This is a genomic window from Flavobacterium sp. (assembly GCF_035299245.1).
In the GTDB taxonomy this organism is placed as follows: Bacteria; Bacteroidota; Bacteroidia; order Flavobacteriales; family Flavobacteriaceae; genus Flavobacterium.
In genome coordinates this window covers 1-57671 of the sequence record NZ_DATGWY010000006.1, presented here as the reverse complement: position 1 = coordinate 57671, position 57671 = coordinate 1, and the positions used below count along the sequence as shown (strand labels likewise).

Genomic DNA, 57671 nt, shown 5'->3' with positions numbered 1-57671 from the left:
GGCCAATAAAGTCGGACTCGGAATCTCATCAGCACAACGCAGTTTGTACATGCTTCTCGGTGGCGCAGTTGTCGTTTTGATATTTGCATTACTAACACAAAATACGCCTTTCAATTTCGAAATTTTTACTAAATGGGGAATTGTTGTAGCGCTATTCGGAACTATAATTCCGCCCATGCTACTCAACGCAGGATTCCCAAATACCGGAATTGGTTTGGGAAGTATTGTTTCTTCGTTAGAACTTCCTGTGTCGGTTACTATGGCATTTTTAATTTTAGACGAAGAAGTAACACTAATTCAGTGGTCGGGAATCGCTTTAATCATCTTGGCAATTGTCATCATGAACATCAACCTTAAACAGTCGAAAAACCAGTAAAATCAATACGTAGAATTATTTCTACAATTGCATTTTCGTTGTAATTTTTACTTATTTTAGTAAAAAACAAATTGCTTATGGAATACACTTGGCATCTCATTTTGATGGCGGCGTTGTATGTTGCTACAGGTATTTTTCATCTTTCTAAACCTGAACTGTATTATAAAATCATCCCATCTTTCTTCGTTTACAAAGATTTTATTAACTTTATGACTGGCTTTCTCCAAATTTTATTTGGCGTTAGTTTGTTAATACCGCAATACAAATCAGTCGCAGCCTCGTCTATCATCATTTTATTGATCCTTATTTTTCCTTCAAACATCTATATGGTTTTGAATAAAAAAGCGCGTTTAGGATTGCCATTGTGGCTTTTAATTGTACGATTACCATTACAATTCGCCCTAATTTATTGGGCTTATCAATATGTGACCTAATTAACTTAAAACCCTTTATTATGAAAAAACTTTTTGCAGAATTCTTCGGTACTTTTTGGCTGGTATTTGGAGGTTGTGGCAGCGCTATTTTTGCTGCTGGAATTCCCGATTTAGGAATTGGTTTTGCTGGTGTTTCACTGGCATTCGGATTAACGGTTGTCACGATGGCGTATGCTGTTGGACACATTTCTGGTGGACATTTTAATCCTGCTGTCTCATTTGGACTTTGGGCTGGAGGACGATTTTCAATCAAAGATTTAGCGCCGTATATTCTTGCTCAATGCATTGGAGCAATCGCTGCTGCAGGTGTTTTGTATTTTATTTGGACTGGAAAAGCCGAAAATATAATCGATGCGACCAAAGCTGGAGCGTTTGCAACCAATGGATATGGCGATTTTTCGCCGGAAAAGTATTCGATTGAATCGGCTTTTTTCGCCGAATTCATACTCACCATGTTCTTCATCATCATCATTATGGGAGCAACCGATAAATTGGCTAATGGGAAATTTGCTGGTTTGGCCATTGGTTTGGGATTGACACTAATTCATTTGATTAGTATTCCAATTACCAATACTTCGGTAAACCCGGCGCGTTCGTTATCACAAGCAGTAATCACTCAAGGTGAACCCTTGGCTCAGGTGTGGCTGTTTTGGTTAGCACCTATTGCAGGTGCTGTTTTTGGCGGATTCATCTACCGAACACTGTTGGAAAAGAAAGACTAATTCTAATTGTAATAATTAACAAATGTAAAAGCGGTGAAGTTCATCGCTTTTTTTATTTTTGTGGAATGAGTAGTTTATTTCCTTCTGAAAAAATAATTTTCGATTTACCCAATGCCGAAGTAGAATACCATCCTCACTTTTTTGATGAAGAGAAAGCCAATTTATTTTTTCAAAAATTGCATTCGGAAACACCTTGGCAACACGATAACATAACCGTTTTTGGGAAAAGTCACCCGCAACCCCGATTGACTGCTTTGTTCGGAAACGAGGGGAAACCTTACTCCTATTCAAATATTGTCATGCATCCACACAAGTGGAACCCGACATTGATGTTCATCAAAAACGAAGTAGAAACCCTTTGCAATGAAAATTTCACTACCGTTTTACTCAATTTATATCGGAATGGACAAGACAGTAACGGTTGGCATGCCGATAACGAAAAAGAGTTGGGTAGAAATCCGTTTATTGCATCAGTTAGTTTAGGCGCCGAACGAATGTTTCATTTACAACACAATTCAATCAAAGAAGCCAATGTAAAACTGGCTTTAGAGCATGGAAGTTTGCTTATAATGAAAGGAGAAACGCAACATTTCTGGAAACATCAGATACCAAAAACAGCAAAGCCAGTTAGCCCACGAATAAATCTAACCTTTCGTATTATCAAATAATTTTGTTTATTTTTGATAAAAAAGTCTCCAAATGGAATCCATTATTCACTATTTCGAAACCATACCATCGCTTCACAGAGGTTTAATTTTAGCAGGCGGTATTGCCTTGTTCTGGTTGATTGAAAGTGCCGTGCCTTTTTTTAAATTTCAATACAACAAATGGCATCATGCCGGAATCAATATCTTTTTTACGCTGACAACGATTGTAATCAATTTTGCCTTAGCATTTATTTTGATAAAAACTGCAGATTATGTCACACAAAATCAATTGGGTATTCTGAATTGGTTGCCATCGATGAACATCGTCATTTTTACCGTTATCGGATTATTATTGATGGACTTTTTTGGCGCTTATCTGGCGCATCTAGTGGAGCACAAAGTAAAATTTCTCTGGCGATTTCATTTGATTCACCATACTGATACTTATATAGATACCACTTCTGGAAACCGTCATCATCCTGGTGAAAGTGTCATTCGTTTTGCTTTTACAACATTAGGAGTTTTGGTGGTTGGCGCTCCGATGTGGATGGTTTTCATGTACCAAACATTGTCAGTGGTAGCAACCCAATTAACGCATGCTAACATCTGTATGCCTAAGAAATTAGATAAAGTAATCAGTTATTTTTTGGTTTCACCCGATATGCATAAAATTCACCATCATTACCAATTGCCATATACGGATAGTAATTACGGAAATATTTTTTCGGTTTGGGATCGAATTTTTGGTACTTATTTGTATTTGAATCGTGAGGATATTGTGTATGGAGTTGACACGCACATGGATCCAAAAGAGCACAATGTTTTACTGAATTTATTAAAAATTCCGTTTCAAAAATCAAGGTCTCCAAAAACAGAATAAAAAAATTTAAATCAATTTAAAAAGTAATTATTTTTTTTATTAATATTGGTATATCATTTGAGTAGACATAGGTATATAACGTTAATTGTACTTTTAACTAATGAAAAAAAGTAAAAGAGTAGAACTTGACAGCGAACAATTAGAAAGAGTTGTCAGTATGGCGCAAGAGGAGAGAAAACCTTTTGAAGTTTTAAAAGCAGAGTTTGGTATCACCGAAAATGAGGTTACCGAACTGATGAGAAAGAGATTATCTAAAGATAATTTTGAATTGTGGAAAAAGAAGGTTACCGCTAGTAAACCAAAGCCAAAACCAATGGTTGACGACTTTGACGACGACGACTTAGATAGTAAATACTATATAAAAAATAAATTCGACTAATCATAAAAACTCCTATTATTTAGGAGTTTTTTTATTTTATTAATGTAAATTTACATTTAACATATAAATCGCTTAACCATAATGAAAAAACTATTTTTTCTACTATTATTAAACCCTTTGTTTTTTTCTTTTTCACAGGATAAAAAAATTGAAACCAATGAAATTGAAGTCAATCCTCTCATAAAAGGAACATTATTTTCTGCAGAAAAAACAAAGAAAAAACCAAGTTTAGTGATTTTAATTGCAGGATCAGGTCCGACTGATAGGAATGGAAATACTAAAGGAACTGGCGAAAACAATTCACTAAAATATTTAGCCGAAGGTTTAACTAACGATAAAACATCTGTATTCAGTTATGATAAGCGAATTTTTCAACAAATGAAAGACAAGAATTTGGATGAAAAAACGCTTCGTTTTGAAGATATGATTGTTGATGCTGCAGCAGTTTTTAACTATTTCAAAGCTCAAAAGAAATACGGTAAAATTTATTTTGCTGGACACAGTGAAGGCTCATTAGTAGGAATGATTGCTGCTCGCGATCAAAAAGCCGATGGTTTTATATCATTAGCTGGAGCAGGAAGACCGATAGACGAGGTTTTATTGGAGCAAATTGAAAAACAAGCTACAATACTATTAGAAGATTCAAAAAAGGTAATGGACAGTTTAAGAAAGGGAAAAACAGTCGAAATTAAAAACCCCATGTTGAATGTGCTTTTCAGAGAAAGTGTTCAACCGTATATGATTTCCTGGATCAAACTAAAACCTCAAGAAGAAATCAAAAAACTAAACATCCCAATATTAATTATCAATGGAACAAAAGACATTCAGGTTGGTGAAAATGAAGCGAGAATTTTACATAAAGCCAATCCGAAGTCGGAATTAGTAATTATTGAGAACATGAATCATGTGTTCAAAGAGGTCAAAACTGAGGAAGAAAACATTAAATCGTATAGTGATCCGAGTTTTCCTGTCATACCCATCTTAATTGAAACCATAACCAAGTTCATTTCTAAAAAATAAAGAAAAAAATAGTTCAAAATGAATCCTCATTGAATAGCAATTCATTGAGGATTTTTTCATTATTTTGCGCCAAAATAAAAATTATGCTTAAACGTATTTTACTAGTTGCCACAATTATGACTTTGGCATCTTGTTCGGAAAAAAAATCGGATAAAAACCTTGAAATAACAGGATTTGTAAAAGGATTAAAAAAAGGAACTCTTTATATTCAAAAAATCAATGATACGATTTTGGTGCCTTTAGATACCATTAAAATCAATGGTGATTCACATTTCAAAAGTGAAATGAATATAGATGAACCCGAAATGTTCTATTTATTCTTGGATCGCGGGGTGAGTAATTCGTTGGACAACAACATCGTTTTTTTTGCAGAAAAAGGTAAAATTAACATTGAAACTTCGTTAGATTTTTTTACAGGAGATGCTAAAATAACTGGATCAAAAAATCATGATTTGTATGAAGAATATAAAAAAGTGGTTTCACGCTACGTTGATCAAAATTTAAATTTGATTAAAGAGAAGATTTTAGCAAAAAACGATGCTAAAAAGATCGAACTAATTCAGAAAAAACAAGACGACGTTCTAAAAAGCAAGTATTTATATACAACCAATTTTGCTGTAAATCACAGAGATTATGAAGTTGCTCCCTATGTAACATTAGCTGAAATTTATGATATCAATTTGAAATACCTCGATACTATTCAAAAATCATTATCACCTAAAGTGGCTAAATCAATGTATGGAAAAAAACTTGATTTATTAATCGCAGAAAGAAAGAAAATGGAGAGCAAATAAACTCATAGAAGTTATTCAAATTAAAACCAACTCAATTGAGTTGGTTTTTTTATAAAAACAAAAAAGGAAAGCTGATTGCTTTCCTTTTTTTAGAGCCGATAGAGGGACTTTCCGATCGTTTTTTCAATACAGTTTAACTACATTAAACTGTTTTCAAAATACATCGGAATAAACTTCTCGTCCACAACTTTTTGGAAAACAAAAAAGGAAAGCTGATTGCTTTCCTTTTTTTTAGAGCCGATAGAGGGACTCGAACCCACGACCTGCTGATTACAAATCAGCTGCTCTAGCCAGCTGAGCTACATCGGCGTCTCAATTCGATTGCAAATATATATTTCAAATTTTATTCTCCAAAATATTTTTGCACTTTTTTATCGAAATTTTGAATTATAATGCGTTAATCTTAGCAACCAACTGATTAGCAGTTTGTTCTAATTCGGCATTGATTTGCTTAAAATGTGCTTTTTTATTTTCAACTTTCTTATCGTTTACCTTAGCGATTAAAGCGTCAAATGACTCAATAGCTTCGTCAATAATTGCATTAGTTGCATCAGTAGGTTTTCCTGCTGTTGTCATCTCACAGATGTAAACTGCTTCAATAATATCACCTAAAACGAAATTGATGTCTTTTTTTAAATTTCTTACACTTGGCATTTTCTTTTATTTTTAAAATTTGATGCAAAATTACGGATAATCTTTTGAAAACAAGTCTTTAAATATAAATTTCTAAAATATTCGCTTTTCCTAAAAGTGTATAACCGTCAGTCTGAGCCGGAATTAAAACGGTATCTCCAGTTTTGTATTCGTAGTTAGTCTCGTTAAATTTCAATTCGAATTCACCATCCACGCACATAAAAACTCGAAAGGACTCATTGTTTGAACTCATTTTCATGGCACCATCCAACGGAATGAAATTGGTGGTAAAATACTGACATGTCGCTATTTGATTAGATGTATTTTCTTTCTTTTCATATTCTCTCTCAGCTTCAACAACATCATAATTAATAGCATCCAAAGCTAAATCGATGTGTAATTCACGCGTATTTCCATTGGCATCTACCCTATCAAAATCATACAACCGATACGTAATATCTGAGGTTTGCTGAATTTCGGCAATGACCGTTCCGGCTCCAATTGCATGAACGGTTCCTGTATCCAAAAAGTAAACATCGCCTTTTTGCACTTTTTTGGAATCCAAAATAGTCAACAAAGACTTATTTTCAAGATGATGAACGTACTTTTCTTTTGACGATTTTTCTTTAAAACCTACAATCAATCGAGCTTCTTGATCGGCTTGCATCACATACCACATTTCGGTTTTACCAAAAGAATTGTGACGTTTTTTAGCCAATTCATCGTTTGGATGAACTTGGATTGACAAATCTTCTCGAGCATCCAAATACTTAAATAATAAGGGAAATTGATTCCCAAACTGTTCATAAACTCTTGTTCCGAGAATTTCTTTGGGATACAATTCAATTATTTCGTTGAGTGATTTTCCTTTAAAAGTTCCATTTGAAACAACACTAACATCATTTTCAACTGTTGATATTTCCCAACTTTCGCCAGTAATTTCAGAAGAAATTGGTTTATTCAAATACGTTCTTAATTTGGTTCCGCCCCAAATTCGGTCTTTTAAAATAGGTTGAAATTGTAAAGGATAAAATTTCATTGATTTGATTTAGAGTGCAAAGATGCGAAAAAATAGAAATACTATTTTATCAATTCACAACAGTTAAGAATAATTAGATAACGAAAAGACAACAAAAATCGTATTATTTCAACCTTTTTAAAGTTTCTAACGCTTTACTAATGTGTGATTTGGCCGCAACACTATTGAACTTCATCCGAATGATTCCATTGGCATCCACAACATAGGTTTCACGCCCGGGAAAAATCAAAAAGTTATTTTCAACTCCAAAAAGTTTGCGGAGTTTTTTATCGTTATCCGAAAGCAAAATAAAAGGCAAACTGAACTTGCTTTTGAATTGAATGTGCGACTCAACTGAATCCGAACTAATTCCGATTACTTCAGCGCCTAATTCTTTAAAATCTTGATAGGAATCTCTGAAACTACATGCTTCAGCAGTACAACCTGGTGTGTCGTCTTTGGGGTAAAAATAAATTACCAAAGGTTGTTTTCCGATGTAATTAGAACTATCAAAAGTAGTTCCATTGCTCTCTTTAGCAGTAAAATTCGGAACTGCGTCACCTACTTTTAACATGATTAGTTGCCTTTGTAGGTTACAAAATTACGCGGTGTTTCGTACAATACCACTTCTAACTCTTTAGAAATATCAATGTGCTTTCTGAGCTTATTCCAAATCACCACGGCAATATTTTCGGCAGTCGGATTTAAATCCGCAAATTCGGGAACATCCAAATTCAGATTTTTGTGATCAAACGCTTCTTCAATATGCGATTTAATCAAATCGGAAAGGATTTTAACGTCGATTACAAATCCGGTTTCTGGGTCAATTTCGCCAGTAACCGAAACGATTAATTCGTAGTTGTGACCGTGAAAGTTCGGATTGTTGCATTTCCCGAAAATCAAATCGTTTTGTTCCATCGACCAATCTTTACGGTACAATCGATGAGCTGCGTTAAAATGTGCTTTTCTGGAAACGGTAACTTTCATGGTTTATAATTTATGATCTTCTAAATAATGATAAAATTCATCGAAAATAATCTTGAACCAAACTGTGTAAACATCAGGATTCTCGATCATATCTTCTTTAATGTCTTCAATTTTCATCCATTTCCAACTTTCTACTTCATCCTTGTTGATGTTGGGTTCATCATTGTAATAGCCAATCATTACATGATCGAGTTCGTGTTCGGTCAAACCATTGTCAAATGGCGCTTTATAAATAAAATGAAATAATTCTTTAAGTTCTGCTGTGAAACCCATTTCTTCATATAAACGGCGTTTTCCTGCTTGTATATTGGTCTCACCTGCTCTTTGGTGACTGCAACACGTGTTGGTCCACAACAAGGGCGAATGGTATTTGTGATGCGCGCGTTGTTGCAGCATTACTTCGTTCTTGCCGTTGAGTATAAAAACCGAAAATGCGCGATGCAAAACAGCTTTCTCGTGTGCTTCAAGTTTATTCATCAAACCAATTGGTTCGTCTTTTTCGTTGACTAATATTACTTGTTCTTCTTTCATTGAAATGTAAATGCTGGTCAAAAGTACGAAAAATATGAAACCCATAATTGTGCCATCTTGCAAACAATAGTTAAACTTCTCACAAATCAGTGCTTTTTATGACCTATATAATCAAAATTTAGATGGGAAGGAACAACCAAACTCAATTTTACCTATTACTAAATAAAGACTTAATTTAGCTAGTTTTACATCTTTATACGAGTGAAAAAAAACAACTCGTTAACAAGCGTTAAACTTTCCTTAAATCACTGTTATTTGTAAACCAAACGACATTTTGTAGCGTATATCTATTGTAAATTTGTACTAAATAAAACAAACGACTATGAAAAAAGGTCTGAAAATATTGGCATTGCTTTCGCTTTTCACCTTGAGTGCTTGCGGACAATCCGATTCAAAAAAACTCACTACAAAAACTACAACTGCCATGGAAAATGTAATCAACAAGCCTGAAAACCCTTATTATTCAAATACCGATACGACCAAATTAAATGTACCCAATTCGGAGTGGAAAAAAATTCTTTCACCCGATTTGTACGCGGTTGCTAGAGAAGCTGATACGGAGCGTGCTTTTACTGGAACCATGTGGAATTCGGAAGTCAAAGGAACCTATTATTGTGCCGCTTGTGGGTATCGATTATTCAAATCCGATCAAAAATTTACTAGTAGTTGTGGTTGGCCGAGTTTCTTTGAACAAGACAACAAAAAAAGCATTACGTTCAAGGATGACAATTCGTATGGAATGCACCGTATAGAAGCCAATTGCGGTCGTTGTGATAGTCATTTAGGGCATTTATTTGATGATGGTCCAGAACCTACTGGCAAACGCTATTGTATGAATGCCATTTCTTTGGATTTTGTACCTGATCAAGTTGCTGTAACTTCAAGTAAAGGAAATCTTGAAACTATAGTTTTAGGCGGTGGCTGTTATTGGTGTGTAGAAGCCGTTTATGAAAATTTAAAAGGTGTTGAAAAAGTAGTTTCAGGTTTTTCGGGTGGGAAAGTAGAAAATCCGAGTTATGAAGAAGTATGCACAGGTAGAACCGGAGCAGCTGAAGTAGTCGAAATCACTTATGATACAACTGTAACTAATTTAGACGAAATTTTTAAAGTGTTTTTCACAGTTCACGATCCAACAACTTTGAACCGACAAGGCGCAGATGTTGGAACACAGTACCGTTCAGTAGTTTTTTACAAGAACGAAGAACAGAAAAAAGCAGCCGAAAGTATTATTAAGGAATTGAATGATTCGAATGTGTTTTCGAGCAAAATTGTAACTAGTTTAGAACCGTTTACACAATTTTATGCAGCCGAAGACTATCACCAGAATTATTACAATAATAACAAAGAAAAGCCGTATTGTCAAATGGTGATTCAGCCAAAAATAGCCAAATTTGAAAAGGTTTTTAAAGACCGATTGAAAAAATAACGAGTGGTTGCTAACTCTTTCAAGGCTCACAAATTAACTTTTGTGGGCTTTGTTTTTAAAAAGTATACCTCAAGAACAAATTAGGAGTAATTCCTAAAGAATAGTAATCTTGAATAGAGTATTTTGGTACAGAATAATCCGCTAAATCTTCGTAGCGTCGCTCCAATTCTTTACTGATAATGCTTTTACGATTGTACAGATTGTATAATGACAATCCGATTTTTAAATTAGTTGATTTTGTTTCGCGCAACTGGTAGATAGCTGAAATATCCAATCGGTGATAGATGGGTAAACGCTCTGAATTGAATGTTGCAATTTGGTTATCACTATTCAATGAACTAAAAGGTTTTCCTGAATGAATGAACCAACCTAAAGTGACCGAAAACAAATTCCACTTTTTATTAAACGAAGCATTGAAAGCATGCTTTACATTCGAATTGATTTGAAAGTAATTGTATTCATTAACATCTTCAAATCGGTTTTGCGAATCTTGGTACGTATACGTTACCCATGCACGCCACGTTGGAGAGCTTTTTTGAACCAAAACATCAATTCCTTTGGTAAATCCATTTCCTGAACGAACTGCAGTATCAAATTGGTTTGAAAATCCAAAGGAAAAGGAAGTAATTCCTTTAATTGTTTTATAATACAAGTCGATATCAACTACCCAATTATTCTTCTTGAAAATAAGACCCGTTGTAAATTGATTCCCCTTTTGAATCGGATTATCTCCATTTTTAGATATCACCCAAACGTAGTTTTCCAAACTCAAATCGTTGGCCTCATTTTCTCGAACTTGACTTAAAATCTGGCTTTTACGCTCATAAGTAGTTTGCCAAATAAAATGATCTGTAAGTTGTTTTTGAATAAAAATTCGGGGTTCAAAACTTCCTATTCGCAGCTTTCCATACCAATTATATCGAGCGCCACCGTGCAAATCCCAATCCTTAATTTTATATTTTAAAAACGAATATCCAATATGATTTATCGTATTCAATTGCATCAAACTCAAATCAAATCCGATGTCTTGATTGAAACTACTAAATAAGTGCGAAGCATCGTTTCCGAAGAGTTGATATCCAAAATCCAAACTCAAATTGTCTGAAAAAACATTGGAAAAATTAAGTTCAGCACCCGAATCTACAATGCGATTCAATTTTCTATATGCTTCAAATTGTGTTGTTGAAAATTGCTGTCTTTTCTCATAATCAAAATCATACGAAGAATAGAATAATAGCATTTTTTGGGTGAATGAATCACTGTATTTCTGCGTCCAATTGAAGCTATAACCATAATTAATGATGTTCATTTTTTGGTTATTAACACTGTAATTGGGAACTTCATTAATGAAATTCAAATTATTATCAATGACAATACCAGTTACAGAAATCGACGTTTTATTGGAAGGAATAAAATTGATTTTAGCCGAATAATCTTCAAAGTCGAATTGGTTTTGATTGTCAAAATCATTAAAATTGGTGTTTTGAAACACTTTGTCTGCCAATTGATTGAACGTGGGTGATTGCCACCATTCGGTAAACGATTTTCTGCCCGATAATTGCAAACCGAGTTTCTTTTTGATGATTGGAATTTGAAAATACAAATCGGCATTGAGCGCGTTAATTCCGGCTTTTCCTTTGACTTTATCTGTAATTACATCTGAAGTTTTAATATCAATTACACTTGAGATACGTTCGCCAAATTTAGGATTAGTAGATTTGTTGTAATAATTAACGGTCTGATTTACATTGGGATTGATTCCGGATATCATTCCGAATAAATGTCCAGGATGATACAGTCGAATTCCGTCCCACAAAATCAAATTTTGATCGGAAGTTCCGCCGCGAACGTGTAATCCTGTGGCGGTTTCGTTCGGACTTTTAACTCCGGGCAACTGTTGTAATGAAAGCAAAATATCCGCATCAGTTACACCAGGAAGTGTTTCAACTTTTTGCGGATAAATAATAAACTTTTCGTTGGTTTTGTTAATTCCTTGAGCGACAAAACCTTCTATAATAATTTCTTTGAGTTGGTAGTTTCTGATGGAATCCTGTACTTTAGAAATCGTGTAAAACCGATTGTCGATTTGGGTAATTTTTAAAGAAGTTTGGAGTTCAATTGATTCGTTAATTTCCTTTAGACTGTACTTTCTTTTAGGCAAAGTAATCTTCTTTTGGGCTACAATACTGTCTAGATAGGAGTACTTAATCTTGAATTTATTTTCAACATCAACTAGTACTTTTTCCATTCTCTCTGAAGAATACTCGAATGGAAATTTATCTATTTTTTGTGCCCATGAAAAAGAAAACAATCCTAATAACAAGAAAGAAAGTAGTTGTTTCATTCAGAGATTTGAATTGTTTTTGAATTACTATCGGAATAGTTAAGATTTAAAGGTATACAAATTGTTTTCAAAGCGGTTTCGATATTTGAATGTGTAAAACTTCCTGTAAATTTACTATTTTCTATGCTCTTAGGAAATTTTATTTCAACATCGTATTGATTTTTAAATTTGGCAATAACGTACTTTATTGGAACATTCTTGAAAGTAGATTCACCCGAAATCCATTCTGGTTTTTTATCAGTAGTTTCAGCCCAATTTTCGAATGTATCATCATATAAACGAACGCTTTCACCTGGAGTAAGAATTACAGTTTGCTTATGAGTTTCAACACTTACTTTTCCCTCATAACAAGTTACTTCAAAATAATTGGAGAACGAAGTTACATTGAATTCAGTTCCTAAAACACTCACCTTGCCTAAAGCAGTTTCAACGGTGAATTTTTCTCCTTTTTGAACATCAAAATAAGCTTCACCTTCTAATTGTATGGTTCTGTTGAACCGAAATAAATTAGGGTAAGTAACTTTCGATTTGGAGTTAAGAGTTACAACTGAATTGTCGCTAAGATGAATTTCTTTTGAATCGCCAACATCAGTACTCACCTCATTGGTAACAAAATACACTTGATACAACCCAAAAAACAGAACTAAACTGGCTGCAACTGAGTACGCCCACAAAGGAATAATTCTAGTTTTAGTTTTTGTTTCTTTTTTAGCTCGAAGTAATTGTTGAATAGCTTCAAAATCTTTTTCCATATCGGGATCAGAAATACCATAACCTTGAAGAGCTATCCTGATTTTTTTATAGGCGATAAAATCCTCATCACCCACCAATTGCTTCAATTGATCATCAGAGATTTTGTCGGCCAACCAATCGGCTAAATAAATGTCTTTTTCATTTTCCATAACCTATATTTTATACATTTTTTGCCACTTTCCGTAATGAAAGTAAAGCTTGATGCATTCTTTTTTCTACTGCTTTTACAGATAAATCCAATAATTTTGCTATTTCAGCATACGAGTGATTTTCAAATCGATTCATTAAAAAAACTACTCGTTGCTTTTCTGGTAATTCATTAATTGCTTTTTCTAAACGAACTTTAAGTTCTACTTCTTCAAATAAATACTCTGGCGATTCAACATTTATGGATTTTGGCTTTGATATTAATTCAAAATTAGAAACCACTTTATCGTGTTTAATTTGATTCAATGAAAGTCGAATGGCAGTAGTAAACAAAAAACTTTTGGCTTGTTCTGGTTTGAGTATTTTACAGTTCTCCCACAAAATAACAAAAGCATTTTGAGCAGTATCTTCAGCACGATCGACATTTCTGAATTGATATACTAAATAGTTTCTGAGTGCTTTATAATTCAAATCAAAAACAGATTTAAAAACCGTTTCCGAGCATAAAAGAGAATCTGATTTTTGGTCTGTTTTACTCATATATAAAAACTATTACCACACATTCAGAGGAGATTGTGTGGTAACAAAATTCAATTAATTTTCCAACTTTATTAAAACAAAATAACTTAACTTTCTTAATTACAATTCACAAAATCTGCAGTGTAAAAACCAGCACAATTTGCTATACATTCGTTCTGAAATTGTAAAATTCCCGTGGTGGTTTGCACACAAACTGGAGCATCAATTGGGTCACAATTACAAGCAACAACACAATCATCATTAATTTCAAAGAATTGGTAGGCGTCTTCTACTGGAATATTTTGGCCGTTTTTAGCAACCGAAAAAGGATATACCATATCCAATATAAAATTGCCATTATTGGTCACAATCATGTCGTTCAACATTGTATTACTAGTGATGGTAACCGTTTGATTATTATGATTTTTCACTGAAAACGGATAGATGAAGTTATAACATGTTCCATCGGTTATATAATCATTAAACGTTGGAAAATCACATGCTTCAACAATATTTTGAAAATCAGCCTCATTACTAACGGTCATTGTTGTTCCATCTCCTGTCGATATTATTTGAAATGGGAAAGAAATTCCGTCTATGTAAAGCGAATTATGTTCATTTTCTAACAATGACAATAATCCTGCTTCAGAATTCACCAATACTACAGTGGAATTATTGTATGATAAATTCAATGGATAAACAAAATCAAAACAAGAAGTCGCTACTCTTCCATCAATACCATGATCTCCTTTGATTTTATTAAGGGTTGTTCTTAAACCAATACTCTTGGTTGTAACTACTTCTTGTTCAATAGTATCACCATCAGTACAAGAAACTAACACACTCATCAATAAAAAGAAAAAGAGAAAAACTAAATTAATTCTTTTTATAGCAATTTTTTTTAATAGAATTTTCTTCTTCATAGCAAATTCCTTTTTCACATCAATTTTTTTAACCAATTTTTAAATTTAGTAATTCTCTTTTTCATGTATTCAGACAACTTAAAATGTCTTCACCCTACTTTTAAAATTACTTTTTTTTTATTTTTTTACAGAAGCGGCAATTTTTAATGCACACTTTTCACCATCAATCGCTGCCGAAATGATTCCACCAGCATATCCTGCACCTTCTCCACAAGGATATAAACCTTTTATTTGAACGTGTTCTAATGTTTCATTATCACGCGGAATTCTGACTGGCGATGATGTTCTGCTTTCTGGAGCATGCAAGATAGCATCATTTGTCAAATAACCGCGCATAGTTTTCCCAAATTCTATGAATCCTTCGCGCATGATTTGTGTTAAAAAGCCAGGAAATACTTGTCCCATTTCAACCGAAGTGGTTCCGGGAACATAGGATGTTTTGGGTATGGATTGGGAAATCTTATTTTGCGTAAAATCAATCATTCGTTGTGCAGGTACTTTTTGAGTAGAACCAGCCAAATACCATGCTTTTTGTTCAATTGCTTTTTGAAATTCCATTCCGGCTAAAGCACCAAATTTTGCGAAAGGTTTGAAATCTTCTAGTTTTAATTCGACTACAATTCCAGAATTGGCGGTGGCCTGATCTCGTTTGGATGGCGACCAACCATTAGTTACAACTTCACCCGGACTTGTAGCACACGGCGCAATAACTCCGCCCGGACACATACAAAACGAATACATTCCGCGACCATTTACCTGCTTTACTATCGAATACGGTGATGGCGGCAAAAATTCACCTCTGTAATCACAACTGTATTGTATTTTATCAATTAATTCCTGCGGATGTTCTGCTCGAACGCCAAGAGCAAAAAGCTTGGCTTCGATATGAATTTTCTTTCGGTCTAATAATTCGAAAATATCACGAGCGGAATGTCCGGTTGCTAAAATCACATTATTGGCTTCAATTGCATCTCCATTTTGTACCATCACACCTTTTATCGAATTCTCTTTGATGATGAAATCAGTTACTCGAGTTTCGAAAAGTACTTTTCCTCCACATTCAATAATTTTTTCTCGAATATCCTGAATGATCTGAGGCAATTTATTGGTTCCGATGTGTGGATGTGCTTCGACTAAAATTTCATCTGAAGCACCAAAAGCAACTAACAATCGTAAAATCCGATCAACATCACCTCTTTTTTTGGAACGAGTATACAATTTTCCATCTGAATAAGTTCCGGCTCCACCTTCTCCAAAACAATAATTGGAATCTTCATTGACGATATGATCGCGATTGATGGCTTTTAAATCGCGTCGACGACCACGAACGTCTTTTCCACGTTCTAAGACAATTGGTTTTAATCCTAATTCAATTAATTGCAAAGCGGCAAACAATCCTGCTGGGCCTGCGCCAACGATAATAACTTCTTCGGCATTGGAAACATTCTTATAATCGGGAAGTTCTATTTTTTGTGGGATAAAATCTTCGCCTTTAAAAAACACATTGACTTTATAATTTATTTTTATGGCTTTTTGACGCGCATCAATTGAACGTTTTACTGGAATAATATGCTCAATTTCAGTTGTCGAAATTGTAAACAATTTAGCAATATGTTCTTTGAGCAGACTTTCGTTTGCAACAACTTCTGGAGCAACTTGTAATTGAATTTCGCGTGGCACTCTATTTTTTTTTTGCAAAAGTAAGGAATTGGAATTAGTATTTTATCGTGTTCTTTTACATTGTTAAACAATAAAAAACAACTTATAATCAATCATTTACAGCACCCTTTTTTTTCACTCGATAAAGTGCTATAAATAGATTTTTTTGTATTACTTTACTTACTTTAAAATATTAAAAACGTATTTAATCGATTTTTTTATTACTTTTATCGATATTTCTGTATCTTTGATTTGTTAAAAAAATGGTTTATTGGTTTTAATTGGTTAAATTAAACTTGAAAAGGTCGTCCTGGTTAGACGACCTTTTTTTATTTCCTTTCTTCATAAGCGTGTAAGGCAAAAGAAGCCAACCAATGTTCGCCTTCATAATTTCCATCAACTACAGAAGGCAGTGAAAAATTCAAATGAACATCAGCCAACGCTTTTAAATGGCCAAACTGTTTGGGATAGGAATTAATCAAATGATATAAATTCCATGCGCGACTGAAATTCAATCCATCCAAATGCACTAAGTGACCATCAGTCCGATCAGACACCTTGGCAACTTCCCATTTGAATTTTTTATTAAATAATTGTGGAGCGAATTTCTTTAACCATCTAATAAAATCATCTTGTTGCAGAACTCGCTGCATTAAACCCATTTCTTCCAAACATGGCGAGAGAAAATCGGTGCCACTTGGTTCCCAATTGAACGGGCAATTAACATCATTTAGAAACAATCGAATGGAATTTTCTCTGATGTACTTTTGAAAATTAACGTTATTAGAATGAACAGCGTAATCCCAAGCAAATGTGAGTCCGAATGCCGTATTAGAATGCGTTCCAACGCGAATGGGATACAACAGTTTGGGCAAAAATTCTATGTATCGCTCAATAATTAAATTGGATAATGGCTTTAAATTCTGAGCCAGTTCTTGAGCAAAAGGTTCGTTGTACGTTTCTAATTCAAGCTGGAGTTTTAACAACCAATTCCACCCATAGGTTCGTTCAAACGATTTTTCGTGTTTTTTTGATAGATACTCAATTTCGGCTTGAACATTATCTTTTGACAAATTGACTTGCAACTTTTTAATTATCGATTCTCTTTGAGCCAAATTTGGAAATTTCTTCAACAAAAAAACCAATGACCAATGACCGTGAACCGATGAATGCCAATCAAAACAACCATAAAAAGACGGATGCAGTTTTTTAGGACTTTGAATTTCGGTGCTATCAATTAACATTTGACCCAGCTTATTGGGATATTCCTGTTGAAGGCACTTAATTGGTAAACTCGCTAGATGATTGGCTTGCTCTAAAGAAAGTTCTTGAGAAAAAGACGAAATACAAATAAAAAATATGAGGTATTTGAAATAATTCATAGCAAAGTTTTTTTTCAAATTTAGTAAAAACTTACCTTTGGCTCGAGCGCTTTTGTTCCAAATAAAAACAAAACCTTCTATCTAATGTCAAGACAAATAAAATTAATATGGGATTTTCGTGGGCCAGCTTCAGCAAAAACAGCTGAGCACCATGAAATTCATTTGAAAGAGTATATTGCAATAGAACAACTATCCATTTCTATAACAGGATTTGAAGTTCTAACTGAAATGCATGCTATCGCCTTTATGGTTGTAACCGATGAGCATATGATTCAGGTAAGAGATGCATTGAAACCGCATCGTGGTGAACTTTACACTTAATCTAAGTCTACTTTATAGTCAGAAAAAATATAACTATCGTCTTTTTTACCTAAAAGAGTAACACTTTTAAAACTTACAACCATAGGATTATCAACGGTGTATTTGTATACGTCAATAGTTTTCGAACTTTTGGATTGTTCAAAAAACTCTCCGTCTTTGGTCCACCATTTTCCTTTTTCAGTAAATGTTTGAATTTCGCAATCTTGCTTTGAAGTAAACATAATCACATAGGTTCCATTTTCAAATCGTTGTTGAATCCAATGTTTTTCAACGCCTTCATACTGTTTATCAACCTCAAATCCCTTCCAGATTCCAACTAAACGTTTGTCATGTTCTTTATCTCCAAGAGTCACAAAACTGAACAATGAGAATAAGGTAAGTACTACAAGGACTGTAAAAGGAAGGATTTTTTTCATCTTAATTTTTTTTAGGTACATCTATGGTTTTTATATAATTGTTCAAAAACTGAAACATAAAGGAGTCCAACATCTTATTTTGATGATATTCTGCCTCTTTCTGCTTTAGATAACTATTTTCTTTTGAGGAAGATTTTTTCTTTTTGGACTTTTTTTCAACTTCTTCAGCAAACATTTTATCGGTTTCATTCATCATCTGTTGGAACTTTTCACGCTCAACCTTATAATCTTCAGTTGTTTTAAAGTACTTGTAATGCTCTAATTTAAATGAACTGTATTCATTACCTGTCATTTCTTTAGACTTAATGAATACTCCAGAATTGACTTCAAATAGTTTATAAAACTCATAGGTTGAACTGTATCCCATATGAACGTATTCTAGAATTTCTCCGTACGGGCAAACCAATAAACCGGTGTAAAAATCACATGGAAAATCTATTTTTTCTCCAAAAACATCTTTGTAAATAGAAGTTAGAAAATCTTCATGTCTGCCATCAGATTTGGTTCTATACTCCTCTTTATAAATATTTTCAACGACTAAATTATTGTTTACAAATTTAAAATAAGCAATATAACCGCGCCAATTTGCCGTAGACCGCATGGTTATCAGATTATTTGGAATTGGATTTTTATCAAAATAAGGCTCTAAAGGATTAGAGTGGATTTTTAAAGTATCATTATCGATTATTAAATAATCAGGCACTTGCCCAGTTGAAAATACTTTTGTCGAAATTAATAAAATCAACAAATAATAAAACCTGATTATCTTCATAAAGTTTAATTCGCTACTTCGCTTATGAATTTGATTCTCATTAATCGCAACTCTTCAATATCGTAATCGCCGTCAAATTCTTTTAAAGCATCTTCTATTTTATCCGATTCTGATTCCATGAAATAATCATGAATTTCTTCTTGTTGATCTTCATCGAGCATTTCATCAATCCAATATTTGATGTTTAACTTGGTTCCAGAATACACAATCTGCTCCATTTCTTTTAATAAAGCATCCATGTTCATCCCTTTTGCAGAAGCAATATCTTCTAATGATAATTTGCGATCAATATTTTGGATAATGTATAATTTGTTAGCTGAATTGGCACCCGTTGATTTAACTACCAAATCATCTGGACGAATGATATCGTTGTCTTCAACATAACGGCTGATTAATTCTACAAACTCTTTTCCGTATTTCTTGGCTTTTCCTTCGCCAACTCCATGAGTATTAGTCAACTCATCTATGGTAATTGGGTATTTCAGAGCCATGTCTTCTAACGATGGATCTTGAAACACTACAAAAGGCGGAACACCTAATTTTTTTGCTACTTTTTTACGTAAATCGCGCAACATTCCCATCAAAACTTCGTCGGCAGTTCCCGATGATTTTGCAGCAGTAACAATGGCTTCATCTTCGGCTTCATTGTATTCATGGTCTTCTGACATCATGAACGAAGTTGGATTTTTGATGAAAGCTTCTCCTTTTTCAGAAACCTTTAAAATTCCATACGTTTCAATGTCTTTATTCAATAAACCATCCACTAAAACCTGACGGATTAATGCCATCCAATAGCGTTCTTCAAAATCTTTTCCGCAACCAAAAAAAGCTTTGGTATCCGTGCGATAGGCTTTGATTGTAGCGTTAACTCTTCCAATTAAAGCATACACTACTTCTTTTGATTTGTAAAGATGTTTGGTATCGCGAACTACTTCCAACAACATTTTCACCTGATCTTTGGCTTCCACTTTTGTTTTTGGATTGCGAACGTTGTCGTCCATATCAGCGCCTTCTCCTGTTTCGCTGTCGAATTCTTCACCAAAATAATGAAGTAAAAATTTACGTCGCGACATGGAAGTTTCAGCATAAGCGACCACTTCTTGTAGCAAGGCATATCCAATTTCTTGCTCAGCCACAGGTTTTCCGGACATGAATTTTTCTAATTTTTCAACGTCTTTATAGGAATAATACGCCAAACAATGACCTTCTCCACCATCACGCCCTGCGCGCCCGGTTTCTTGATAATAACTTTCGAGTGATTTCGGAATATCGTGGTGGATTACAAAACGCACATCGGGTTTGTCAATCCCCATTCCGAAGGCAATAGTCGCCACAACGACTTCTACATCTTCCATCAAAAACATGTCTTGATGTTTGGCTCGCGTTTTGGCGTCTAAACCAGCATGATAAGGAACGGCACTGATTCCGTTTACTTGCAAAACCTCGGCTATTTCTTCTACTTTTTTACGACTTAAGCAGTAGATAATTCCGGATTTGCCTTTATTTTGTTTGATGAAGCGAATGATATCGGCTTCGATATTTTTGGTTTTGGTACGTACTTCGTAAAACAAATTAGGTCGATTGAATGATGCTTTAAACGCTGTGGCATCTGACATATCCAAGTTTTTAAGAATGTCTTCTTGTACTTTTGGAGTTGCAGTTGCAGTTAATCCGATAACAGGAACATCTCCTAATTGTTTGATTATGGTTCTAAGATTACGGTATTCTGGACGGAAATCGTGTCCCCATTCTGAAATACAATGCGCTTCATCAATAGCGACAAAAGAAATCGGAACACTTTGTAAAAATTCAACGTATTCTTCTTTCGTCAAGGATTCAGGAGCAACATAAAGCAACTTAGTCACACCCGAAGTAATATCTTTTTTTACTTGATTAATTTCAGTTTTGGTTAACGACGAATTTAGAACGTGAGCAATTCCATTTTCAGATGAAACACCTCTGATGGCATCCACCTGATTTTTCATCAAAGCAATCAAAGGAGACACCACTATTGCAGTTCCTTCCTGAATTAAAGCAGGCAATTGATAACAAAGTGATTTTCCACCACCTGTAGGCATAATTACAAAAGTATTTTTCTTACTGATTATACTTTTAATAACCTTTTCCTGCAATCCTTTAAATTGGTCAAAACCAAAATATTTTTTTAATTCTTTGTGTATGTCAATTTCGTTGGTACTCATTCTAAAATAATACTATTTTTTTATCTAAATTTGTAACCATAAATATACAACTTTCTTTTATTAATGCAAATTTTATACTAAATCTATTTTGATAACAAAAGAAAACATCATTGCCTCTGCTAAGAAAACTATTGAATCTGAAAGTCAATCCATTGCCAAACTCACCCAATTCATCAATGACGATTTTGTCTCTGCAGTAGAAATCATTTATAATTTAAAAGGACGATTGGTCGTAACCGGAATTGGTAAAAGTGCTATCATTGCGCAGAAAATTGTTGCCACTCTAAATTCTACTGGAACACCTTCTTTATTTCTACATGCTTCTGAAGCCATTCATGGCGATTTAGGTATGGTTCAAAAAGACGATGCCGTAATTTGCATTTCGAAAAGCGGTAATAGTCCGGAAATTAAAATATTAGTACCGCTTTTGAAGAATTTCGGAAATCAACTGATTGCTATTACAGGAAATCCGACTTCCTTTTTAGGCAAAGAAGCTCACTTTGTTTTAAATACTTATGTTGAAAGCGAATCCTGCCCGAATAATTTAGCACCAACCGACAGCACGACAGCTCAATTGGTTATGGGCGACGCCATTGCCGTTTGTTTGATGAAAATGCGCGATTTCAAACCCGAAGATTTTGCCAAATACCATCCTGGTGGTTCATTGGGCAAAAAATTGTTACTTAGTGTAAAGGATATGTTGGATACTTCGAGAAAACCATTTGTGAATCCTGATTCAAGTATTAAAAATGTAATCGTCGAAATTTCAGAAAAACGATTGGGAGTTGCAGCTGTGATTGAAAATGATAAAGTAGTCGGAATCATCACGGATGGCGACATCCGAAGAATGCTCAACAAAACAGAAACTATTACAGGTTTAACTGCAAAAGATATTATGACGGTGAATCCGAAAACAATCAAATCTACTGATATGGTTGTGGATGCATTAAATATTTTGGAAGATTTTTCGATTACTCAATTGGTGGTAGTTGACAACAATGAATATAAAGGTGTAATTCACTTGCACGACATTTTAAAAGAAGGAATTGTATAATGGCGAAAGAAGTTAAGAAAGAAATGTCGTTTATGGACCATCTTGAGGAATTCAGATGGGTTTTAGTCAGAAGTGCATTTGCCATAGTCATTATGGCCGTTGCCGCTTTTTTCTTTGATGATTTTATTTTTGACACCATACTTTTTGGTCCAAAAGACCCAAACTTTGTGACCTATCGTTTTTTCTGTGAACTGTCTCAAAAAATTGGTGTTGAAAGTTTTTGTGTAGAAGAATTGCCATTCAAACTTCAAAACACCGAAATGGAAGGTCAAATGTCATTGTACATCTGGACCTTAATCTTGGTAGGTTTCATATTGGCTTTTCCTTATATATTATATCAATTTTGGAATTTCATCAAGCCTGCTCTTTATGAAAAAGAACGTAAAAATGCAAAGTCGTTCATTTTTATATCGTCATTATTGTTTTTTACAGGTGTATTGTTTGGGTATTTTGTAATCGCACCTATGTCGGTCAACTTTTTTGCCACATTCTCAGTCAGTGAAGTGATAGTCAACGAGATTAACATCAACTCATATATCGGATTAATCAAAACATCGTCCATTGCTTCAGGTTTGTTTTTTGAATTACCGATTATCATCTATTTCTTGACCAAACTCGGACTCGTAACTCCGAAATTCCTCAGAGAATACCGTCGTTATGCCATTGTAATCGTATTGATTTTGGCCGCAATTGTCACACCACCCGATGTGGTAAGTCAGACCATTGTTGCCATTCCATTATTAATTTTATACGAAATAAGCATCATAATTTCCTCAGTCGTCTATAAAAAACAACAACAATTAAATGAGTAATTTAGTAGAAGAATTCAACGATTATCGTTCTAAAATGAACGAAAAATTATTGGCTGATAACAATTTAGTCATCAAACGAATTTTCAATTTAGACACCAATGCGTATGCTGCTGGTGCTTTGGATGTAAAAACAAAAGAGCTATTGGGTTTAGTTGCTTCGGCAGTTTTGCGCTGCGATGATTGCATCAAATACCATTTGGAAACCAGTTACAAAGAAGGTATTACCAAAGAAGAAATGATGGAAGCCATGGGAATTGCAACCTTAGTTGGCGGAACCATTGTCATTCCGCATTTGCGCAGAGCTTACGAATTTTGGGAAGCACTTGAAGAAAGTAGTCAATAAGCAGTGTCAGTATTCTTTAGTTAGTCTGAAGTTTCTGAATTTGAAGTTAAAAGCGCAAATCAAACTAAAACATTTTCGTTACTTTGTCTAAAAATCTAACGATCTAAAAATCTAGGAATCTAAAAATGAAATTAAGAGCCGAAAATTTAGTAAAAACCTACAAAGGAAGAAGTGTAGTAAAAGGAATTTCTGTTGAAGTAAATCAAGGAGAAATTGTAGGATTATTAGGTCCGAATGGCGCTGGTAAAACCACTTCGTTCTATATGATTGTAGGATTGGTAAAACCCAATGCGGGAAATATCTATTTAGATGATATGAACATCACTGAATTTCCAATGTACAAACGTGCTCAAAACGGAATTGGGTATTTGGCTCAAGAAGCTTCTGTCTTTAGAAAACTAAGTATTGAAGATAATATTTTGAGTGTGTTGCAACTCACCAACCTAACCAAAGAGCAACAAGAAGCCAAAATGGAAAGTTTGATTGATGAGTTCAGTTTGCAACACATCAGAACCAACCGTGGCGACTTACTTTCGGGTGGAGAACGAAGAAGAACTGAGATTGCGCGTGCTTTGGCAACCGATCCTAAATTCATTTTGTTGGACGAACCGTTTGCTGGTGTTGACCCAGTTGCAGTTGAAGACATTCAACGAATTGTAGCCCAATTAAAAAACAAAAACATCGGAATTTTAATTACCGATCATAACGTTCAAGAGACTTTAGCTATTACTGATAAAACCTACTTGATGTTTGAAGGTGGAATCCTAAAAGCGGGAATTCCAGAAGAATTGGCTAATGACGAAATGGTGCGTAAAGTATATCTAGGTCAGAATTTCGAATTACGTAAAAAGAAATTGGAATTTTAATGAACCCTTCTAACGAACAAATTAAAAAATGGCACAACGATTCTAAGAATTGGAAGTGGCGTATGTTTTATTACAATAAAGAAGACTCTAGATTATTGGTTGACAAACCCAATCCCAACCTTGGCTCAACAATTAATTTTGCTCATCCAAAAGCCTATTTATTTTTTGTAGGCATGATGCTTTTCTTCGGATTAGTAGTTTTTACAATCGTTTTCGCAAAAAAATAAACTAAATTAAAAGTATCCTTCAAAATTTTGCCACAGATTCACAGATTTTAAACAACATAAAATCTGTGAATTTGCGGCAAAAAAATCAATTTATCGTCAAATACTTTAGCATTTTGGGAGTTCCGTTGTAAACATTCACATCTACTTTAGTTTCAATTCCGTCAATAACTGCTTTTTCAGTAAATTGCCAAAACAACCATTCGTCGTCGATGGTCTCTTTCCACGGATTGTAATTGGCAATCCAAAACGTGTAGTCGTCTTCAAATTCTTCCTTTAAAAAATCTTCATAGTATTTTTCTCCAGAATAAATAATGGGTTTGACCTTGTAATGCTTTTCGACGTATTCCAACCAACGCTTCAACCCTATTTTTAAGCTGTCAATCGACTGACTTTCAGATAGTTTTTCAATATCTAAAACCGGAGGCAAATTGCCTTTTTTCAACTTTACGGTTTTGATGAAATTTTTGGCTTGTTCAATCGAATTTTCATTCGGACGATAATAATGATACGCTCCGCAAATTAAATTGCTTTTGTTCGCTTTCTTCCAATTCTCTTTAAATTTCGAATCGACTCTATCGCTTCCTGCTGTGGCTCGAATGAAAACATAATGTAGTTTATGCATTTCCAATGAATCGATTTCAGTCCAATTGATTGTTCCTTGGTATTCTGACACATCAAAACCAATCACATTATCTTCGTGGCGTTTTAATACTTGAAAAATTCGCGCTGCGTCGAGCTTTTCTTGCTTCAGCACTTTATCGCTTTTGAAACTAAAATAATAGAGAATGGCATTTCGATAATGGTAAACCGCAAAAAGCAAGGCGAATAAAATCAGCGAAATAACAGTGAATTTTGTCCAAAAGTTGGATTTTAATTGGGATGATTTTCGAGTAGGTCTTCTTCTTATTGTAGTTTTTGCCATTTTAAAAGTGAATACAAATCAATAACTATTTTTTTGCCAAAATAGTATTATTCACTACAGACAACAAAACATACATCAAAATAATCAACGGAACTGCGGTAACTTGAAAGAGAACAAGCAGCACAACAGAAGCCACTAAAAACCCTATTTGTAATTTGTATTTCTGAAAACTAAAATCTTTTATTTTAAGAGAAAAAAGCGGAATTTCAGCATTCATTACGTAAGCACTCAAAAAGGTTATCGCTATCAAAACCCAAGGATTGTGAACAAAATTGAACATTTCTCCAGTTAAAAATGGCAAACTACCAATAAATAAAGCATTGGCTGGAGTTGGTAAACCAATAAACGAATCGGATTGTCGCGTGTCAATATTAAAATTGGCCAGACGATAACACGCACCTAAAGTGATGACGAAACCTAAGTAAGGCAACAGCAACATTGGATTGTTATCATACATCGGAAAACAACTCGTTATTTCGGTATTTTCAATTACCATTTCCGTTGATGGCAACATTTGGTACATCACAAAACCCGGAACGACTCCACTAGTAACCATATCAGCTAATGAATCCAACTGAACGCCTAACGGACCAGCAACGCCAAATTTTCGCGCTAAAAAACCATCAAAAAAGTCGAAAAAGATACCCAAACACACAAAGAAAAAGGCATAATCGAACAATCGCTGTGCTACAAAAACAACTGCAATGCATCCACAGAAAAGGTTCAACAACGTTAAAATATTAGGAATGTGTTTTTTAAAGTTCATGTGTTCGATTTTTCAGAAAACAAATTTAGTACAATAACTGAAAGAGAAGTGCGTTTTCTAAGAGATTTTTATAAAGCCGTTCTACAACTGTTTTAAATATGTTAATTGAACCTCTAACCGAATAAAAATTTATATTTTTGAAAAAAAATAGCAGACCTAAGTTTGTAAACTAATTGCTTTGAAAAAAATACTTTTTTTGTTTATCGCTTTCACCTCAATTTCCTTTGGTCAAGCCATTAGAAAATACTCTAATGAGTTCATGAACATTGGTGTTGACGCTGCGGCTTTAGGAATGTCAAATGCTGTGGTTTCGAGTACTAGTGATGTGAATTCGGGCTATTGGAATCCAGCAGGTTTGATTCATCTGGAAGATGGTGAAGCCGCTCTAATGCACGCCAGTTATTTTGCGAATATTGCTCAATACGATTACGCTGCTTACGCCAAACCTATCGACGATCGAAGTGCTTGGGGAATTTCATTGATCCGTTTTGGAGTAGATGACATTCTAAATACCACTCAATTGATTGATGGCGACGGAAATATCGATTACAACCGCATCAGTTTATTTTCTACCGCTGATTACGGTTTGACTTTATCGTATGCGAGAAAACTACAAGTTCCCGGATTTCAATACGGTGTGAATGCTAAAGTAATCCGACGCGTAATTGGAGATTTTGCAAGTTCTTGGGGATTTGGTTTGGATTTTGGATTGCAATTTGAGCGAAACGAATGGCGTTACGGATTGATGTTACGCGATATTACTACAACCTATAATGTTTGGGCCATCAACGAAGAAGAATACGAAAAAATCAAAAATGCCATTCCGGGACAAAATAATGAATTGCCTGAAAGCACCGAAATAACAGCTCCAAAAGCGCAACTCGGAATGTCAAAAAAATACGAGTTTCATTACGATTACACTTTGTTGGCTGCAGCTAATTTAAACATGCAATTTGCACGAACCAACGATGTGATTTCAACTGATTTTGTAAGTATTAGTCCGTCACTCGGATTTGAATTTGGCTATACCGACTTAGTTTTTTTACGTGCTGGAGTGGGAAATTTTCAAAACATTACACAAATTGATAACTCTACCAAATTAGGATTTCAACCCAACATTGGTTTAGGTTTTAAATACAAAGGAATTCAAGTCGATTATGCTTTGACTGATTTAGGCGATCAAAGTGCAGCATTGTATTCGAACATCTTCTCAGTAAAAGTTGATTTAGGCATTTTTAGATAATCATCATGCTCAAAAAAGTACACTTTCTCTTTCTTTTATTCTTCATTTCGAATTTATTTTCGCAAAACCCATCTCTTTCTAATACTGCTACAGTAAGTGTTTTTACTTGTGGAAGAGGCGAACAATTGTACTCCACTTTTGGTCATACAGCCATTCGAATTAAAGATGTAAAAAATCAATTGGATGTGGTGTACAATTATGGAGCATTTGATTTTAATACCGAAAATTTTTACTTAAAATTTGTCAAAGGTGATTTGCAGTATTTCATCAACGCTACGACTTACGATCAATTTATTTACGAATACCAATACGAAGGTCGCGAAGTAATCGAACAAACTTTAGCGCTTTCTCAGACCAAAAAACAAGAGCTTTTTGAACGATTGAATGCTTCATTACAATCGGATGAACGCTATTATACTTATAAGTTTATTGATCGAAATTGTACAACAATGGTTGCTGACAAAGTAAATCAAAGTATTGGTCAACCAATCATTACAAAAGTAGATGACACATCGATTACCTACAGAGAAGTATTGTATCCTTATTTTGGAAACTACTTTTGGTACAATTTAGGAATCAATATTATTTTTGGAGCTAAAACCGATCACAAAGCAGAACAACTGTTTTTACCAATTGAATTATTACACAGTTTAGATAAAGCAACTATTGATGGAGAACCATTGGTTTCAAAAAAGGAAACTTTAGTGCAATCAGTAGAAAAAACACATGATTTTTCATTTGTAAACAGCATTTACTTTGTGGCGCTGATTTTACTCATAATTCTGGCAACTAGAAAAGCATTCGTCTACAAGACGTATTTATTCATCACCGGACTTTTAGGTTTATTTTTATGCCTTGTCGGATTGTATTCGTTGCACCAAGAAGTCCTTTGGAACTACAATGCTTTGTTATTCAATCCTTTGTTTTTAGTCGTTCCGTTTTTGAAAATCAACGCACAAAAGAAACTACTTTGGTTGATCATTGGAATGTTAGCGATTTACATTGTGATTATAGTAACGAAGCCCTATTTGATATTGATGGTTCCGTTCATCATTGGGCATTTATTGATGATGTATAAATTGATGAAAACGAAAATCTAATTTTTGGATTACTGTCCGCGGTAAAATAGAACCGTACTAAAGGTTTTGACAAAGATATTGATGTCTAAGAAGATACTTCGATGCTTGATGTAGTACAAATCATATTGCAATTTCACCAAACTATCTGCAATTGAATCACCGTACGAATAATTCACTTGAGCCCAACCTGTTAATCCTGGTTTAATGATGTGTCGGGTTTCGTAAAATGGCATTACTTCGGCTATTTCCTGAACAAAAACAGGTCGTTCGGGTCGTGGACCAATAATGGACATATCGCCTTTTAAGATGTTAATGAACTGAGGAAATTCGTCCAAACGTGTTTTTCGCATGAACTTACCAAACGGTGTGATTCTCGAATCATTTATAGTAGTAAAAACGGCACCATTAGCTTCGGCATTTTTTACCATGGTTCGGTATTTCAAGATGTTGAATACTTTTCCGTTTTTACCAATTCGTTCTTGAGTGTAGAATAGTTTCCCTTTGTTTCCAACTAAATTTCCTATAATAATTAATGGCAGAAATACCAATCCAAAAGACAATCCAATCAATGAAAATACAATGTCTATTGCTCTTGAAACAAGTAAATACAATTGATTTTGATTGTTTCTACTGAAAGGGAAATAGCGGTAGAAATCTCTTGAAACGTATTGAACTGGAATCCGTTGTGTAATGGTTTCGTATAATTGCGTATACTCTTTAATAATCACACCATTTTCTAACAGATGGATTAACTGATTGTACAAATTAGCGGTAATTCCTTCTGTTTTTTGAGAAGCAACCACAATTTCAGAAATGGAATTGGATTTGAAAAATTTCTCTAAATCATCGGGTTTAATGCTTTTTATTCCGTTGTAATTCACTTTAAAATTCTGTTCGCCATCCGAATTAACAAAACCGATGAATTTATAATGAGGATCAACATTTTCCAGACCACTTACTAACTCTTGAAGTTGCTCCTTATCACATACTATTATTGCTTTCTTTATAAATCGGTGAGAGGCTAAAAACTTTACATAAAAAATCCGCCATACCATTAGTGAAAATAATATGGTAATATAAAATATGATTATTTGTAAACGATTAGAAGGTAAAAGTGGCGTGTAAATTGGCGTTAACAAATAAACCAAAACCGTAATACTGGTAGTAAGTATAATACTTTTAATAATTTGAAACTGATTGCTGGCTACTTGCAAATTGTACATTTCAAAAACCGACCCGAACAGATTGAGGTAAATGGCCAAAACTATGACCCAATAGAAATTGGTTGTTGAAAAAGAAAAGTATTTGAAATCAAAAAAAGAACCGATAAAATACAACGAAAACAGAACGATGAGCACGTCAAATAGCTTCAACAGTATTTTTCGTTCCGAAATTTCAAAATGTATTTTTTTTTGACTGTTCATTAAAGTGCTAAAATTTGTCTTGCAAGTTAGTAATTTTAGCTTAAATCGATATATTAAATTAAAATATCAATCCATTTTTGTTTTACAATGCTCCAATCAAACTCTTCAACTAAAGTTCTTCCATTAGTTGTTAATAGAGTTCTCAATTGGTTATCGGACATTATTTTTTCTATTGCTTGACTCATTGCTTCAGTGTCTCCATCCTTAACCAAAAGAGCATTTTCTGAATCGTTCAACAAAAAAGGTATTCCACCTACATTAGTTGAGACAACTGGAATTCCCAATGCCATTGCTTCTATAACGCTTACTGGCGTGTTATCAAAATGAGTTGTATTAATAAAAACATTGAATTCTTTTGATCTTTTAATCCATTTTTTCTTGGATAGTTTCCCTGTGAATTCAACATCGACATTGAGTTTTTTTGCATATTTTTTACATTCATCAATGAGATTTTCTTTATCTGGACCAATCATACAAAGCACAACATCTGGATACTTTTCTTTTAAATTAGCGGTTACTTTAATGGCCATCTTAGGATTATAAATGGATGAAAATGAGCGTACCCAAAGAATTTTTGGCACACTATATTCTTTTTGAACTAATGGATAGTTATTGATCTCGATAGTATTTGGAATGAATATAATGTTGTTGTGATATTTAACTTCAAAAGCATTCATTAGATAACCCGATGGTGCAGTTATTTTGTAGGCATTTTTAAAAATCATATCGCAAAAAAAAGGACTTTTCGCCAATCGATTCGGTAAGTCGCCGCCATGCAATTTTGCTATGTACTTCAGTTTCAAAATTCTGCACAACTGACTAATAATAAATGCAAACCAGAAATTTTGAGTACTGTAAGTATCAATCAACACATAATCAACTTGTTTGGAGCGCTTAAAGGTTTTGTAAATCATATGAATCATCCTTACGATTTTATTCTTCTTGGAGGATGCATAATAGACTTTATAACCTTCGCCTTCCAAAAAAGCCCCGAGAGTTTCGATAGAAGTAGCCGTATTTCCGTGTTTTGAAAGTTTATTTCCTATGTACAACAGGTTCTTCTTCTTCATCAAATTTAATTTTTAAAACTGATAATGCGTAGACGAATGATGGAGCTGCGGTTCGCATTGCTGCGTGATTGATTGTGAGCAACCAAAATAACAGAAAACAAAATAAAAATATATTGTCTTTATTTCCCATGTAATAGAATATTGGTGTAAAGAACAATATCATTAATGCAATCACTCCTAGCATTCCGTGTTCTGCTAATAATCGAGTGATTTCATTGTGCGAAGCATACAAGAAACCATATTTAGCTGTTCTATAATCAGTACCTTTTCCAACTCCAATCCCAAAGAAAGGATTATCTAAAAACCAATTTACCTCCTCTTCTACTAACTGATTTCTACCTGTAGACAAATCTTTTTTCTCTACACCCATTGCATTTTTATTTGCGTAACGTTTGTCAATTAAACCCTCTGTTTTCACTGAAGTAAACATCCATATAGCGGAAACTAGAATCACAAAAATGATTACAAAATAATTTAATTTGACCCTATTTTTCTTACTTGCTTTAAAATAGATAAATAATAAAAAGATAAGAATCATTAGAAAACCAGTTATCATTCCGCCACGAGAAAAAGTCAACAAACCTCTGTAACTTACATAAAAAGCAATCAGTACATTGACTATGAAAATTAGTTTAGTCCTTGAATAGAGAATAATTCTTGTAAAAAAAATGAACATTCCTAAACCCAAAATGGTCGCTACCTGATTGGGGCCAAATCCACCCGATAGTTCTGAATTAGAAGAAGTTCCGCTTAAAACTTCTTTTAAGTCAGGCGCATAAAGTTGTGTAAAAACTGCTGTTGAAATCACTGGCAACCCCATTAACAAGAGTAAATTCCCTACTTGACCCACAGTTAATTTCCTGCCAAAAGTGTGCATGGCAGCAATTGCAAGACATAACGAGCCTGACAAATTGAATGAAATTTTCTTTCTGAATTCAACCCCAAAATCTAAGGTTTCATTTGCAATAATAATGCCTGGCAATAGAGTAATAATAAAGAACAAATAGGGTAATGACATTTTTGAAAAGCCAGAATAGACATATCCAATCAAGAAAAAGAAGACCAAACTGTATTTGGCAAATTCATGATTAGGATTTCCATTGGTCATCCTTAGAAACACCTCACTTCCAACAATGTAAGCACATATATAAAGTACCTCATCATTTTTATTGCGAGTTTTGAGCAGCACTAAAATTCCAACAATCAGTATTAAATATCCATATACTTTTGAAACAATAGGGAAACTGAAAATAACAACACCTAATAATAAGTGAACCAATATTAAAAACAAGTAATTTTTATCTTTATCTTGCATTTTTAAATGCTATTTACCCAGTTTAAAAAATTATTTATAACTGCTTTTTCAGAGTTATTTTCAGTTATAGTTTCGAAAAGCTGTTGACCTATTTGGGTACGAAAATCGCTATTATCAATCACTTTTACTAACGAATTATAAAAAGCTTCATCATCATAATTATCAACTATACAGCCATTAATTCCGTCTTTGATGATCATCGGAATTTCGCCTACTTTAGTTGAAACGACAGGCTTTTTATTCAAACCATATTCTAACAACGCGACAGGCAGACCTTCTGATTGTGATGTTAAAATCGCAATATCGGATTGCTCAATTATGTTTTGCGTATCTGTTCTTGAACCATAAATAAATACGGAATTCTCTAAACTATTATCAACGATTGATTGTTTAATTTTAGCCGAGTAATCGTCATTAAAATCTTTTCCAACCAAATGAAATGACCAATCAGGATGTGATAACTTGAGTTTTTTAGCTACATCTAGTAACAAAAAATGATTTTTTTGAAATCTAAAATTAGCCAAACACAGTATCTTTTTTCCTGAATTTCCCAAAAGTACAGTTTCCTTTGTTTCGGATGGATTTAAAATCGTATAATTTGGCAAATAAATACATTGTTTGCAATTCAATGTCTTTTCTGCCCAGTTTTTTAATTGGTAATTTACAACTACAATTCCCTTAAAAAAATAAGAGCAAAATTGTAATAAAACTGCTTTTTTATTACTTATGAATTCACTTAAACCGTTGTGATCATGCCAAATGATATTGATTTTAGGCAAGGTTAATTTTACCAAAAAAGCCGTAAAAAACGAACTGCTATGAGCTTGCAAATGATTAACATTGTTTTCTTTACAATACTTTCTTAGTCGAAGAATTGCCTTTACGTCTACAGCACTCTTCTTTTGCAAAAAAAGATAATTTACATCCGTATGGATTTGTGATTTGAGTTGACCTTCTTTTCGAGTGGCAACCAAACCAGAAAATGCTACAACAGAAGCCAAACTATTTGCATAGTTAATGGCCATCTTCTCTGCTCCACCAATATCAAGGGAATCAATTATCTGAAGAATTCTCATTGCTGTATCAATTTCTTTATTTCAGCTTCAAATTTATCAATTGTAAAATTACGAGACCAATTAATTGCTTCTTTTATTTTATGATTGTACTCTTCTTGATGGGTCATTATTTCTTCTATCAACTCTGAATCGGATTCCAATTGATTGGTAAGTACAATTCCGCGTTCACCAAAACCCAACATAGTAGGCACACACGAAACTGGAGTTGAAATGGGTAAACATCCCCAAAACATGGCTTCAGCAACCACTTTGGGCCACCCTTCACTTTTGGATGGAAGTATCAAAAAATGGCTGCTTTGGTACACTTCTTTCATTTGCTCCCGATCAAAATTACCTTTCAGAAAAACATAATCTTCAAGTTTATTTTGCTGAATATAATCGTTTAAATTAGCTTGCTGTTTTCCTTCACCATAGAGTGAGATTTGGACATTTTTTCCTTTATTTTTGAGGCTTTCTACTAATTGAATTGCGTAAAGTGGTTGTTTCCCTTCGGATAATGAACCCACAAAAATAAAATGAATTGTATCTTTTAAACTCCTAGGTCCAACAGTAACCTTATCGCTTTCAAAATAAGTAGCTGTAAAAAAAGGTTTGATGTTTCGGGTTTGATTAGGCCATTCGCCATAGACCAAAACACTCATTTTTTGGGTTAAAAAAGTAGCGCTTAAAACCGCTTTTTGAAATGTATAACTCAAAGGTTGTTTTGATTTAGGATCCCAATTACCTGCGTATTTAGCCGTTTTTGGTTTTCGTGGAAAAAAGATTTGCGCCAAACTTCCCAACAACCCCATATTTCCGGGACAACGCAAATGAATATGATGGGCTTGAATCATAGCGCCAACTATCTTAAAAAAAATAAACGGTAGAAGAAATAACGATTTAAAAATTTCCTTAGCGTTAACAAAAGAAAAACTCGGAACTTGAATAAATTGAATGTTATTGTGTTGGTATTTCTGATGAATTGGATTGTTTTCTATGTGCTTAAATGGCGCAATAATGGTTACTTTGTCAACAAATTTCAGCCAAATATTCATCTCATTCACATACGGCGCGTAAGCAACTAAATCGGCTCCGTTTCGTGTATGAACAACATGAGTTACAATTAGAAAATTCATAGTTAGGAACTAATAATTCGTTGGTAAAAAGCAATGTTTTTTTGAACGATATTATCCACAGAAAATTTACCTAAAACATATTCTCTAGCATTGTTTTCAATGGCTGGAATTTTATTTTCATTGGCAAAAACCCAATTGATTTTAGTGGCAATATCTTCTGGATTATGAGGATCACACAACAATCCTGTTTCATAATCAGTAATGGTTTCTGGACCCGGACCTTTATTCGTAAAAATAACCATTTTTTTCATCGACATGGCTTCTGGAGCGACTAAACCTTGAGTTTCCATATGAGAAGGAAAAACACAAACATGTGCTCTCGAATATTTATCGGGAATTTGATCGTAATTGATTAATCCATGAAAATGAATGTCTTTTGAAATTGTTCCTAATTTAGAAACTTCCTCTTGTTGCATCAATTGTGTAAAACTGGTTCCGTTTGGAAAAAACCATTCTCTGCCATAAATTTCTAAAGTAGCATCTGGAAACTGATTTTTTACCATCGGAAAAGATTGTATCAGCTGACGAACACCTTTTTTTTCGCAAACACTTCCCACAAATACAATGCTGTATTGTTGAACAGGATTCGAAATTGGCGCAAACAATTGGGTATTGATGGGATAATTGATTAGTTCAACAGGTTTGTTATGAAAGCTTAAGAACTTTCCTGTATGATCTTTAACGTAATTAGAAACCGCTATGAATGCATCGGCTCTTTTAAAAGACCTTTTTTCCTGAAAACCCTTCCAAAATTTAATTTTTCTGTTTTCTGATTCGGCAAAAAAATGGTGACCACCATGCAAGCGAATCACGTATTTAATTTCAGGGATTTTTGATAGAAAGGCCAATCCCAATTCACTGGACTCAACAATAGAAATCGGGTTTTGACTGTGAATTTCTGCTATTTTATTGCTGATTGCCTTGGCGCCAAAATACCAACCAAAACCTCTTTTATTGAAATAGCTTAAACGATGTACTTGTACGCCATTATCATCTTCAAATTCATATACATTATTGTAATTCAAACCCACGATAGAGACTTGAACATTGTTCTCAATCAATTTGGGAGCCAATGTTTTGATGAAACTGCCAATTCCGCCATGAGCAAAACCGGGTTTTGGGTATTCGTGAGTAATTATACAGATGTGCATATCGCTTTTATTTCATTGGCTAAGTTAGCACTATTTTTATCTAACGGATGTTGTACAATGATTTCCATCCATTTATTTCTGTCTTTAGCAATGGTTTCGGGGTGATTTAAAGCTGTAGTAATTTTTTGAATTATTTCAGATTTACTATTAATCCAACCCACCGCTTCCAAATTTTTCATACTTCTAAAATGCTGAAAATCGAAAACATCTTTTACAGGCAATCGAGAAGCAGCAACCGGATCATAATTCAAATACAAACAAGGTTTATTCATCACAGCAAAATCATGAGCCATTGTGCTTCCTAAATTAATCACAACATCGGAATGCAATACGGTATTGACCAGCAACTGAATATCATTTAGAGTTGGGAAAATAGTCACAAAATCTTTATCATCAGGATTTTCTGTTCGCCAATCAGGATCAATTTCAACAATTAAATGTTTGTATTGTTCTAAAATGCTTTTGAAACGATTGGATTTATCAAACGGGTTTCTTCTAAAAATAATTTGAGGTTTTTCATCAGCAGATAGGCTATCTACAGCTTCACAAACATCAGAAAAATAAGTCACTTCGTAAGGTGACGATGTGTCATTAGCAGAATAACAAACTGTTTTTTTGGAAACGTTTAGGTTGTATTGTTTAAAAAAGTCAGCTTTCGACTTTTTGTATTTTTCTTCAAAATAAAACTCAAACTGTGGAGTTCCGACTACTTTTACCTGTGGTTCTTTGATCTCTGTGTAGAGAGTAAGCAACTCCTTTTTCATCAAATCCGACCAAGTAAAATAATGATTGTAACGCGATATTAGACGAGCTTTCGGAACATTGTCCCACGAATAAATTACTGTAGAAGAAGGAATGGAATTAGAATTACAAAAAGCAACTATAGGCGAACTGACAGTAGAACGTTGGTGTAAATTCAGTACAATAGCGGGATTTATTTCCGTTATCTTTTTTCCAACTTCTTCATAAACTGATGTTTTTGTTATCAAACGATCGTATACTTTTTCTAAATACACTATGGTTTTGTACGATTTTGAAAGTAAATAACCTACTGTTTCCGATACATTGGCTAAAACTTTTCGCTTGAATCCTTTTTTATTGTTGTTCCAAAAATACATAATGGTTTCGTTTTGAAGCACTTTTTTGTTGTGCAACAAACGAGCGTAAACCACAATTTCTCTGATGGTTCTTGCTAAAGCGGGTTCTTTAAAAAAGGGAATAAAGTGAAATTCTTTAATCGAATTGGTAACCAACTCAATTTCTTTTACAGCAGGTTTTGGAATTTGGTGAAAAACATAAATTTCAAATCCTTTTTGAGTCAATTCGTTGACAAAATTGGAGTACAAATAATTCCTTACTACAACACCATCAGGTATAATTAATATGATCTTCATTTGTAATTCCCTTTATTTTTGTGCGATAAAAATTAAGTTGTTATAGCCCGTTTTTCGATTATAAGTAAGTCCGATTAAGCGATAATATTCTTCTAGCGAATAAACATCTATACTTTTAAAACCAGCATTTTTGATGTCGTTATGAAGGTCTTTTTTAGAATAATAATAACCCGGAACCTTATAGCCGTTATAACCTGTATTTCGGTAGCCAACTTTATCACCATAATAAAAAGAAAGAAGGTTTCGAAGTTTAAAATAAGCTGTTTTCAGAAAAGTTCCTTCTTGATTATGAACGGTACCAATTAAAACCCCGTTGGGTTTTGCTATTTGATATGAATTTTTGAAAATTGCCAGTCGATCGTTTTTTTCAACCACATAGGTCAACATACTATTTAGAATGGTCACTAAATCGAACTCATTATAAACATTGTTGAAGTCTTTAGCATCCATAACTAAAGTTTGTGTAATCGAATCAAGCTTCCATTCTTTTAGGTTTTCATCGCATTTAGTAATCATATTTTCTGCGATATCGGAGGCGACAATACGATTAGGCTCAAAAAATTCAGCAATTGATTCTATTTCTCTTCCAGTTCCGCATCCAAAAATTTTAATGCTTTTGATTCCGCCAAAAGAAGCAAATCGTTCTTTGGCTTTTTCGAACATGAACATTTCAAAATCAGTTGCTTTCTTTATTTTGTCTTGAACATCAATTACATTATCAATTTCCCAGAACTCTTTGTTTTGAACCTTCATTGTAGAAATTTATTTTTTTTGCATCAGCATTGTTACGTGCATACATGAAAAGAGACGTGATAATGAAGTTGATGATTTCTCCCAATCTTCTTTGTGCCATTTTTTTCCAATTTCAATTCGTTTTTCTTCCGACATTGGTAAGAATCCGAGTAAGAAAAACCATTTTGATTTTCCTAGTAAACCTCTACGCTCAATAATGTTGAAACTGTTTTGAAACTGATAAAAAGTTTTACGAGTAAACGGCCATTCCCAATCTGCATCCGACTGAAACGGACGGTAAATTGCTCTAATTATTTTAATTGGCAAACTCGTTTCTAACGGATCATAACTAACTATGTGTGCATTTGGAGCCATTTTTTCATTCAATCGATTGATTAAAACTGTCGGACTTTGAAAATGGTGTAACACGCCGTATGCATAGACTAAATCGAAGTCGCTTTCATCAAAATCATCCGATAAAAAATCTACCGAAAGTGCTTTGGCCGTTGGAATGTGCTCTAATTTTTTGTTCAATTTTTCAATGGCAACATCGCTCAAATCAACTCCAACGTATTGTTTTGAATTTTCAGCCAAATACAACGTTAAATTGTTTCCAGAAAAACAACCTAAGTCCAATACCTTTTTGTTCGACAAATCACCAAACCATTGTTTGTGAAGACTGTACGATTCATCAAGAATACCAATATTTCTTCTGATTTTTTTTAGGGTTTTCTCTCTAACAGAAGACCACAATTTAGTGGCAAAATTCTTCTTTTTAGTGTTGTAAAACTCTTTTTGCTTCAGATTGGTTTCAATTATTTCTTCTTTTGATTTCATCTTTTTACTATTGTTGACTAGTGAATTTGGGTTGTTCGCAAAGTTAGTATTTTATTGCAGTTTTTAAAGTTTTATTTGATTGATATTCAAATTTAATACAACCTATTTTCAATCCAATTCTAAGGTTTTAACTTATTTAAATATTTGAGTACAACAGAAACTTTCTTTTTATTCTTTCTGAAAAAAGTATCTAAGTACAAATAAATTTTAAACATAAAGGGCTTGAAAACCCAGTAATGTTGCCCGTTTTGAAAGAGTTCTTTGTTGGTAACAAACTTGCTTTTAAAATTCAGAACTCCGGTTGAACCACCAAGTGAAATATTGTAACCATCGGCTTTGATGGAACGTGAATACTTAATGGCTTCCCATTGCAGAAATTCGCCCGTGAGCAAATCGGGTTTTTCTTTGCTTGAAGCACCCAACATGTAGGTGTAAAAATTTCCACCCCAAACCAACATAATGGATCCTTTTATGACACCGTTCAAATAAACCGCCATAAAAACGGTTTTACATTCTGCCATTAATTTTAATATGGTCTTATTGAAATCGCTCCACGATCGAATTGGATAACCCGAAGTATCTGCATTAAATTTGAAAAAATCATATACTTCTTTTAAACCGTTTTCATCCGTAATCATCTTAAATTCAAGACCTTTTCTTTGGGATGCTCTAATGTCACGACGAACGTTGGTTCGCAATGATTCTAAAAAATCATCGTCGGTTTCAAACTTATTAAAATCCACCCAGTTCAAACCATCGGGTGTGTATACGAACTTAAATTTAATTCCTTTTGACGCATCGTTCAACGCCTTCAATGGCAGAACCGAATTATAACCATGACTTGAAGCGACGCTATCCGAAAGGAAAAAAGGTAAATTAACGTGAGCGTAACAACAACCTATTTCTTTAGCTCTGTCTTTTACTTTTTGAACCAAATTATTGAGTTGTTCCTCATCATCCACTTTCAAAACCGGACCATTGGAAACGATGTAGAATTTAAAAAACAAAAAATGAGCGATTACAGCTCCAAATCCACCCAAAATTTCACCATCTTCTTCAACTACAAAAATCTCGTATGAAAATCCGTACGACGAATACGAATCCAACCAATGCGACAACTGCAAATGACTTCCACGGTTGTGAGTAATGTGAAACTGATTCCACTTCTCAATCCAATGTTGCTCTTTTGTAAAAAAGGAATTTGTCATGCTTGTGTTTTAATCAAAGGAAAACGACTATTTAGTAGCAAAAAAGACTAAGTTGTTGTAGCCTTTTAATCGGTTGTAGGGTTGGTTTGTTTCTTTGTACAATTCAGACAACGATTTGATTTCGACATTCTTAAATCCGTTATCTTGTAAATGTTCTAGCAAATCTTTTTTAGAAAAATAATAGCCTGGAACATCAAATCCGTAAAAACCAGCCGTTCGGTTTCCAACTTCATTTTTCAAAAAAGGTTTTAGTAATCTTCTCAATAAAAAATAAGCTGTTTTTTGGGGCGTTCCTACTTGATTGTGCACTACTCCAACCAAGCAACCGTTGGGTTTTAAAATATCATACGACGTTTTAAAAACGGCGTAGCGATCGGCTTTTTTACTGATGTACGTGAGTGTACAACTCATCAAAGTGACTAACTCGTAGCTCTCTTGGGTGTCGGTATACTTAGTTGCATCGGCAATTCCGAGTGTTACTCTGTCTTGAAAACCCCATTCTTGCACATTCACTTCGGCTTTGCGAATCATATTTTCAGCAATATCAGTCGCCACAATTTTTTCAGGCGAAAGCGTTGCTATGATTCCGTTGAGTTCTCTTCCTGTTCCACAACCAAATGATTTGGCTTTCTTGACGGTAATTTTCATTTGAGAAAAATACTGCTGCGCCTTTTCGTACAAATACATTTCATAGTCGGAAGTACTGGTCATGTGTTTATCTTGCGAATGAATCACATCTTCTCTTTCCCAAAAATCTTTGTTTTCAATTTTCATTTTTACCGTTTTGATTGCGCTTGTAAAACGAGTGCCAAAATAACTAATTTATTTAGAAAAAACGGCTTTCTAAAGCAATAAAAACAAAACTTTTTAAGGTAATTCTAGTCGAATTAGGTTAGGGAACGAAATGCAATTTCGGAAGTGTTTTTGCAGTAAATTGCTCCATTTTCATCCACATCGAATACTGCGTTTTGGAAGTGTTCAAAATGATGAAGTAATTGGGATAAAGTCGGATTCCAAATGGATTTTTGATTGATTTTTTCAGATAAATAGTTAAAATTGGTAACTACTTCTGCGTTCAATGTTTTATCAGAGTTAATTAATTTACCTGAGTAGTGATTCATATTCACCGAAAAATACGTGTGAGCAATGAATAAACCAGATTGTTCCACCAATAAATCGATATTTTCTTTGCACAATGCTCTTTTAAAATCGACCATTTCGATGGTTTGAAAAACATACAATTCTTTTTCCGAAATCTGATGCTTAAAGAAAATCGGACTGTATTTTGCCATTTTAAAAGTCTTATTCTTAGCTGAATTCCATTGAAACAAAACTTTTAGAAGCATAAGTAGTACAGGAAAAATGTTCTTTATGAATCCGAAAACAGCACTGATTTGTTTCTTTTTTACAACTGCTTTTGCAAAAGCCAATGCATCGATGTAATTGCGCACTCTAAACTCGTCATTATCATAGTGAAAAATGATGTTTTTAACCAGCAAAACCATTCGCTTGATAAAAGGCTGATTTTGAATTGAGCGATAGTAATTATTGAGCGTAAACTGAGTCGAATCGAGTTGATTGATGGTTCCGATTGTGGCATTTCCGGCGTCGATGTAATTCCACAACACTTCAATTCCTTTAGACGAAATCACTGATTCGTACTCACTTTTCGAAATCATATTGTTTTCAAATAGCGTAAAATTATACGGTTGAAATCCGTGATCAATCCACACTTTAGCATTGGGAAAAGGTGGTTGAAATTGCCTAAATTCAGCCATTGCTTCACTCTTCTCTCGGATGGATTGTGTAAGCGAATGATAGCACATTTCGTGTTGATCGTTTTCCCATAATTGCAATTCGGCTGTCTCATTTTCAAACGAAGCATTATCCTCTCTTTTGGAAAAATGATGTGTAAAAAAACCTTTGGTGGTTTTAAGGTTGATTTTATTAAAAAATTCCCGTTGGATTTTTAAATTTTCAGCTGTATCGTAATCGCAATGATCGGTAAAACATGCAATTGCCGAAAACGGAATCGCAGAACGACTCAACTCAACTGCATTTAGTTTTGAAAATAACAAAGCAAGTGATTCAGTAAAATGTTGTTTGGTTTGTGCCGAAATGATTTTTTTGGTATTAATTTCTCCTGAATATTGAGTGATTGGATGTGCGAATTCGGGGTTGAATCGCCACAACAAAACATTTTTTTGCTTGGCATCAATTTCCCAAATTCCGTTATTGACATTGGCTTGCACAAATGTGCCGTTTTCCAATTGGATGATTTTAGGGCAAAACCAATTCGCTATTCTATTTTGATTGACATCAACCCATTTATAATCGTGATTGCGGAACTTTTTAATTGGTTTTTCAAAAGTAATTTCAACATCAAATGAAGAAGAATCAGTAGCAACATTCACTATCACTTTCGATTGATTACTGAGATCAAAGTCGATTGATTTTCTTTCGTTAGCTACAATGATGTAAATCGATTGAATCATTTATTTTGAATTGAAATACGATTGAAATTGGGTTGCAAAAAGTGCCGAAGCTGCTTTTCTTCCCAAATAATTGACGTGAATGTTGTCGTAAAAATACAATTTATCCTTTAGAGCCGAAGCATGATTGATAAAAGGATAAGATGAATTGGTATTGACCACATTCGTCTTGTAAATCGGAGCTTGATAAATAATTAATCGAGTGTTGTTTTCCTTGCACAAATCACTGATTTTTTGAACGTAAGGATTTTTCCAATTTAATGCAATGCTCTCGATTTGCTTTTCTGGAACTTCGGCTGTTTCGGGGTAAAAATAGTTACCATTTTCGTCAAAACGATTCTTTTTATTGGGTCGAATAGCAGCGATTAAAGACGGATAAAACACTTCTGTATTGTAATAACACACACCAATGGCCGGAATGTATTGGGACAGCATCAACGGTTTGAAATAACCTTCTTCACAATTTTGATAATAGTCTGAAACATAGTCGTTAGAAACAAAAGGTAAAAATCGGTAATCATTGTCGTTCAAAACCGGGTGTTCAATAGCCAAATCCCAATGACTTAAAGCCAAAACACAAAATTGAGTTTTCTTTCCTTGTTTGAAAAAATGGTTAAGCATCAAATAATTCGAACTGATAGCCGTATCGTCAATACTTAGATTGATTCCTTTTTTGTTTGTAAGACTATCGATTAGTTTGGTATCCAAAGTAGTTAAACCAATGCTCGAACCAATAACTACATAATCAAATTGGGTTTGTTTGACTTCATGCGTGAGAAAGCTGGGTTTGTAAAACGATGAATTCCGCAAGAAATACAAATTGAGCCAAGCGATTGCATTGATGAGGATGAACAAAATCAATCCGTATTTTAGAATATGCAGTAGAAACTTTTTCATAATTAGAATTGAAAGTAAATAAAACTCATCTGATTGCGGTACGTTCCCATACAAAACAACAGAAAAACTAAAAAAGCTACCGTGTATTTATTCAAAATCACCTCGTTGCGATGTTGAGTTACATTACGCCATTCGATGAAAATCAATAGTCCAATTGAAATCAAACAAATCATTGTCAGTAAAGCATATTTGGCGTTTTTATAGAAATACTTCGGATTCCATTCGCTCACATCAAACATTCCCGAAAGATATTGAAACGCTGCTGACAAACTATCGGCTCTAAAAAATATCCACGCCAATGATACTACTACAAAAGTAGTTATGATTTTTAGATACGCTTTCGCGGAAAAACTACTGTCGGCTAAACTCGTTCTATTTTTATTTGAAAGTAAGAGCGGAATGAACAACAGCGAATGCAGTAAACCCCAAAAAATGAACGTCCAATTGGCACCGTGCCAAAATCCGCTTAATAGAAAAATGACGAATACATTGCGAAGTTGCTTGGTTTTACTGCCTTGACTTCCACCGAGCGGAATGTACACATAATCGCGAAACCACGACGAAAGTGAAATGTGCCAACGCCGCCAGAAATCGGCTATATCTCTTGAAAAATATGGGAAATTGAAATTGCGCAGTAAGTCAATTCCGAAAAGCTTAGATGTTCCTAAAGCAATGTCAGAATAACCACTAAAATCGCCGTAAATCTGGAACGAAAAGAAGATCATTCCCAACCACAATTCGGAACTGGAATGTGTCGCTGAATTTTCAAAAATTTGATTGACAAAAAAAGCGCAATTATCAGCTACAACTACTTTTTTAAACAAACCCCAAATGATTTGTTTGACACCTTGAATGGCTTGTGAGTAATTGAATTGACGTTGCTTTTTAATTTGTGGTAGTAAATGCGTGGCGCGTTCGATTGGACCTGCAACCAAAAGCGGAAAATAACTCACAAAAAGCGAATAGGTTACGATATTGCGTTCGGGCGTAATGCGGTTTTTATAGATATCGATGACGTAGGACAAACCGTGAAAGGTGTAGAATGAAATTCCGACTGGAAGTATAACTTCTAACGTCCAAAAACTAGCGTGAAAGCCTATTTTTTCTAATGCAGCCGCCAATGATTCGGCGAAGAAATTGTAGTATTTAAATACACCCAAAAACCCAAGGTTGATTCCGACGCTGAGCCAAAACCAGAACTTTTTATTGTGCTCATTAGAAGCATCATGCATTTTTAAACCCGTAAAATAATCCAATGCGGTTGAAAAAATTAACAGAAATAAAAACCGCCAATCCCAACACGCATAAAAAAAGTAGCTAGACACCAACAACAAAATATTTTGCCATTGCAAACTACGTTTATTTACCATCCAGTAAATGGCAAAAACAACGGGAAGAAAAAGCAAAAACGATAGGGAGTTGAAGAGCATTTTATATTTTTAAAGTTACAGACTACCTATTCTGCCGTGATCAGAATACGAACGATGAACTATAAATTCATTGCTCAAAGGTTGTTCTGACAAAAATGTTATGTCGCAAAAGTAGTTTTCTTCAATTGGATTTAAACGCCATGGAACAACCGATTTAAAATCGAGAACCCAACCGTTTTTTTCTAAATTTCGGGTTTTCAAATCGTTCCAAGAAGTGATATAATCCAGCCAATTGTAGCCGATTTCCCACGCTTGATTTTCTAGTTGTTCTAGATTTTCAATATCAACAATTCGCAAACCACCAACATTTTCCTGACTTACAGCTCGCGAACCATCTTTTAAGACAATTCCTTTTAATGAAGGTTGTTGAAAATAGTGTGAGTCTTTAACAATTAAATTTTCAACATCAATTGGCAATGATTGACACACATTTTGCATTGTTGCTTCACTAATTTTGGGATTAATTTTTACATAACGTACCAAATCATAATACCGAATCCAACGCATATTTTGATACAAACCCAATCCTGCCGCATTTGCCGCAGTTGCTGCTAAAGGATAATAATTTCGAGCAATAGCGTACAATTTCCCCAGTATTCCTTTTCCTCTGCATTCTTCATCCAAATACACATTAATAATCCAAGCCAAACCGCCACCAAAATTGGCTCCAACATGACCAACAATTGAACCTTGCTCATTGATGCAAATCAGCGAACGACCGTATTGTTTATCTCCATATTGCCACAACCAAAATTCTTTGTTTTGCAATGGATGATTGGCTCTGTAAACTCTACTGAAGAAAAGAAATAACGCATCCCAATCTTCTATTGTTGCTTCACGTGTAATCATAGTTTCTTATAATTTTTTCCACCAGGCAAATCGTTACAATCAAATCGATTGAGTAGTAAATGATTATTATGGTTTGTGTTGACTCCTCTTGTAGTTGTAAAACCCAATTTATAACCTACGTCTTTGGCTATCGTAGCTACTTTTTCTGTACATACCTCTGGCGAACCATAGGGATAGGCTACGATTTCAATTTTGGTATTTGTCAAATTTTCAAAAAATGCCTTTGAATGCTCCAGTTCAAAATGTGTTTCATCAGTTTTTAAGAATCCAACTGGAAAATGATTATGAGTATGACTTCCCAAATAATTCATTTTACTTAATTCAACAATTTGATTTTCGGTCATATACAACTCTTCGACAATTTTATCTTCTATAAAATATTGATCAAAAAGAGTTGCTATCAGTTCTTCTTGAATCTTAAAATCCATTTTAAAATTGAGTAAGTATTTTAACGCTGCACTATCTTTATCGTCATAAATATAAACCGATTGTGCATGTTTAGCATCCGTTTCAGAAAGAGAAATTGTCTGTCCGAATCTTGTAATTTCCTCAATCAATTTTGAAGGAGCCAATTTAGAACGCAATAAGTGAATTTTGTGCACAGTACTCATTCTTTTTTCTTCATAATTTCTTGAGTTAGCAAAAAATACTGCTGGAATTGAAAGCTCATCTAAAATGGGTAGTGCTAATTCGAATTGTTCCTTCAAACCATCATCAAAAGTGACAAAAAAATAATTATCTTTTGATTTGAGAATGTCATCGGTGTAATTGAGTAATTCGGATGGTGTAACACTTTCATATTCATTTTTTAAAAGTTTAAGTTGTTGCTTAAAACCATTGGGAGTCACACCAAAAATACTTGGATAAGGTGTCGAAAAATCTTCTCTGATGTAATGATAATTGCTAATGGTCAGCATAGTTCTATTTTATAAATCCCTAAACTGCTTTTGATGATTTACATTCCAAATGGCTTGATTTTGCAATGAAGCCAAAAACTGCTCAGCGCTGTTTCCTTGACCAAAATCGGAATTGGTTTGCTGAATGGAATGCGAATCGATTACTTTTAGTGCTTCTGAAATGCTTTTTTCGGTGTAATCTACATTGATGATATCGGCATGAAGCGCTCTATTTTGTTGGCGCGTACCAATATTGATAATGGGAATTCCGTAATACGGCGCTTCTCGGATTCCGGCGCTACTGTTTCCGATGATGAACTGCGAATTTTTGAGTAAGGTTAAAAAATACTCAAATCGCAGTGATGGAAACACACGAAAACGTGGATGTTCTTTTAATTTTTGGTATTCGTTGATGATGTATTGGTTTCCCAAATCATTATTAGGAAAAATCACTACATAATTATGAGTATCATTGAGTAAAGCAGCTACAAAATTAGTGGCGTACTCTTTCATTTCATTGACTTCAGTAGTCACAGGATGAAACATAACGATAGCAAATTGTTCAAAACCAATTTGGTAATAGTCTTTTGCCGTTTCTAAACTAGGTAAATCGTCTGAGAACATGATGTCAATATCGGGTGAACCGATGGTATAAATCGACGTTTTCATTTCTCCCATTTGCATCAAACGTTTGGCGGCATCGTCATTGGAGACAAAATGAATGTGACTGAGTTTGGAAACGCTGTGACGAATCAATTCATCTACCGTTCCTGATAATTCTCCTCCTTCAATGTGTGCTACTAAAATATTGTTAAGTGAACCTACTATCGCGCCAGCCAAGGTTTCCACTCGATCGCCGTGAACTACTATCATGTCGGGATTACTCATTTTACAATAGCTCGACAAACCTTCAATGGTTTTGGCCAAGGTTAAATCCATCGTAGTTTCGTGAGTGTGGTTTTCAAATGTATGCACATTTTTGAAGTTGCACCGTTCTATTTCGATTAAAGTATAACCGTATTCCTTTTGCAAATGCATTCCTGTAACAAAAACAAAAACTTCAAAATTGGCATCATTGTCCAGAATTGAAATCAGCGATTTTATTTTTCCAAAATCGGCTCTTGTACCTGTAAGGAATAGGATTTTCTTCATTATTTTACGATGTACGAAATAGCGTGTGAATAGGGTAATTTTTTGACTTCAGCTTTATTTTGAAAGAAATCATCCACGGCTTTATTGGCGCCAGCAAAAGCACCGTAGTCGTCAAAAATGATGACTCCGCCTTTGGTTACTTTATCGTACAATTGCTCCAAAACGTGTTTGGTTGGTTCGTACAAATCGACATCAATGTGCAGCAACGATATTTTCAAATGCGGATTTTTAGCCAAATAATCGTTCAAAGTCACTAAGATATCTCCTTTGATGATGTCAACGTTTTTGTTCAACCCTTGTTTATCTAAAAGTTCGTTGATTTCTTCGTAGGAAATACTTTTTCCACCGTTGGTTTCGGCAACAAAAGCATCTCTTTTTTCTTTATCTTCTTCGAAATGAGCTTCGGGAAAATCACCAAAAATATCAAATCCGATTACTTTTCGGCTGTTGGTTTGTTCGAGTAAATCTCTGAATTTAATCCAACGAAAGAACGAATTCCCTTTGAAAATTCCGAATTCAACAATTTCACCTCTAACGGTTGATGTTTGCTTGAAGAGTTCTAGATGCGTGATGAATTTACTAAAACGCGATGGATCGGCTGTGGCGTAAAATCCGTTTTCGTACTCAAATTTTCTACTTAAATCGTATAGGTTTTCCATTATTCAAAATCGTCAAAGGTTAATTGTTCGTCGTTATTAATATCGCGTGTAGCTTTTTTTCCCAGCAAGCTTTCAAAATGTTCTGCCAGAATTTTCCCAGTTCCAGGACGTTTTACCCAAATATTTTCTTTGGTCAATACTTCGCCTTTGGCAATGGATTGTATGGAACAAACCGTTGCAAAAGCAAAATCAATGGTCACTTGTTCTTCTTTGGCTGGCTCTTTAGAACCGCCGCGCATTTGCCAAATTTCGTTGGAACCAACTATCAATTCCGCACACGCATTCTCGTCCATACTGCACACAATATCCGGACCAGTACGTTGCATGTGATCGGTAAAATGGCGCTCTAAAATACTTGCACCCAAAGCAACTGCACCTAAGCAAGCGTTGTTATTTAGAGTATGATCGGAAAGACCAAAAACCTTATCGGGAAAGGCTTCGTGCAATTGAATCATCGCTCCATACCGCACCAGATGAATTGGTGTTGGATACAAATTAGTCGTATGCAACAAAGCGACTGGAATATTGTGCTTGTCGAAAATTTCAACTGCTTTACGAACACTTTCGATGGTGTTCATTCCGGTGCTCAAAATAACAGGTTTCCCAAACAAACAAATGTGTTCTAACAGTGGATAATTATTGCATTCTCCTGAACCAATTTTGTAGGCTGGAATATCAAATTTTTTGAGTCGTTCGGCTGCTGCACGCGAGAAAGGAGTCGATATAAAAATCATCCCTTTACTTTCGACGTAGTTTTTTAATTCGAGTTCATCGGCTTCATTGAGCGAACAACGATCCATGATTTCGTAGATGGAAACATCGGCGTTACCCGGAATTACATTTTTTGCTGCTCCACTCATTTCGTCGGAAACAATGTGCGTTTGGTGTTTGACAACTTCGGCTCCAGCACGATGCGCTGCGTCGACCATTTCTTTGGCTACTTGGAGTGAACCTTCGTGATTGATTCCGATTTCGGCAATGACCAAAGGCGGAAAATCGGGGCCGACTTTTCTTCCTGCAATTTCGATGTAATTTGTATTCATATTCGGTATAAACTCGATTATTTATTTTTATGTAAAAGGTATTCGGCAAAATCAAAATCGTCTTGAGTATCAATATCCACAGCAGCAAAAACGTGATTTACTACATAAGGAAAAGCATCTTCAGAAATGATTGTATGGTTGTTGATGACGTTCACTTTGCTAATATACAACAAACCATTTTCAAAATAAAGTGGTTCTAAATCCTGACTTCGTTGCCCAATTTTATAATTGAACGGAACGAACTGATTGTCATGTATTTTTCCTAATTTGTGATGATTTTGCGAAACGGTAAAAAGTGAATTAGCATTTAATTTTTCGTACTTTTCAAAACAATCTTGCAGTAAATTTATGGGTCTAAGTGGGTTCGTTGGCTGCAACAGAATTACATTTTCAACTTCAAAATCGAGTGACGAAATGACGTGTTGCACCGCAGTAATTGTAGGTTCAAAATCGCCCGAAATTTCACTGGGTCGATTGATGACTTTGGCTCCGAATTGCAATGCAATTGCCTTTATGGAATCATCGTCTGTAGTGACAAAAACATCATCAATTAGGTTTTGATTTTCCTTTGCATACAAAATACTATGTGCCAAAAGCGGAATTCCACCTAACAACAAAATGTTTTTATTAGGCAAGCGTTTGGAACCTCCACGAGCCGGAATTATAGCGATAGTTTTAGCTTTCATCATGTTTTAATTTTTCAAAAAACCGTCTGAATTTAATGATTTTAAAGAATTTCGAGGTGATTGTATTCGTAAAAAAATGAGTCAAAAAAGACAGTTCTTTTGGTTTTTGAAACGGTTTTACATTTGGTGTAGAATTATTTTCTTGAGGCAAATTAGCCTTTTTATCGTACATCCATGGTTCGGGTGAATTTCCCATATGGAAAGCATAATTCGCTAAAGTATTCAAACGCCACAATCCAAATCGGAGCAATTTTTCATCAAAATGCTTTTTCATATCGCCTGCCATTTTGAATTGCGAGCTCTTTTTTACCGATTTAAAGATATCCGATTTATAGGTGGCAACGTAATGTCCGCAGCCTACACACACTTTTAGATTCTCTTTTTGGAGAACAAAATACCTTTTGTTTTTTTCGGCGATGAACTTTTCTTCATTACCTACGCTTTTGTAAAACAGCTGCATTGAATCTTCATCGACCACTTTAGAAAACTTCATTTTTTTGGAAAAGAAGTGACGAAAAAGCACATTCGAAGTTAAAATATAATTGGTTTTTATGGTTGGCGTCAAACCTACAACGCCAGCTTTTGGGAATGCATTAAAAATATCGTAAGTGGCTTGTTGCCAATTGGGTTCAAATAAAACGTCACAATCTGTGATCGTGATGAATTGAAATGAATGTCCCATCATGCCTTTGAGAATGGCGTTGATTTTACCAATATTATCAGTGTGAATGATTTCGTTGATTTTCTTCTGATGGAATAATTCGTCTAAATAACTTTTTACTTCATTGCAACATCCGTTATTGATAACCGAAATGAACGTTTTGGAATGTACTGTTTTAAATACCGATTCAAAATGCAATTTTAGCACATCGAAACTTCCTTTGAAATACTCTTCTTGATTTGGAATATAAACCGGAATTACGATGTGATGAATGAATTCATTTCGTATTAATTTGGTGTCTTTATTTGGATTTAATCCTATTCTCATTTAGTCGTAAATGCTGTTGGCTTCTTCTAAGTTTTTGAAAAAAAGCGGTTTTATTTTGGTCAATTCGGCTTCGGGTAAATTCCACCATTGAAGTTCTTCAATCTCCGAAATAACCTTCTCTGAAAAACGTTTTTTTAGTGGTTTTGCGGGAACACCAGCTACTATTGCATACGGTTCGACGTCTTTGGTTACCACACTTCCTGCGGCAAGAATTGCTCCGTTTCCTATGGTTACATTTCCAACAATAATTACGTTGTGTCCCACCCAAACATCATGACCAATGGTGATGGTATTTTCTTCTTTGAATTGTTTTAATTCGCCATCAAAAAGATTCGAATTAATGTAAGTGGTTAAATGGTGAATTGGATGATTGGTAGCGTGAATGGCAACATCAACACCTAATTGACAATACTTTCCGATGGTAATGTTTCCGCCCAATAGATTATTATAACCCAAAGTGGTGGCATAACCAATATGTATTTTTCCTGAAAAATTACAGCGATCGGGAACGGCATTTTTTCCTTCAAAAGTAACATTCTGTAATCCGCGAGAAAAACCAGAAAGCTTTACCTTTTCTTTTACATCGGGTGCATTCAAAAAGTAAAGTAGAATTTTTTTTATGTAGGTTCGAAATGTTCCCATTATAAATAATTTTTTGATGCTTCATTGGAAAGTCCTTTGTAACGTATGAACCAATTCCAAACTAACGGTTTTACTATGATTCTATTGAAAAAATTTTCTTTACAATAATTCACCCATTTTGTAGCTTTAACCGTTCCTAATTTGGGTTGTTGAAATTCCGTTTCATCCACCATAATTGCTTCTAGAGTTTCTTTCATCCAAGGTTCTTCAACATTTCCCATGTGATAGGCAAAGTTATCTTCTGTTGATAATCGCCAGTAACCTTCATTTACAACTGGTTGATCAAGCAGTACTTCTTCGCTTTCACCACCCAAACTGTATTCCGTAAATCGTTGCAACGAACGGTTAAAAATAACACTTTTATAAGTGGCTACAAAATGTCCGGCTCCAATTACAGCTTTGATGTTGTTCTCAGAAATTGTTAAATAGTTGTCTAAATGGTATTGATTATAAAATTCGGGATTGTTGATACTGTGCGCAAAGCTTTGCATGGCTTTTTTATTTACAACTTTGGTGAATTTTAATTTTTTGCTCCAAAAATTATTCAGAATGACATTGTACGTATATTGTTTTACTACTCTAGACGAAGGCGATGGACAAACGACACCTGCTTTCGGGAAAGACAAAAAAATATCATAAGTGGCTTTTTGCCAGTTATTTACAAACAGAACATCGGCATCTGTTATAGTAATCAAGGGGAAATTTTGCCCTGTAATTCCTTTTAAAACAGCATTTAGTTTACCAATATTATCGGTGTGAATGACTTCGTGAATTTTTTGATTAGTGTGCAAATCAGCAATATAACTTTCCACTTCTTTACAACATCCATTATTGACGATTGTAAAATACGTTTTAGCGTGAGACGTTTTGAATAAAGATTCCAAACAATAACCTAGCAACTTTAAACTGTCTTTAAAATAGCCTTCCTGATTGGGAATGTAAACTGGAATAACTACGTGATGAAAATAGTCACCAATTTCAACGTTCCTATTTTTATTAGGATTTAAGCCTATTCGCATAATTGCTCATCAATTTTGTTTAAGCGACTATCGTAATTGTATTCGGTTAGATAGCGTATAAAAGTAGGATTAAATTTAGAAAAGAGAAACCGAAAATGCAATTATTTGCAGTTAATCATCGTGGGTACATTCAGCCACCAATTGTTGGTATTGATGTGCTATTGCTTTTAGATTGTATTTTTCCAAGTAACGCTGCTTGATGCTTTGCTTTAAATCTAAAATTTCAGTTTCAGACAATGCGCTGATTTGACTAATGGCTGATTGCAGTGAATTTTGATCGTCTACATCAAACCAAAAAGTAGGCAAACCATTTAGTCGTTCTTTCATGGCACCAACATCGGTAGAAATAATAATTTTTCCTGCAGCCATTGCTTCCAAACCTACTAATGGACCCGATTCTTCATATGAAGGAATGATTAAAACATCTATTTTTTCAAAAAAAGAAGCAATTTCATCTGAGTTAATCAAACCTAAATAAGTGCAATTAGTGGCGTTTTTAGTTCTTTGCAAAATCGCTTCCTTTTGCGGACCATTTCCTGCAAAAAGAAAAATGATATTCGTTGAAGAAAAAAAGTCTATTAACGGAAGTATGCCTTTTTCTGGACTAAGTCGTCCGAGGTAACCAAAACGCAATGGAGTTGATGGCTTTTCGGAAACCAACAAAAGAGATTCTTCTGCCATAGCACACTGATCGATTACCCGATACGGTAATTGAATTTGTTGGTTAAGATTTTTAGCATTGGCTTCTGAATGGTGAATAAAAAGCGTTACTTTTTTTAAAAAATCAAAACTATTCTGCTCAACTTGCCTAATTGTTCCTGTTGTTCTCACCAAACACGGAATATTCTTCTGATGACAAAATTCAACTATTTCGGGCAAAAACTTCGAAGTTAGTTGTACACATAAAATGACGCAGTCAGCATCAGACAGTTGATTTTTGATTTCTTTAAGGTACCATTGATCTAAATTGATTAATTTTTTTGTGAGTGAATTATTAACGTAGGCAAAAGGTTCCTTGTTTCCTTTATTGAAGAATTTTGAAAAGCGACTAATCAGTTTGATTACCTTATTTTTAGAGTATAAAATCCGATCCAACGATGTCCATTTTACCTTTGAAACACCTTGTAATGCAAACGAATTTTCAATAATGTACGACATTGACAACACGTTCAAATCGTAGTTATCTTGCAACGATTTGAGAATGATATTGACTTCAATTTCTCTTCCGCCGTAATTTGAAATTGGTCCTGCAATTACAATTTTTTTCATACGTTCAAATTAACATTGATGCCTTTGTTCAGACAAATTTCTTTTTGATTTTATGGAATGGATTCATAATCGTAAGAAAATCAAACAGACGAATAGAAGAAAAATACGATGGCAAGTCTCTCAAATGAAATCCGTTTTTAACGAAATAAAACTTCAAAAAAGTAATGCGGTATTCGTTGAGCTTTTTATTAAAATCATCACGCTTGTAAACCTCAAGCTGATTGTTTTGATATTGAATTTTTTGATACAGTTTCATTACCAATCTAAAATCATGTATAGAACTCACCTCGTTCCATTTAAAGGCTTGTTTAAAGAGTTGAAGGTCAATATTTTCATCGGGCAACAGTACTTGAAACATTCTCAATTGAGCAATGGCTGATGCATTTTTTTGAATATCATTTTTGTAATTTGAAACCTGATTGGCATGTACTCGGTAGTGTAATAGTACTTCTTCGGTATTCATTAATTTTCCTTTAAAAACCAGTCGCGTCCACAAATCATAATCTTCGGCTGGTTCAAATTCTCTATTGTAACTAAGATTGGAAAATGCTTCTTTTCGGAATACTACAGTTGGATGAAAAAAAGCGTTTGAAAAACACAATTTTACTTTTATATCATCATGATTAATTGGATGACGCAATATTTTTTCTGAATCGATGATTTGAATGGCTGTTCCACACATAATCACATCTTCATTGGATTCTAACATTTCAATTTGTCGCTGAAAACGAGTGGGAAAACAGATATCATCGCCATCCATACGAGCAATGTATTTACCCTTTGCGATGGAAATTGCATAATTCAAACTATCAGTGTAACCCGAATTTTTTTCTTTACTAATTAAATTGATACGTTGATCGGAAAACGATTGAATTACTGAAACCGTTGCATCTGTAGAGCAATCATCAATGATGAGTAATTCAAAGTCCGTAAAAGTTTGGTTTAAAACACTTTGCACTGCTTCTGACACAAATTTTTCGCAGTTATACACTGGTAAAATAACCGATATAATTGGCGATTGTGTCATGGTTTATAGCATTGATTTATTAATTCCGATGGTGAGTTCACCCGATTCAAAAAGAAAGAATTGATGGTCTTTTAAAATAGTATGAATGGTTTCACGAATGTTGAATTCATCGTGAATTTCGATAGCAATAATTTGGGTTTTATCTAAAAAAGAGAGGTTATTTTCTTTGGTAAAAATGAACCGCTCTGCGCCTTCAATATCAATTTTTAAAAGTGAAATGTGCTTCAAATCATTAGTACGGATGATTTCATCGATGGTAATTCCTTTGAGCGTCCCATTTTCAACTTCTTTGGTAGTGATGGACCAATCTCTTCCATCTCTAAAATTACTTTCGGTTTCAAAAAATTGATTTTCCTTGTCGCTTAAGGCATTTTGATACAGGGTAATGTTATTTTTATTTTTAAGAAGTGCAACATTTTGCATGAATACTTCTGCATTTTTTTCGGAAGGTTCTATGGCAAAAATTCGAACATTGTCTAAATTAATTGAGAAGTAAGAACTGGTGTAACCCACGTTGGCTCCAGCATCAATGATGATTTTTTCGCCACTGAAATTAGTATTTAACAAGAACGTTTTAAGAATTAGTCCATATTCTTCCTCATTAAAAATTTGTTTGAATACAGAATAATCACTGTGATTTTGATTTCTAATTAGTATTTTGTTGTTGGAAAGCAACTCCACCTGATAAAACAAATCATTGATTTTTTTAAAACTTTTAATTGCGTCATTATTAGCTAACTTCTTTTCAAAAAATTGAATTTCGTTTAGCTTTTTGGATAGAATTATTTTAGCAATCTGCTTTATTTTTTTCTTCATTTTAAAAAATCAATTTCTTTTTTTCAGTTCTTTAGCTGGAACACCTCCAACAACTGTATACGGCTGAACGTCTTTATTTACAACAGCTCCAGCAGCAATTACAGCACCTTTTCCAATCGTAACTCCATCTAAAATTTTACATCCAGTTCCGATCCAAACATCGTCCTCTATGGTAATTCCTTTAGCCGTTACACCTTGTAGGTTAATGGGCGTATTGACGTCTGTATAAACATGATTAGCTGGAATAATTACGGTGTGAGCTGCTATTAAAACATTATTTCCGATTTTCAAATTGCCATGTCCGTACAAAATTGTGTACGGATTTATCGAACATACTGAACCAATTTCAATAGTTCCTCCATAGGTCATAATTAAAACTCCATGCAAAAGTTCACTGTTTTCACCTATGGTTATTGAACCACCAAAACGAGTATCAAACACCACGTTTTCGCACACTTTTACAGAAGGATGCACAAAAACATTTTGGCTTTTTTTGGCAAAAAACAACCTTAAGGTATTTTTTAATTTGCGTACCATTGACATTCAATTTTTACATCACCAACATTACCAGTATAAATTTGATAATCATTATCAAAATCAACTATTTGAATTGGGCAAATATCATTTAAATATTCAAAAACGGTATCCACTGTAAAAGTAGCCACATCAAAACTGTAATTGTTTTTGAGCAACAAATTGGCAGGAATCTCACAAATAACACTATTGGTATTTTCTTTTATCGGGTTTACAGTCGTAAAAATTTTTGCTTTACTCGAATTTAAAACGGCTATTCCCACCATGCATTTACTTTTAATATTGGAAAAGTTGATTTGAATTTTAATGGATTCCGAATGATTTAGCATTTGAAGATTACTCAAAATCTCTACACTTTGAATTCCGTTTACGGGCTTCACTTTTAGATTTTCAAACACCTTAGATTGTTTGAAATTCACTCCATTATTTAGATAGTAATCTACTGATTCGTTTACTTCTCCTTTGAAACCAAGCGTACCATTTTCTAAAACCACACCTCGATTACAAAGTGTTTTCACCGCCGCCATATTGTGACTCACAAACAAAACGGTTCGTCCTTCGCCTTTACTAATGTCGCCCATTTTACCCAAACATTTCTTTTGGAATTCGGCATCACCCACGGCCAGTACTTCGTCTACAATCAGAATTTCACTCTCCAAATGCGCTGCTACTGCAAAAGCCAATCGCACGTACATTCCCGATGAATACCGTTTTACAGGTGTGTCAATGTAACGTTCAACACCCGAAAAATCGATAATCTCGTCCAACTTCCTCGTGATTTCCTTCTTTCTCATTCCCAGTATCGAACCGTTCAAGTAGATGTTTTCTCTTCCAGTCAGTTCGGGATGAAAGCCCGTTCCTACTTCGAGTAAACTCGCAATTCTGCCTCGTACCTTGATTTGACCTGTGGTCGGACTCGTAACTCGTGACAACAATTTCAATAGTGTACTCTTACCTGCACCATTCTTTCCAATAATTCCTACTGCATCGCCTTGATTGACTTCAAAATTGATGTCTTGCAACGACCAAACAATGTTGCTGTCGCCTTTGGTGCTACGGTCGTTGGTTTGACCTATTTTTAGAAAAGGATCTTCCTTACCCAATACTTTGGTGATAAAAAACCGCTCCAAATCTTGCGATATAGTGCCTGTTCCTATCTGTCCAATCTGATAGGCTTTTGAGAGTTCTTCTACTTTTATTATCGGTTGGCTCATTAGATCGTATCTACAAAGTTCTTTTCTGTTTTATTGAATATCAAGATTCCGAAGAATAATATCACTACCGTAACTATAGCCGAATAGCCTACACTCCATGGAGTGAATTCGCCTTTTCCTAAGAACGCAAATCGAAATCC

The 57671-nt window shown here is 34.3% G+C and carries 61 protein-coding genes and 1 tRNA gene (1 of these 62 running past the window's edge); 17 read left to right on the top strand and 45 right to left on the bottom strand.

Going from position 1 to position 57671, the window contains the following annotated elements:
• The 8 genes from VK161_RS04500 to VK161_RS04465 all read left to right on the top strand — a co-directional run.
• A protein-coding gene (locus tag VK161_RS04500) for a DMT family transporter (RefSeq protein ID WP_324213564.1) crosses the window boundary here: on the top strand, positions 1–376 show its final stretch. 524 nt of this gene lie to the left of the window's left edge; only the last 376 of its 900 coding nucleotides appear in the window; its start codon lies beyond the left edge, outside the window; the stop codon is at positions 374–376.
• A 77-nt stretch (positions 377–453) separates the two neighbouring features.
• Positions 454–810, top strand: a complete 357-nt coding sequence (locus VK161_RS04495; protein WP_324213563.1) for a DoxX family protein — start codon at positions 454–456, stop codon at positions 808–810.
• A 20-nt stretch (positions 811–830) separates the two neighbouring features.
• Positions 831–1532, top strand: coding sequence for an aquaporin Z (aqpZ, locus tag VK161_RS04490; RefSeq protein WP_324213562.1), 702 nt, complete (start codon positions 831–833; stop codon positions 1530–1532).
• Positions 1533–1597: 65 nt separating this feature from the next.
• Entirely contained in the window at positions 1598–2200 is a 603-nt protein-coding gene (locus VK161_RS04485) for an alpha-ketoglutarate-dependent dioxygenase AlkB family protein (protein ID WP_324213561.1), read from the top strand.
• A 31-nt stretch (positions 2201–2231) separates the two neighbouring features.
• Complete coding sequence (locus tag VK161_RS04480) at positions 2232–3059, top strand: sterol desaturase family protein (RefSeq protein ID WP_324213560.1); 828 nt, start codon at positions 2232–2234, stop codon at positions 3057–3059.
• Between the two features lie 100 nt (positions 3060–3159).
• Complete coding sequence (locus tag VK161_RS04475; RefSeq protein ID WP_324213559.1) at positions 3160–3438, top strand: TIGR03643 family protein; 279 nt, start codon at positions 3160–3162, stop codon at positions 3436–3438.
• An 81-nt stretch (positions 3439–3519) separates the two neighbouring features.
• Positions 3520–4458, top strand: a complete 939-nt coding sequence (locus VK161_RS04470) for an alpha/beta hydrolase (protein WP_324213558.1) — start codon at positions 3520–3522, stop codon at positions 4456–4458.
• An 83-nt stretch (positions 4459–4541) separates the two neighbouring features.
• Positions 4542–5252, top strand: a complete 711-nt coding sequence (locus tag VK161_RS04465) for a DUF4369 domain-containing protein (RefSeq protein ID WP_324213557.1) — start codon at positions 4542–4544, stop codon at positions 5250–5252.
• A gap of 235 nt (positions 5253–5487) precedes the next feature.
• Here VK161_RS04465 and VK161_RS04460 read toward each other — a convergent pair.
• From VK161_RS04460 to idi, 6 genes are all read right to left on the bottom strand, one after another.
• Positions 5488–5561: transfer RNA gene (locus tag VK161_RS04460), tRNA-Thr, on the bottom strand.
• 78 nt (positions 5562–5639) lie between these two features.
• Entirely contained in the window at positions 5640–5906 is a 267-nt protein-coding gene (locus tag VK161_RS04455) for a hypothetical protein (protein ID WP_324213556.1), read from the bottom strand.
• Positions 5907–5964: 58 nt separating this feature from the next.
• Positions 5965–6924: a type I phosphomannose isomerase catalytic subunit gene (locus tag VK161_RS04450; RefSeq protein WP_324213555.1), complete on the bottom strand. Its 960-nt coding sequence runs from the start codon at positions 6922–6924 to the stop codon at positions 5965–5967.
• A gap of 103 nt (positions 6925–7027) precedes the next feature.
• The gene (locus VK161_RS04445) at positions 7028–7480 is read right to left on the bottom strand and encodes a peroxiredoxin (protein WP_324213702.1); all 453 of its coding nucleotides are present in this window, start codon (positions 7478–7480) and stop codon (positions 7028–7030) included.
• On the bottom strand, positions 7480–7890 hold the full coding sequence (locus VK161_RS04440) for a 6-pyruvoyl trahydropterin synthase family protein (protein ID WP_324213554.1): 411 nt from the start codon (positions 7888–7890) through the stop codon (positions 7480–7482). Before VK161_RS04440 ends, VK161_RS04445 begins: the two co-directional genes overlap by 1 nt.
• A gap of 3 nt (positions 7891–7893) precedes the next feature.
• Positions 7894–8421 carry an isopentenyl-diphosphate Delta-isomerase gene (idi, locus tag VK161_RS04435; RefSeq protein WP_324213701.1) on the bottom strand — a complete coding sequence of 176 codons (528 nt, stop codon included), beginning with the start codon at positions 8419–8421 and terminating at the stop codon, positions 7894–7896.
• 322 nt (positions 8422–8743) lie between these two features.
• Between idi and VK161_RS04430 the strand changes: the two genes are divergently transcribed.
• Complete coding sequence (locus VK161_RS04430) at positions 8744–9847, top strand: bifunctional methionine sulfoxide reductase B/A protein (protein ID WP_324213553.1); 1104 nt, start codon at positions 8744–8746, stop codon at positions 9845–9847.
• Positions 9848–9902: 55 nt separating this feature from the next.
• On the opposite strand, the gene VK161_RS04425 is transcribed toward VK161_RS04430, so the two are convergent.
• From VK161_RS04425 to VK161_RS04400, 6 genes are all read right to left on the bottom strand, one after another.
• Positions 9903–12191, bottom strand: a complete 2289-nt coding sequence (locus VK161_RS04425; protein WP_324213552.1) for a hypothetical protein — start codon at positions 12189–12191, stop codon at positions 9903–9905.
• Positions 12188–13093, bottom strand: coding sequence for a FecR family protein (locus tag VK161_RS04420; protein WP_324213551.1), 906 nt, complete (start codon positions 13091–13093; stop codon positions 12188–12190). The genes VK161_RS04425 and VK161_RS04420 overlap by 4 nt, the downstream gene beginning before the upstream one ends.
• Before the next feature lie 10 nt (positions 13094–13103).
• Positions 13104–13631 carry an RNA polymerase sigma factor gene (locus VK161_RS04415; protein WP_324213550.1) on the bottom strand — a complete coding sequence of 176 codons (528 nt, stop codon included), beginning with the start codon at positions 13629–13631 and terminating at the stop codon, positions 13104–13106.
• Positions 13632–13726: 95 nt separating this feature from the next.
• Positions 13727–14533, bottom strand: a complete 807-nt coding sequence (locus VK161_RS04410; protein WP_324213549.1) for a hypothetical protein — start codon at positions 14531–14533, stop codon at positions 13727–13729.
• A gap of 117 nt (positions 14534–14650) precedes the next feature.
• Complete coding sequence (locus tag VK161_RS04405; protein ID WP_324213548.1) at positions 14651–16213, bottom strand: NAD(P)/FAD-dependent oxidoreductase; 1563 nt, start codon at positions 16211–16213, stop codon at positions 14651–14653.
• Between the two features lie 308 nt (positions 16214–16521).
• Positions 16522–17574, bottom strand: coding sequence for a DUF2891 domain-containing protein (locus tag VK161_RS04400; protein ID WP_324213547.1), 1053 nt, complete (start codon positions 17572–17574; stop codon positions 16522–16524).
• An 84-nt stretch (positions 17575–17658) separates the two neighbouring features.
• Here VK161_RS04400 and VK161_RS04395 point away from each other — a divergent pair, with 84 nt between their 5' ends.
• Entirely contained in the window at positions 17659–17895 is a 237-nt protein-coding gene (locus tag VK161_RS04395) for a hypothetical protein (protein WP_324213546.1), read from the top strand.
• Here the strand turns inward: VK161_RS04395 and VK161_RS04390 are convergent.
• From VK161_RS04390 to recQ, 3 genes are read right to left on the bottom strand one after another with little or no spacing between them, the layout of a single operon-like run.
• A complete protein-coding gene (locus tag VK161_RS04390; RefSeq protein ID WP_324213545.1) occupies positions 17892–18311 on the bottom strand; it encodes a hypothetical protein in 420 nt (139 codons plus the stop codon). The genes VK161_RS04395 and VK161_RS04390 overlap by 4 nt on opposite strands.
• Position 18312: 1 nt before the next feature.
• On the bottom strand, positions 18313–19083 hold the full coding sequence (locus VK161_RS04385) for a hypothetical protein (RefSeq protein ID WP_324213544.1): 771 nt from the start codon (positions 19081–19083) through the stop codon (positions 18313–18315).
• Positions 19084–19088: 5 nt separating this feature from the next.
• The gene (gene recQ / locus VK161_RS04380) at positions 19089–21284 is read right to left on the bottom strand and encodes a DNA helicase RecQ (protein WP_324213543.1); all 2196 of its coding nucleotides are present in this window, start codon (positions 21282–21284) and stop codon (positions 19089–19091) included.
• 88 nt (positions 21285–21372) lie between these two features.
• On the opposite strand from recQ, the gene VK161_RS04375 reads away from it, so the two are divergent.
• The 5 genes from VK161_RS04375 to VK161_RS04355 all read left to right on the top strand — a co-directional run bounded on the left by VK161_RS04375 (position 21373) and on the right by VK161_RS04355 (position 24586).
• On the top strand, positions 21373–22338 hold the full coding sequence (locus VK161_RS04375; protein ID WP_324213542.1) for a KpsF/GutQ family sugar-phosphate isomerase: 966 nt from the start codon (positions 21373–21375) through the stop codon (positions 22336–22338).
• The gene (tatC, locus tag VK161_RS04370; RefSeq protein ID WP_324213541.1) at positions 22338–23150 is read left to right on the top strand and encodes a twin-arginine translocase subunit TatC; all 813 of its coding nucleotides are present in this window, start codon (positions 22338–22340) and stop codon (positions 23148–23150) included. The genes VK161_RS04375 and tatC overlap by 1 nt, the downstream gene beginning before the upstream one ends.
• Positions 23143–23493 (top strand): carboxymuconolactone decarboxylase family protein, encoded by a 351-nt coding sequence (locus VK161_RS04365; protein WP_324213540.1) that lies wholly within the window; start codon positions 23143–23145, stop codon positions 23491–23493. Before tatC ends, VK161_RS04365 begins: the two co-directional genes overlap by 8 nt.
• 125 nt (positions 23494–23618) lie before the next feature.
• Positions 23619–24359 carry an LPS export ABC transporter ATP-binding protein gene (lptB, locus tag VK161_RS04360; RefSeq protein ID WP_324213539.1) on the top strand — a complete coding sequence of 247 codons (741 nt, stop codon included), beginning with the start codon at positions 23619–23621 and terminating at the stop codon, positions 24357–24359.
• Positions 24359–24586: a DUF5808 domain-containing protein gene (locus tag VK161_RS04355; RefSeq protein ID WP_324213538.1), complete on the top strand. Its 228-nt coding sequence runs from the start codon at positions 24359–24361 to the stop codon at positions 24584–24586. The genes lptB and VK161_RS04355 overlap by 1 nt, the downstream gene beginning before the upstream one ends.
• Before the next feature lie 85 nt (positions 24587–24671).
• Here VK161_RS04355 and VK161_RS04350 read toward each other — a convergent pair whose 3' ends face one another.
• Both VK161_RS04350 and VK161_RS04345 read right to left on the bottom strand, forming a co-directional pair.
• Positions 24672–25508 (bottom strand): GH25 family lysozyme, encoded by an 837-nt coding sequence (locus tag VK161_RS04350; protein ID WP_324213537.1) that lies wholly within the window; start codon positions 25506–25508, stop codon positions 24672–24674.
• A gap of 25 nt (positions 25509–25533) precedes the next feature.
• Positions 25534–26274, bottom strand: a complete 741-nt coding sequence (locus tag VK161_RS04345) for a CDP-alcohol phosphatidyltransferase family protein (protein ID WP_324213536.1) — start codon at positions 26272–26274, stop codon at positions 25534–25536.
• A gap of 259 nt (positions 26275–26533) precedes the next feature.
• On the opposite strand from VK161_RS04345, the gene VK161_RS04340 reads away from it, so the two are divergent.
• Together VK161_RS04340 and VK161_RS04335 are read left to right on the top strand one after the other, a co-directional pair.
• Positions 26534–27517, top strand: a complete 984-nt coding sequence (locus VK161_RS04340) for a PorV/PorQ family protein (RefSeq protein WP_324213700.1) — start codon at positions 26534–26536, stop codon at positions 27515–27517.
• Positions 27518–27522: 5 nt separating this feature from the next.
• The gene (locus tag VK161_RS04335; RefSeq protein ID WP_324213535.1) at positions 27523–28617 is read left to right on the top strand and encodes a DUF4105 domain-containing protein; all 1095 of its coding nucleotides are present in this window, start codon (positions 27523–27525) and stop codon (positions 28615–28617) included.
• An 8-nt stretch (positions 28618–28625) separates the two neighbouring features.
• On the opposite strand, the gene VK161_RS04330 is transcribed toward VK161_RS04335, so the two are convergent.
• The 28 genes from VK161_RS04330 to VK161_RS04195 all read right to left on the bottom strand — a co-directional run bounded on the left by VK161_RS04330 (position 28626) and on the right by VK161_RS04195 (position 57531).
• Positions 28626–30020 (bottom strand): sugar transferase, encoded by a 1395-nt coding sequence (locus VK161_RS04330; protein WP_324213534.1) that lies wholly within the window; start codon positions 30018–30020, stop codon positions 28626–28628.
• Positions 30021–30073: 53 nt separating this feature from the next.
• Entirely contained in the window at positions 30074–31090 is a 1017-nt protein-coding gene (locus tag VK161_RS04325; protein ID WP_324213533.1) for a glycosyltransferase family 4 protein, read from the bottom strand.
• A complete protein-coding gene (locus tag VK161_RS04320) occupies positions 31056–32405 on the bottom strand; it encodes an O-antigen ligase family protein (protein WP_324213532.1) in 1350 nt (449 codons plus the stop codon). Before VK161_RS04320 ends, VK161_RS04325 begins: the two co-directional genes overlap by 35 nt.
• Before the next feature lie 2 nt (positions 32406–32407).
• A complete protein-coding gene (locus tag VK161_RS04315) occupies positions 32408–33481 on the bottom strand; it encodes a glycosyltransferase (RefSeq protein WP_324213531.1) in 1074 nt (357 codons plus the stop codon).
• Entirely contained in the window at positions 33478–34596 is a 1119-nt protein-coding gene (locus tag VK161_RS04310; protein ID WP_324213530.1) for a glycosyltransferase, read from the bottom strand. Before VK161_RS04310 ends, VK161_RS04315 begins: the two co-directional genes overlap by 4 nt.
• Before the next feature lie 2 nt (positions 34597–34598).
• Positions 34599–35747 carry a glycosyltransferase family 4 protein gene (locus VK161_RS04305; protein ID WP_324213529.1) on the bottom strand — a complete coding sequence of 383 codons (1149 nt, stop codon included), beginning with the start codon at positions 35745–35747 and terminating at the stop codon, positions 34599–34601.
• Positions 35732–37141: a hypothetical protein gene (locus VK161_RS04300; RefSeq protein WP_324213528.1), complete on the bottom strand. Its 1410-nt coding sequence runs from the start codon at positions 37139–37141 to the stop codon at positions 35732–35734. Before VK161_RS04300 ends, VK161_RS04305 begins: the two co-directional genes overlap by 16 nt.
• 12 nt (positions 37142–37153) lie before the next feature.
• Positions 37154–37894: a class I SAM-dependent methyltransferase gene (locus tag VK161_RS04295; RefSeq protein WP_324213527.1), complete on the bottom strand. Its 741-nt coding sequence runs from the start codon at positions 37892–37894 to the stop codon at positions 37154–37156.
• Between the two features lie 9 nt (positions 37895–37903).
• Positions 37904–38710 (bottom strand): class I SAM-dependent methyltransferase, encoded by an 807-nt coding sequence (locus tag VK161_RS04290; RefSeq protein WP_324213526.1) that lies wholly within the window; start codon positions 38708–38710, stop codon positions 37904–37906.
• 119 nt (positions 38711–38829) lie between these two features.
• Positions 38830–39918 (bottom strand): lipid II:glycine glycyltransferase FemX, encoded by a 1089-nt coding sequence (locus VK161_RS04285; RefSeq protein WP_324213525.1) that lies wholly within the window; start codon positions 39916–39918, stop codon positions 38830–38832.
• A 27-nt stretch (positions 39919–39945) separates the two neighbouring features.
• The gene (locus VK161_RS04280) at positions 39946–40692 is read right to left on the bottom strand and encodes a class I SAM-dependent methyltransferase (protein WP_324213524.1); all 747 of its coding nucleotides are present in this window, start codon (positions 40690–40692) and stop codon (positions 39946–39948) included.
• 113 nt (positions 40693–40805) lie between these two features.
• Entirely contained in the window at positions 40806–42413 is a 1608-nt protein-coding gene (locus VK161_RS04275) for a hypothetical protein (protein WP_324213523.1), read from the bottom strand.
• The gene (locus VK161_RS04270) at positions 42414–43307 is read right to left on the bottom strand and encodes a hypothetical protein (RefSeq protein ID WP_324213522.1); all 894 of its coding nucleotides are present in this window, start codon (positions 43305–43307) and stop codon (positions 42414–42416) included. It lies immediately after the preceding gene.
• A gap of 2 nt (positions 43308–43309) precedes the next feature.
• Positions 43310–44737: an MBOAT family O-acyltransferase gene (locus VK161_RS04265; protein WP_324213521.1), complete on the bottom strand. Its 1428-nt coding sequence runs from the start codon at positions 44735–44737 to the stop codon at positions 43310–43312.
• A gap of 15 nt (positions 44738–44752) precedes the next feature.
• On the bottom strand, positions 44753–45586 hold the full coding sequence (locus VK161_RS04260) for a GNAT family N-acetyltransferase (protein WP_324213520.1): 834 nt from the start codon (positions 45584–45586) through the stop codon (positions 44753–44755).
• Entirely contained in the window at positions 45583–46503 is a 921-nt protein-coding gene (locus VK161_RS04255; RefSeq protein WP_324213519.1) for a polysaccharide deacetylase family protein, read from the bottom strand. The genes VK161_RS04260 and VK161_RS04255 overlap by 4 nt, the downstream gene beginning before the upstream one ends.
• Before the next feature lie 9 nt (positions 46504–46512).
• Complete coding sequence (gene neuC / locus VK161_RS04250) at positions 46513–47634, bottom strand: UDP-N-acetylglucosamine 2-epimerase (RefSeq protein ID WP_324213518.1); 1122 nt, start codon at positions 47632–47634, stop codon at positions 46513–46515.
• Positions 47634–48293, bottom strand: a complete 660-nt coding sequence (locus VK161_RS04245; protein ID WP_324213517.1) for a TylF/MycF/NovP-related O-methyltransferase — start codon at positions 48291–48293, stop codon at positions 47634–47636. The genes neuC and VK161_RS04245 overlap by 1 nt, the downstream gene beginning before the upstream one ends.
• Complete coding sequence (locus VK161_RS04240; protein WP_324213516.1) at positions 48293–49336, bottom strand: N-acetylneuraminate synthase family protein; 1044 nt, start codon at positions 49334–49336, stop codon at positions 48293–48295. Before VK161_RS04240 ends, VK161_RS04245 begins: the two co-directional genes overlap by 1 nt.
• Positions 49337–49353: 17 nt before the next feature.
• Positions 49354–50025 (bottom strand): acylneuraminate cytidylyltransferase family protein, encoded by a 672-nt coding sequence (locus VK161_RS04235; protein WP_324213515.1) that lies wholly within the window; start codon positions 50023–50025, stop codon positions 49354–49356.
• The gene (locus VK161_RS04230; RefSeq protein ID WP_324213514.1) at positions 50012–51010 is read right to left on the bottom strand and encodes a glycosyltransferase family A protein; all 999 of its coding nucleotides are present in this window, start codon (positions 51008–51010) and stop codon (positions 50012–50014) included. Before VK161_RS04230 ends, VK161_RS04235 begins: the two co-directional genes overlap by 14 nt.
• Positions 51011–51652 carry a CatB-related O-acetyltransferase gene (locus VK161_RS04225; RefSeq protein WP_324213513.1) on the bottom strand — a complete coding sequence of 214 codons (642 nt, stop codon included), beginning with the start codon at positions 51650–51652 and terminating at the stop codon, positions 51011–51013.
• Positions 51652–52671: a glycosyltransferase family 2 protein gene (locus tag VK161_RS04220; protein WP_324213512.1), complete on the bottom strand. Its 1020-nt coding sequence runs from the start codon at positions 52669–52671 to the stop codon at positions 51652–51654. Before VK161_RS04220 ends, VK161_RS04225 begins: the two co-directional genes overlap by 1 nt.
• A gap of 111 nt (positions 52672–52782) precedes the next feature.
• Positions 52783–53940 carry a glycosyltransferase gene (locus tag VK161_RS04215; protein ID WP_324213511.1) on the bottom strand — a complete coding sequence of 386 codons (1158 nt, stop codon included), beginning with the start codon at positions 53938–53940 and terminating at the stop codon, positions 52783–52785.
• A 28-nt stretch (positions 53941–53968) separates the two neighbouring features.
• Entirely contained in the window at positions 53969–54967 is a 999-nt protein-coding gene (locus VK161_RS04210; protein WP_324213510.1) for a glycosyltransferase family 2 protein, read from the bottom strand.
• Positions 54968–54970: 3 nt separating this feature from the next.
• Entirely contained in the window at positions 54971–55783 is an 813-nt protein-coding gene (locus VK161_RS04205; protein ID WP_324213509.1) for an FkbM family methyltransferase, read from the bottom strand.
• A 9-nt stretch (positions 55784–55792) separates the two neighbouring features.
• Positions 55793–56320: an acyltransferase gene (locus tag VK161_RS04200; RefSeq protein ID WP_324213508.1), complete on the bottom strand. Its 528-nt coding sequence runs from the start codon at positions 56318–56320 to the stop codon at positions 55793–55795.
• Positions 56305–57531, bottom strand: a complete 1227-nt coding sequence (locus VK161_RS04195; RefSeq protein WP_324213507.1) for an ABC transporter ATP-binding protein — start codon at positions 57529–57531, stop codon at positions 56305–56307. The genes VK161_RS04200 and VK161_RS04195 overlap by 16 nt, the downstream gene beginning before the upstream one ends.
• Between the last annotated feature and the right edge of the window lie 140 nt (positions 57532–57671).

Bases quoted from the DNA above. Each gene is read 5' to 3' on its own strand.
- VK161_RS04330 (WP_324213534.1), bottom strand. From the start codon at position 30,020: ATGAACAGTCAAAAAAAAATACATTTTGAAATTTCGGAACGAAAAATA.
- VK161_RS04280 (WP_324213524.1), bottom strand. From the start codon at position 40,692: ATGAAAATTGAAAACAAAGATTTTTGGGAAAGAGAAGATGTGATTCAT.
- VK161_RS04195 (WP_324213507.1), bottom strand. From the start codon at position 57,531: ATGAGCCAACCGATAATAAAAGTAGAAGAACTCTCAAAAGCCTATCAG.
- VK161_RS04240 (WP_324213516.1), bottom strand. From the start codon at position 49,336: ATGAATACAAATTACATCGAAATTGCAGGAAGAAAAGTCGGCCCCGAT.
- VK161_RS04415 (WP_324213550.1), bottom strand. From the start codon at position 13,631: ATGAGTAAAACAGACCAAAAATCAGATTCTCTTTTATGCTCGGAAACG.
- VK161_RS04390 (WP_324213545.1), bottom strand. From the start codon at position 18,311: ATGAAAAAAATCCTTCCTTTTACAGTCCTTGTAGTACTTACCTTATTC.
- VK161_RS04310 (WP_324213530.1), bottom strand. From the start codon at position 34,596: ATGAATTTTCTAATTGTAACTCATGTTGTTCATACACGAAACGGAGCC.
- VK161_RS04420 (WP_324213551.1), bottom strand. From the start codon at position 13,093: ATGGAAAATGAAAAAGACATTTATTTAGCCGATTGGTTGGCCGACAAA.
- VK161_RS04485 (WP_324213561.1), top strand. From the start codon at position 1,598: ATGAGTAGTTTATTTCCTTCTGAAAAAATAATTTTCGATTTACCCAAT.
- VK161_RS04385 (WP_324213544.1), bottom strand. From the start codon at position 19,083: ATGAAGATAATCAGGTTTTATTATTTGTTGATTTTATTAATTTCGACA.
- VK161_RS04425 (WP_324213552.1), bottom strand. From the start codon at position 12,191: ATGAAACAACTACTTTCTTTCTTGTTATTAGGATTGTTTTCTTTTTCA.
- VK161_RS04350 (WP_324213537.1), bottom strand. From the start codon at position 25,508: ATGGCAAAAACTACAATAAGAAGAAGACCTACTCGAAAATCATCCCAA.
- VK161_RS04235 (WP_324213515.1), bottom strand. From the start codon at position 50,025: ATGATGAAAGCTAAAACTATCGCTATAATTCCGGCTCGTGGAGGTTCC.
- VK161_RS04275 (WP_324213523.1), bottom strand. From the start codon at position 42,413: ATGATTCAATCGATTTACATCATTGTAGCTAACGAAAGAAAATCAATC.
- VK161_RS04355 (WP_324213538.1), top strand. From the start codon at position 24,359: ATGAACCCTTCTAACGAACAAATTAAAAAATGGCACAACGATTCTAAG.
- VK161_RS04285 (WP_324213525.1), bottom strand. From the start codon at position 39,918: ATGACAAATTCCTTTTTTACAAAAGAGCAACATTGGATTGAGAAGTGG.
- VK161_RS04495 (WP_324213563.1), top strand. From the start codon at position 454: ATGGAATACACTTGGCATCTCATTTTGATGGCGGCGTTGTATGTTGCT.
- VK161_RS04260 (WP_324213520.1), bottom strand. From the start codon at position 45,586: ATGATTACACGTGAAGCAACAATAGAAGATTGGGATGCGTTATTTCTT.
- VK161_RS04290 (WP_324213526.1), bottom strand. From the start codon at position 38,710: ATGAAATCAAAAGAAGAAATAATTGAAACCAATCTGAAGCAAAAAGAG.
- VK161_RS04365 (WP_324213540.1), top strand. From the start codon at position 23,143: ATGAGTAATTTAGTAGAAGAATTCAACGATTATCGTTCTAAAATGAAC.
- neuC (WP_324213518.1), bottom strand. From the start codon at position 47,634: ATGAAGAAAATCCTATTCCTTACAGGTACAAGAGCCGATTTTGGAAAA.
- VK161_RS04300 (WP_324213528.1), bottom strand. From the start codon at position 37,141: ATGAAGATCATATTAATTATACCTGATGGTGTTGTAGTAAGGAATTAT.
- VK161_RS04210 (WP_324213510.1), bottom strand. From the start codon at position 54,967: ATGACACAATCGCCAATTATATCGGTTATTTTACCAGTGTATAACTGC.
- tatC (WP_324213541.1), top strand. From the start codon at position 22,338: ATGGCGAAAGAAGTTAAGAAAGAAATGTCGTTTATGGACCATCTTGAG.
- VK161_RS04245 (WP_324213517.1), bottom strand. From the start codon at position 48,293: ATGGAAAACCTATACGATTTAAGTAGAAAATTTGAGTACGAAAACGGA.
- VK161_RS04450 (WP_324213555.1), bottom strand. From the start codon at position 6,924: ATGAAATTTTATCCTTTACAATTTCAACCTATTTTAAAAGACCGAATT.
- VK161_RS04200 (WP_324213508.1), bottom strand. From the start codon at position 56,320: ATGGTACGCAAATTAAAAAATACCTTAAGGTTGTTTTTTGCCAAAAAA.
- VK161_RS04335 (WP_324213535.1), top strand. From the start codon at position 27,523: ATGCTCAAAAAAGTACACTTTCTCTTTCTTTTATTCTTCATTTCGAAT.
- VK161_RS04480 (WP_324213560.1), top strand. From the start codon at position 2,232: ATGGAATCCATTATTCACTATTTCGAAACCATACCATCGCTTCACAGA.
- VK161_RS04470 (WP_324213558.1), top strand. From the start codon at position 3,520: ATGAAAAAACTATTTTTTCTACTATTATTAAACCCTTTGTTTTTTTCT.
- VK161_RS04320 (WP_324213532.1), bottom strand. From the start codon at position 32,405: ATGCAAGATAAAGATAAAAATTACTTGTTTTTAATATTGGTTCACTTA.
- VK161_RS04305 (WP_324213529.1), bottom strand. From the start codon at position 35,747: ATGCACATCTGTATAATTACTCACGAATACCCAAAACCCGGTTTTGCT.
- VK161_RS04400 (WP_324213547.1), bottom strand. From the start codon at position 17,574: ATGAATTATTTCAAATACCTCATATTTTTTATTTGTATTTCGTCTTTT.
- VK161_RS04230 (WP_324213514.1), bottom strand. From the start codon at position 51,010: ATGAGAATAGGATTAAATCCAAATAAAGACACCAAATTAATACGAAAT.
- VK161_RS04315 (WP_324213531.1), bottom strand. From the start codon at position 33,481: ATGAGAATTCTTCAGATAATTGATTCCCTTGATATTGGTGGAGCAGAG.
- VK161_RS04270 (WP_324213522.1), bottom strand. From the start codon at position 43,307: ATGAAAAAGTTTCTACTGCATATTCTAAAATACGGATTGATTTTGTTC.
- idi (WP_324213701.1), bottom strand. From the start codon at position 8,421: ATGAAAGAAGAACAAGTAATATTAGTCAACGAAAAAGACGAACCAATT.
- VK161_RS04455 (WP_324213556.1), bottom strand. From the start codon at position 5,906: ATGCCAAGTGTAAGAAATTTAAAAAAAGACATCAATTTCGTTTTAGGT.
- VK161_RS04255 (WP_324213519.1), bottom strand. From the start codon at position 46,503: ATGCTGACCATTAGCAATTATCATTACATCAGAGAAGATTTTTCGACA.
- VK161_RS04430 (WP_324213553.1), top strand. From the start codon at position 8,744: ATGAAAAAAGGTCTGAAAATATTGGCATTGCTTTCGCTTTTCACCTTG.
- VK161_RS04215 (WP_324213511.1), bottom strand. From the start codon at position 53,940: ATGAAAAAAATTGTAATTGCAGGACCAATTTCAAATTACGGCGGAAGA.
- aqpZ (WP_324213562.1), top strand. From the start codon at position 831: ATGAAAAAACTTTTTGCAGAATTCTTCGGTACTTTTTGGCTGGTATTT.
- VK161_RS04340 (WP_324213700.1), top strand. From the start codon at position 26,534: ATGAACATTGGTGTTGACGCTGCGGCTTTAGGAATGTCAAATGCTGTG.
- VK161_RS04410 (WP_324213549.1), bottom strand. From the start codon at position 14,533: ATGAAGAAGAAAATTCTATTAAAAAAAATTGCTATAAAAAGAATTAAT.
- VK161_RS04220 (WP_324213512.1), bottom strand. From the start codon at position 52,671: ATGCGAATAGGCTTAAATCCTAATAAAAATAGGAACGTTGAAATTGGT.
- lptB (WP_324213539.1), top strand. From the start codon at position 23,619: ATGAAATTAAGAGCCGAAAATTTAGTAAAAACCTACAAAGGAAGAAGT.
- VK161_RS04395 (WP_324213546.1), top strand. From the start codon at position 17,659: ATGTCAAGACAAATAAAATTAATATGGGATTTTCGTGGGCCAGCTTCA.
- VK161_RS04475 (WP_324213559.1), top strand. From the start codon at position 3,160: ATGAAAAAAAGTAAAAGAGTAGAACTTGACAGCGAACAATTAGAAAGA.
- VK161_RS04225 (WP_324213513.1), bottom strand. From the start codon at position 51,652: ATGGGAACATTTCGAACCTACATAAAAAAAATTCTACTTTACTTTTTG.
- VK161_RS04345 (WP_324213536.1), bottom strand. From the start codon at position 26,274: ATGAACTTTAAAAAACACATTCCTAATATTTTAACGTTGTTGAACCTT.
- VK161_RS04440 (WP_324213554.1), bottom strand. From the start codon at position 7,890: ATGAAAGTTACCGTTTCCAGAAAAGCACATTTTAACGCAGCTCATCGA.
- VK161_RS04205 (WP_324213509.1), bottom strand. From the start codon at position 55,783: ATGAAGAAAAAAATAAAGCAGATTGCTAAAATAATTCTATCCAAAAAG.
- recQ (WP_324213543.1), bottom strand. From the start codon at position 21,284: ATGAGTACCAACGAAATTGACATACACAAAGAATTAAAAAAATATTTT.
- VK161_RS04265 (WP_324213521.1), bottom strand. From the start codon at position 44,737: ATGCTCTTCAACTCCCTATCGTTTTTGCTTTTTCTTCCCGTTGTTTTT.
- VK161_RS04295 (WP_324213527.1), bottom strand. From the start codon at position 37,894: ATGAAGGTTCAAAACAAAGAGTTCTGGGAAATTGATAATGTAATTGAT.
- VK161_RS04325 (WP_324213533.1), bottom strand. From the start codon at position 31,090: ATGAAGAAGAAGAACCTGTTGTACATAGGAAATAAACTTTCAAAACAC.
- VK161_RS04465 (WP_324213557.1), top strand. From the start codon at position 4,542: ATGCTTAAACGTATTTTACTAGTTGCCACAATTATGACTTTGGCATCT.